General features: G+C 72.6%; 53 protein-coding genes (2 of these 53 cut by a window edge). 49 read left to right on the forward strand and 4 right to left on the reverse strand.

The features are described 5' to 3' along the window. The 29 genes from ileS to ACIPWA_RS03980 all read left to right on the forward strand — a co-directional run. Window positions 1-734 carry the 3' end of an isoleucine--tRNA ligase gene (gene ileS / locus ACIPWA_RS03840; protein ID WP_400288225.1) on the forward strand. Its footprint begins 2,638 nt before the window's first position, so the window shows 734 of its 3,372 coding nt (coding positions 2,639-3,372); its start codon lies beyond the left edge, outside the window; the stop codon is at window positions 732-734. Further along, entirely contained in the window at window positions 731-2,179 is a 1,449-nt protein-coding gene (locus ACIPWA_RS03845; protein ID WP_068625627.1) for a bifunctional folylpolyglutamate synthase/dihydrofolate synthase, read from the forward strand. The genes ileS and ACIPWA_RS03845 overlap by 4 nt, the downstream gene beginning before the upstream one ends. 253 nt (window positions 2,180-2,432) lie before the next feature. Then, window positions 2,433-3,428 carry a dihydroxyacetone kinase subunit DhaK gene (gene dhaK, locus ACIPWA_RS03850; protein WP_056648644.1) on the forward strand — a complete coding sequence of 332 codons (996 nt, stop codon included), beginning with the start codon at window positions 2,433-2,435 and terminating at the stop codon, window positions 3,426-3,428. Window positions 3,429-3,516: 88 nt separating this feature from the next. Further along, window positions 3,517-4,161, forward strand: a complete 645-nt coding sequence (dhaL, locus tag ACIPWA_RS03855) for a dihydroxyacetone kinase subunit DhaL (protein ID WP_068625626.1) — start codon at window positions 3,517-3,519, stop codon at window positions 4,159-4,161. A gap of 7 nt (window positions 4,162-4,168) precedes the next feature. Beyond that, window positions 4,169-4,927, forward strand: coding sequence for a dihydroxyacetone kinase phosphoryl donor subunit DhaM (dhaM, locus tag ACIPWA_RS03860; RefSeq protein ID WP_400288229.1), 759 nt, complete (start codon window positions 4,169-4,171; stop codon window positions 4,925-4,927). 73 nt (window positions 4,928-5,000) lie between these two features. Beyond that, window positions 5,001-5,651, forward strand: coding sequence for a TetR/AcrR family transcriptional regulator (locus tag ACIPWA_RS03865; protein WP_400288230.1), 651 nt, complete (start codon window positions 5,001-5,003; stop codon window positions 5,649-5,651). Between the two features lie 80 nt (window positions 5,652-5,731). After that, on the forward strand, window positions 5,732-7,468 hold the full coding sequence (locus tag ACIPWA_RS03870; RefSeq protein ID WP_400288233.1) for an MDR family MFS transporter: 1,737 nt from the start codon (window positions 5,732-5,734) through the stop codon (window positions 7,466-7,468). Between the two features lie 5 nt (window positions 7,469-7,473). Continuing rightward, complete coding sequence (locus ACIPWA_RS03875) at window positions 7,474-7,962, forward strand: DUF4233 domain-containing protein (protein WP_255354249.1); 489 nt, start codon at window positions 7,474-7,476, stop codon at window positions 7,960-7,962. A gap of 23 nt (window positions 7,963-7,985) precedes the next feature. Continuing rightward, a complete protein-coding gene (gene ndk, locus ACIPWA_RS03880; protein ID WP_056648652.1) occupies window positions 7,986-8,450 on the forward strand; it encodes a nucleoside-diphosphate kinase in 465 nt (154 codons plus the stop codon). Between the two features lie 160 nt (window positions 8,451-8,610). Then, complete coding sequence (gene smc, locus ACIPWA_RS03885; RefSeq protein WP_400288236.1) at window positions 8,611-12,189, forward strand: chromosome segregation protein SMC; 3,579 nt, start codon at window positions 8,611-8,613, stop codon at window positions 12,187-12,189. 203 nt (window positions 12,190-12,392) lie between these two features. Continuing rightward, a complete protein-coding gene (locus ACIPWA_RS03890; RefSeq protein WP_400288238.1) occupies window positions 12,393-12,821 on the forward strand; it encodes a hypothetical protein in 429 nt (142 codons plus the stop codon). 74 nt (window positions 12,822-12,895) lie between these two features. Beyond that, window positions 12,896-14,077: a signal recognition particle-docking protein FtsY gene (gene ftsY / locus ACIPWA_RS03895; protein WP_400288239.1), complete on the forward strand. Its 1,182-nt coding sequence runs from the start codon at window positions 12,896-12,898 to the stop codon at window positions 14,075-14,077. A gap of 205 nt (window positions 14,078-14,282) precedes the next feature. Beyond that, the gene (locus ACIPWA_RS03900; RefSeq protein WP_068625620.1) at window positions 14,283-15,590 is read left to right on the forward strand and encodes an ammonium transporter; all 1,308 of its coding nucleotides are present in this window, start codon (window positions 14,283-14,285) and stop codon (window positions 15,588-15,590) included. After that, a complete protein-coding gene (locus ACIPWA_RS03905; RefSeq protein ID WP_056648660.1) occupies window positions 15,587-15,925 on the forward strand; it encodes a P-II family nitrogen regulator in 339 nt (112 codons plus the stop codon). Before ACIPWA_RS03900 ends, ACIPWA_RS03905 begins: the two co-directional genes overlap by 4 nt. Window positions 15,926-15,990: 65 nt before the next feature. Further along, window positions 15,991-17,823 (forward strand): [protein-PII] uridylyltransferase, encoded by a 1,833-nt coding sequence (locus ACIPWA_RS03910; RefSeq protein WP_400288242.1) that lies wholly within the window; start codon window positions 15,991-15,993, stop codon window positions 17,821-17,823. Between the two features lie 10 nt (window positions 17,824-17,833). Then, entirely contained in the window at window positions 17,834-19,456 is a 1,623-nt protein-coding gene (gene ffh / locus ACIPWA_RS03915) for a signal recognition particle protein (RefSeq protein WP_400288244.1), read from the forward strand. Window positions 19,457-19,588: 132 nt separating this feature from the next. Continuing rightward, a complete protein-coding gene (locus ACIPWA_RS03920) occupies window positions 19,589-20,707 on the forward strand; it encodes an amidohydrolase family protein (protein ID WP_056648666.1) in 1,119 nt (372 codons plus the stop codon). A gap of 276 nt (window positions 20,708-20,983) precedes the next feature. Continuing rightward, window positions 20,984-21,412, forward strand: coding sequence for a 30S ribosomal protein S16 (gene rpsP / locus ACIPWA_RS03925; RefSeq protein WP_056648668.1), 429 nt, complete (start codon window positions 20,984-20,986; stop codon window positions 21,410-21,412). Beyond that, window positions 21,412-21,651 (forward strand): RNA-binding protein, encoded by a 240-nt coding sequence (locus ACIPWA_RS03930; protein WP_030150613.1) that lies wholly within the window; start codon window positions 21,412-21,414, stop codon window positions 21,649-21,651. The genes rpsP and ACIPWA_RS03930 overlap by 1 nt, the downstream gene beginning before the upstream one ends. Before the next feature lie 223 nt (window positions 21,652-21,874). After that, window positions 21,875-22,471 carry a ribosome maturation factor RimM gene (gene rimM / locus ACIPWA_RS03935; RefSeq protein ID WP_056649012.1) on the forward strand — a complete coding sequence of 199 codons (597 nt, stop codon included), beginning with the start codon at window positions 21,875-21,877 and terminating at the stop codon, window positions 22,469-22,471. Between the two features lies 1 nt (window position 22,472). After that, window positions 22,473-23,312, forward strand: coding sequence for a tRNA (guanosine(37)-N1)-methyltransferase TrmD (gene trmD, locus ACIPWA_RS03940; protein ID WP_400288248.1), 840 nt, complete (start codon window positions 22,473-22,475; stop codon window positions 23,310-23,312). A gap of 162 nt (window positions 23,313-23,474) precedes the next feature. Further along, complete coding sequence (gene rplS, locus ACIPWA_RS03945; RefSeq protein ID WP_056648670.1) at window positions 23,475-23,834, forward strand: 50S ribosomal protein L19; 360 nt, start codon at window positions 23,475-23,477, stop codon at window positions 23,832-23,834. 214 nt (window positions 23,835-24,048) lie between these two features. Then, window positions 24,049-24,750 (forward strand): signal peptidase I, encoded by a 702-nt coding sequence (gene lepB / locus ACIPWA_RS03950; RefSeq protein WP_056648673.1) that lies wholly within the window; start codon window positions 24,049-24,051, stop codon window positions 24,748-24,750. Next, complete coding sequence (locus tag ACIPWA_RS03955; RefSeq protein WP_400288250.1) at window positions 24,747-25,514, forward strand: ribonuclease HII; 768 nt, start codon at window positions 24,747-24,749, stop codon at window positions 25,512-25,514. The genes lepB and ACIPWA_RS03955 overlap by 4 nt, the downstream gene beginning before the upstream one ends. Window positions 25,515-25,598: 84 nt before the next feature. Continuing rightward, window positions 25,599-25,898 carry a DUF2469 domain-containing protein gene (locus ACIPWA_RS03960; protein WP_024840525.1) on the forward strand — a complete coding sequence of 100 codons (300 nt, stop codon included), beginning with the start codon at window positions 25,599-25,601 and terminating at the stop codon, window positions 25,896-25,898. A gap of 230 nt (window positions 25,899-26,128) precedes the next feature. After that, window positions 26,129-26,485, forward strand: coding sequence for a YraN family protein (locus ACIPWA_RS03965; RefSeq protein WP_068625614.1), 357 nt, complete (start codon window positions 26,129-26,131; stop codon window positions 26,483-26,485). After that, window positions 26,485-28,023 carry a YifB family Mg chelatase-like AAA ATPase gene (locus ACIPWA_RS03970; RefSeq protein WP_056648679.1) on the forward strand — a complete coding sequence of 513 codons (1,539 nt, stop codon included), beginning with the start codon at window positions 26,485-26,487 and terminating at the stop codon, window positions 28,021-28,023. The genes ACIPWA_RS03965 and ACIPWA_RS03970 overlap by 1 nt, the downstream gene beginning before the upstream one ends. Beyond that, a complete protein-coding gene (gene dprA, locus ACIPWA_RS03975; RefSeq protein ID WP_400288252.1) occupies window positions 28,016-29,206 on the forward strand; it encodes a DNA-processing protein DprA in 1,191 nt (396 codons plus the stop codon). The genes ACIPWA_RS03970 and dprA overlap by 8 nt, the downstream gene beginning before the upstream one ends. Window positions 29,207-29,261: 55 nt before the next feature. Beyond that, complete coding sequence (locus ACIPWA_RS03980; protein WP_400288254.1) at window positions 29,262-30,251, forward strand: tyrosine recombinase XerC; 990 nt, start codon at window positions 29,262-29,264, stop codon at window positions 30,249-30,251. Window positions 30,252-30,384: 133 nt separating this feature from the next. Here ACIPWA_RS03980 and ACIPWA_RS03985 read toward each other — a convergent pair whose 3' ends face one another. Further along, window positions 30,385-30,945 (reverse strand): peptidoglycan DD-metalloendopeptidase family protein, encoded by a 561-nt coding sequence (locus ACIPWA_RS03985; RefSeq protein ID WP_400288255.1) that lies wholly within the window; start codon window positions 30,943-30,945, stop codon window positions 30,385-30,387. 450 nt (window positions 30,946-31,395) lie between these two features. Between ACIPWA_RS03985 and rpsB the strand changes: the two genes are divergently transcribed. The 11 genes from rpsB (at window position 31,396) to ACIPWA_RS04040 (ending at window position 42,535) form a co-directional block, all read left to right on the forward strand. Further along, window positions 31,396-32,364 (forward strand): 30S ribosomal protein S2, encoded by a 969-nt coding sequence (gene rpsB / locus ACIPWA_RS03990; RefSeq protein WP_056648684.1) that lies wholly within the window; start codon window positions 31,396-31,398, stop codon window positions 32,362-32,364. Between the two features lie 105 nt (window positions 32,365-32,469). Continuing rightward, entirely contained in the window at window positions 32,470-33,309 is an 840-nt protein-coding gene (gene tsf, locus ACIPWA_RS03995; protein WP_056648686.1) for a translation elongation factor Ts, read from the forward strand. A 178-nt stretch (window positions 33,310-33,487) separates the two neighbouring features. Then, the gene (pyrH, locus tag ACIPWA_RS04000; protein WP_056649018.1) at window positions 33,488-34,222 is read left to right on the forward strand and encodes a UMP kinase; all 735 of its coding nucleotides are present in this window, start codon (window positions 33,488-33,490) and stop codon (window positions 34,220-34,222) included. Window positions 34,223-34,319: 97 nt separating this feature from the next. Further along, on the forward strand, window positions 34,320-34,877 hold the full coding sequence (gene frr, locus ACIPWA_RS04005) for a ribosome recycling factor (RefSeq protein WP_056648687.1): 558 nt from the start codon (window positions 34,320-34,322) through the stop codon (window positions 34,875-34,877). A gap of 21 nt (window positions 34,878-34,898) precedes the next feature. After that, the gene (locus ACIPWA_RS04010) at window positions 34,899-35,744 is read left to right on the forward strand and encodes a phosphatidate cytidylyltransferase (protein ID WP_056648689.1); all 846 of its coding nucleotides are present in this window, start codon (window positions 34,899-34,901) and stop codon (window positions 35,742-35,744) included. Between the two features lie 151 nt (window positions 35,745-35,895). Then, on the forward strand, window positions 35,896-37,032 hold the full coding sequence (gene rlmN, locus ACIPWA_RS04015) for a dual-specificity RNA methyltransferase RlmN (RefSeq protein ID WP_056648690.1): 1,137 nt from the start codon (window positions 35,896-35,898) through the stop codon (window positions 37,030-37,032). Beyond that, window positions 37,029-37,580, forward strand: a complete 552-nt coding sequence (locus tag ACIPWA_RS04020) for a DivIVA domain-containing protein (RefSeq protein WP_056648692.1) — start codon at window positions 37,029-37,031, stop codon at window positions 37,578-37,580. Before rlmN ends, ACIPWA_RS04020 begins: the two co-directional genes overlap by 4 nt. Window positions 37,581-37,650: 70 nt before the next feature. Further along, window positions 37,651-38,835 (forward strand): 1-deoxy-D-xylulose-5-phosphate reductoisomerase, encoded by a 1,185-nt coding sequence (gene dxr / locus ACIPWA_RS04025; protein WP_056648694.1) that lies wholly within the window; start codon window positions 37,651-37,653, stop codon window positions 38,833-38,835. 171 nt (window positions 38,836-39,006) lie between these two features. Further along, on the forward strand, window positions 39,007-40,317 hold the full coding sequence (locus tag ACIPWA_RS04030; RefSeq protein ID WP_068625609.1) for a M50 family metallopeptidase: 1,311 nt from the start codon (window positions 39,007-39,009) through the stop codon (window positions 40,315-40,317). A gap of 123 nt (window positions 40,318-40,440) precedes the next feature. After that, window positions 40,441-41,580 (forward strand): flavodoxin-dependent (E)-4-hydroxy-3-methylbut-2-enyl-diphosphate synthase, encoded by a 1,140-nt coding sequence (ispG, locus tag ACIPWA_RS04035; RefSeq protein WP_191805698.1) that lies wholly within the window; start codon window positions 40,441-40,443, stop codon window positions 41,578-41,580. 10 nt (window positions 41,581-41,590) lie between these two features. After that, a complete protein-coding gene (locus ACIPWA_RS04040; protein ID WP_400288260.1) occupies window positions 41,591-42,535 on the forward strand; it encodes a GNAT family N-acetyltransferase in 945 nt (314 codons plus the stop codon). Window positions 42,536-42,551: 16 nt separating this feature from the next. On the opposite strand, the gene ACIPWA_RS04045 is transcribed toward ACIPWA_RS04040, so the two are convergent. Next, complete coding sequence (locus tag ACIPWA_RS04045; RefSeq protein WP_400288262.1) at window positions 42,552-43,496, reverse strand: Fpg/Nei family DNA glycosylase; 945 nt, start codon at window positions 43,494-43,496, stop codon at window positions 42,552-42,554. A gap of 135 nt (window positions 43,497-43,631) precedes the next feature. Between ACIPWA_RS04045 and ACIPWA_RS04050 the strand changes: the two genes are divergently transcribed. Then, window positions 43,632-45,485 carry a proline--tRNA ligase gene (locus tag ACIPWA_RS04050; RefSeq protein WP_400288263.1) on the forward strand — a complete coding sequence of 618 codons (1,854 nt, stop codon included), beginning with the start codon at window positions 43,632-43,634 and terminating at the stop codon, window positions 45,483-45,485. Window positions 45,486-45,587: 102 nt separating this feature from the next. Here the strand turns inward: ACIPWA_RS04050 and ACIPWA_RS04055 are convergent, their stop codons facing one another. Next, complete coding sequence (locus tag ACIPWA_RS04055) at window positions 45,588-46,694, reverse strand: DUF4439 domain-containing protein (RefSeq protein WP_400288265.1); 1,107 nt, start codon at window positions 46,692-46,694, stop codon at window positions 45,588-45,590. 116 nt (window positions 46,695-46,810) lie between these two features. Here ACIPWA_RS04055 and ACIPWA_RS04060 point away from each other — a divergent pair, with 116 nt between their 5' ends. The 5 genes from ACIPWA_RS04060 (at window position 46,811) to rbfA (ending at window position 52,652) form a co-directional block, all read left to right on the forward strand. Beyond that, the gene (locus ACIPWA_RS04060; protein ID WP_056648707.1) at window positions 46,811-47,359 is read left to right on the forward strand and encodes a ribosome maturation factor RimP; all 549 of its coding nucleotides are present in this window, start codon (window positions 46,811-46,813) and stop codon (window positions 47,357-47,359) included. A 3-nt stretch (window positions 47,360-47,362) separates the two neighbouring features. After that, a complete protein-coding gene (nusA, locus tag ACIPWA_RS04065) occupies window positions 47,363-48,478 on the forward strand; it encodes a transcription termination factor NusA (RefSeq protein WP_056648709.1) in 1,116 nt (371 codons plus the stop codon). Window positions 48,479-48,625: 147 nt separating this feature from the next. Continuing rightward, window positions 48,626-48,823: a YlxR family protein gene (locus ACIPWA_RS04070; protein ID WP_369819006.1), complete on the forward strand. Its 198-nt coding sequence runs from the start codon at window positions 48,626-48,628 to the stop codon at window positions 48,821-48,823. A 221-nt stretch (window positions 48,824-49,044) separates the two neighbouring features. Further along, window positions 49,045-51,984, forward strand: coding sequence for a translation initiation factor IF-2 (infB, locus tag ACIPWA_RS04075; protein ID WP_068625605.1), 2,940 nt, complete (start codon window positions 49,045-49,047; stop codon window positions 51,982-51,984). A 191-nt stretch (window positions 51,985-52,175) separates the two neighbouring features. Continuing rightward, window positions 52,176-52,652, forward strand: coding sequence for a 30S ribosome-binding factor RbfA (gene rbfA / locus ACIPWA_RS04080; protein WP_056762073.1), 477 nt, complete (start codon window positions 52,176-52,178; stop codon window positions 52,650-52,652). 144 nt (window positions 52,653-52,796) lie between these two features. Here the strand turns inward: rbfA and ACIPWA_RS04085 are convergent, their stop codons facing one another. Then, window positions 52,797-54,287, reverse strand: coding sequence for an MFS transporter (locus ACIPWA_RS04085; RefSeq protein ID WP_082608711.1), 1,491 nt, complete (start codon window positions 54,285-54,287; stop codon window positions 52,797-52,799). A gap of 79 nt (window positions 54,288-54,366) precedes the next feature. On the opposite strand from ACIPWA_RS04085, the gene ACIPWA_RS04090 reads away from it, so the two are divergent. The 3 genes from ACIPWA_RS04090 to ACIPWA_RS04100 form a co-directional block, all read left to right on the forward strand. Further along, window positions 54,367-55,062, forward strand: coding sequence for a TetR/AcrR family transcriptional regulator (locus ACIPWA_RS04090; protein WP_400288268.1), 696 nt, complete (start codon window positions 54,367-54,369; stop codon window positions 55,060-55,062). A 48-nt stretch (window positions 55,063-55,110) separates the two neighbouring features. Next, complete coding sequence (gene truB, locus ACIPWA_RS04095; RefSeq protein ID WP_400288269.1) at window positions 55,111-56,073, forward strand: tRNA pseudouridine(55) synthase TruB; 963 nt, start codon at window positions 55,111-55,113, stop codon at window positions 56,071-56,073. Between the two features lie 149 nt (window positions 56,074-56,222). Beyond that, window positions 56,223-56,915 carry the 5' portion of a bifunctional riboflavin kinase/FAD synthetase gene (locus tag ACIPWA_RS04100; RefSeq protein WP_068707109.1) on the forward strand. Its footprint extends 402 nt past the window's final position, so only the first 693 of its 1,095 coding nucleotides appear in the window; it begins with the start codon at window positions 56,223-56,225; its stop codon lies off the right edge, out of view.

Here is a 56,915-nt window from a genome sequence, read left to right on the forward strand (position 1 = left end):
TCTCGCTCGGTCTGCGCAAGGCGCACTCGCTGCGCGTGCGCCAGCCGCTGAGCACCCTGACCGTCGTGACCGAGGACCCGGCCGCGCTCGAGCCCTACGGCGACCTGCTCGCCCGTGAGCTCAACGTCAAGTCCGTGCGCTTCCTCGACCTCGAGTCCGGTGCGGCCGACGAGTTCGGCGTCTCGCAGAAGCTCACGGTCAACGCGCGTGCCGCGGGTCCGCGCCTGGGGCGCGGGGTCCAGGCGGCCATCAAGGCCGCCAAGGCGGGGTCGTGGCGCGTGGGCGACGACGGGTTCGTCGTCGTCGAGACGCCCGACGGCGACGTGCCGCTGCTCGGCTCGGAGTACGAGCTGACGACCGTGGTGCTCGCCGAGCAGGGCCACGACGAGGTCGACCCGGCGGCTCCGTCGATCGCGGCGGCCGTGCTGCCCACGGGCGGCTTCGTGGTCCTCGACCTCGAGCTGAACGACGCGCTCCTGGCCGAGGGCTACGCGCGCGACATCGTGCGCGAGGTCCAGGACGCCCGCAAGGCCGCCGGGCTCGACGTCTCCGACCGGATCGACCTGTCGCTCTCGGTGCCCGGCCCCTGGCAGGGGGCGGTCGAGGACCACCGCGAGCTCATCGCGGGCGAGACCCTCGCCGTGAGCGTCACGATCGACCTGTCGCCCACCGACGAGCGCAGCGTGCTCGTCGCCAAGGCGTCGTCCGACCAGACCGACGGGGCGCAGGCATGAGCGGCGTCCGCGTCGGCCGTGGCGCCGGCGAACGCCCGGGGGACAAGGACGCCCGGCGTCCCGGAGGTGCCGCGCACCAGCGCACGGCCGAGGAGGCCGCCGCGCTCGAGGACCTGGCCACGGTGTACGCGCACATCATGGACCGGGCCCCCGAGCACGACATCGACCCGACGCTCGAGCGCGTCGAGCGTGTCCTCGAGCTGCTCGGCGACCCGCAGAAGGCCTACCGCACGATCCACATCACGGGGACGAACGGCAAGACGTCGACCTCGCGCCTGGTCGAGCGGCTCGTGCGTGAGCACGGTCTGCGCACGGGCCGTTTCACGAGCCCGCACCTGACCTCGGTCACCGAGCGCATCGCGATCGACGGCGAGCCCGTGAGCCCCGCGCGCTTCGTCGAGATCTGGGAGGACGTCGCGCCGTACGTCGGCGTCGCGGACCGCGAGTCGCAGGAGGCGGGCGGCCCTCGCCTGAGCTTCTTCGAGGTGCTCACGGTCATGGCGTTCGCGGCGTTCGCCGACGCCCCCGTCGACGTCGCGATCGTCGAGGTCGGCATGGGCGGCGGCTGGGACTCGACCAACGTCGTGGACGGCGACGTCGCGATCGTGACGCCCATCTCGATCGACCACACGCGCTGGCTCGGTCACACGATCGAGGAGATCGCGACCGAGAAGGCGGGGATCGTCAAGGAGGACGCGGTCGTCGTGCTCGCCGAGCAGAGCGACGCGGCCGAGGCGATCGTCATCGAGGCGGCAGCCGTCAAGCACGCGCGCGTCCTGCGCGAGGGCCAGGACATCGCGGTGGCCGGGCGGACCCCGGCCGTCGGCGGGCAGGTCGTCGACCTGCGCACGCCCGCAGGTCTCTACACCGAGATCTTCCTGCCGCTCATCGGTGAGCACCAGGCCCACAACGCCCTCCTGGCGCTGTCGGCCACCGAGGCGCTGCTCTCGGGCGGTCGCGCGCTCGACGGCGGTGTGGTCGAGGCGGCCTTCGCCGACGCGACCTCTCCGGGACGGCTCGAGGTCCTGCGGTCCAGCCCGACCGTGATCGTCGACGCCGCGCACAACCCGGCGGGCGCCGAGGCGCTCGTCGCGGCGATCGACGAGGCGTTCGAGTTCGAGCACCTGATCGGGGTCGTCGCGATCATGGGCGACAAGGACTCCGAGCAGATCCTCTCGGTGCTCGAGCCCGTGCTGGCGGAGGTCGTCATCACGCGCAACTCGGCCGAGCGCTCGGCCGACGTGACCGACCTCGCCGAGGTCGCGATCGAGGTCTTCGGCGAGGACCGGGTGCACACGGCCGAGCGTCTCGACGAGGCGCTCGCGATCGCGGTCGACCTCGCCGAGCGCGACGACTCCGTGGGTGTCGGCGTGGGCACGGGAGTGCTCGTCACAGGTTCGGTCATCACCGCGGCCGACGTCCGGATCCTGCTCGGGCGCGGCTGACCTCTCGGCGCGCGGCGCGCCGCAGCAGGTCGCGGCCCAGCGGCTCCGCTCGACCCGACCACGACGCAGGGTGTCCCTCGCTCCGAGGGGCACCCTGCGTCGTCGGGCACGGAAGCGCACAGGACGTCTCCCTGGGTGCCGCGGCCGCTGCGGGGGTGTTTGATGGGGGGACGGGCGCCGGGGCACGAGCCACCGGCGCGCGAGCAGTGCACGCGGCCGGACGTGCCGCAGCAGTCCGACGGAGGGATGCGCCATGAAGAAGCTGCTCAACGACCCGCAGGATGCGGTGACGGAGTCGCTCGACGGGTTCGAGCTGGCCCACGCCGACCTCGTGGAGGTGCACCGGGCACCCCTGTACGTGTCCCGTGCCGGAGGTGCGGTGCCGGGCAAGGTCGGGCTCGTCAGCGGAGGCGGTGCGGGGCACGAGCCGCTGCACGCAGGCTTCGTCGGCGCGGGGATGCTCGACGCCGCGGTCCCCGGAGCGGTGTTCACCTCGCCCACGCCGGACCAGATCGTGCCCGCGATCCTCGGCGCCGACTCGGGCGCGGGCGTGCTCGCGATCGTCAAGAACTACACGGGCGACGTGCTCAACTTCGAGACGGCGCTCGAGCTCGTCGAGGCCGAGGGCACGCAGGCCGCGAGCATCCTCGTCAACGACGACGTCGCGGTCGAGGACTCGCTCTACACCGCAGGTCGCCGCGGCGTGGCAGGCACCGTCGCGGTCGAGAAGATCGCGGGAGCCGCCGCCGAGCGCGGGGACGACCTGGGCAAGGTCACCGAGATCGCCGGGCGGGTCGTCGCGAACGTCCGCTCGATGGGCGTCGCGCTCTCGGCCTGCACCGTGCCGCACGTCGGCAAGCCGAGCTTCGACCTCGACGAGACCGAGATCGAGATCGGGATCGGGATCCACGGCGAGCCGGGCCGGCACCGCATCCCCATGGCGCCCGCGGACGAGATCACCGGCATGCTCGTCGACGCCGTCGCGGAGGACCTGCGGCTCGCGGGCGGGGAGCGAGTGTTGCTGTTCGTTAACGGAATGGGCGGTACGCCCCAGTCCGAGCTCTACGTCGTCTATCGTCAGGCACGGAGGCTGCTCGAGGCGCGCGGCGTGGCAGTCACACGCTCGCTCGTGGGCAACTACGTCACTTCGCTCGAGATGCAGGGGGCCTCGGTCACCGTGCTCCGGCTGGACGACGAGCTGACCGCACTGTGGGACGCGCCCGTGCACACCGCCGCTCTGCGGTGGTGACTCCAGCCGACCCCCGAGAGCCGGGGAGCGGCGCCCCGGACCCTGCTCCTCGGGAGCCGTGCCCGGGACAGGAACGAAAGGGCGAGGAATGACGCTGGACGTTGCGTGGGCTGTGCGCTGGATGCGAGGCGCGGCGACGATGATCGTGTCGTCGCGGGACGAGCTCACCGAGCTGGACCGTCAGATCGGTGACGGGGACCACGGCGAGAACCTGAACCGTGGGTTCCAGGCGGTCGTCGCCAAGCTCGACGGCCTCGAGGAGCAGCCCGCGCAGATCGGCGACGTCCTCAAGCTCGTCGCCACGACCCTCATGTCGTCGGTCGGGGGAGCGTCCGGACCCCTGTACGGCACGGCGTTCCTGCGTGCCGCGAAGGTCACGGGCCTCGCCGAGCTGGACTCGTCCGCCGTCGTCGCGCTGCTCGAGGGCGCGCTCGAGGGCATCACGGCCCGAGGCAAGGCGGTCCCGGGCGAGAAGACCATGGTCGACGCGTGGCAGCCCGCGGTCGACGCGGCCGTCGAGGCCGCGAACTCCGGCAGCGACCCGGCCGGGGTCCTCGAGGCCGCGCTCGCCGCGGCCGAGGCCGGGGCGCTCGCGACGGTCCCGATGCTCGCGACCAAGGGGCGCGCGAGCTACCTGGGCGAGCGCAGCGTCGGGCACCAGGACCCGGGGGCGACCTCGACCGTGGTGATCCTCCGGGCTGCGGTCGCGGCGGTCGATGCTCCCGGGGAATGATGTCCCGATGACAACCCCACACGTCGGCGACCGCGCGCGGATCGCCCTGGTCCTCGTGTCCCACTCGGCCCGGTTGGCGCAGGGCGCCGCGGAGCTGGCCGCCCAGATGGCCCCGGGCGTGCTGCTCCTGCCCGCGGGCGGCACGGACGACGGCAGCCTCGGAACCAGCTACGACGTGGTGTCCGCCGCGGTCGCCGAGGGGCTTCTCGGGACCGAGGGAGTGGTGGTCCTCGCGGACCTGGGCTCGGCGGTCATGACGATCGAGTCGGTCATCGAGCTCGACGACTCGCTCGACGGGCGGGTCGTCCTCGCGGACGCGCCGTTCGTCGAGGGGGCGGTCGCCGCTGCGGTCACGGCCCACGGGGGCGGGACCCTCGCCGAGGTGCTCGCCTCGGCCGAGGCCGCAGGCGGCACGTTCGCGCAGAGCGGGGCGCCCGACGACGGGTTCGTGCCGCCCGCCGGCCCCGCGGACCAGCTGGCCGCGGCCGCCGGGCTCGAGGACGACTCGCCCGGGGCGCCGCGCTCGGTCACGCTCCGCAACCCGCTGGGGCTCCACGCACGTCCGGCGGCGATCCTCGCGCGCCTGGTCGCGGGATACGACGCCAAGGTCACGATCAACGGGGTCAACGCCGCGAGCGTGCTCGAGATGATGAAGCTGGGCGCGACCGGTGGTCGCGAGCTGGTGATCGCAGCGGAGGGCGCGCAGGCCAACGAGGCCCGGGACGCGGCCGTCGCGGCGATCGAGGGCGGTTTCGGCGAGGTGTGATCCGCGCCGGTGACGAGCGTCACGTGAAGACTGCATTGCCTGCAAAGTTGCACGACATGTAAATTTGCTTGCTGTGCAGAACCTTGTCGAACCCTCGGCCGCCCCCACGGGGCTGCGCGAGCGCAAGAAGCGTGAACGCCGCGAGGCGCTCATCGACGCTGCCCAGACCCTCGTGCTCGAACGCGGGCTGGACGCGGTCACGGTCGACGACATCTGCGCATCGGTCGGCGTCTCGACGCGGACCTTCTTCAACTACTTCGCGTCCAAGGACGACGCCGTGCTCGGGGTCGAGGAGTTCTCGCCCTCGGCCGGTGCTGTCCAGGACTTCGTGGCAGGTGGTCCCACGGGCGACCTCCTCGACGACCTCCAGGAGCTCGTCGCCGACCTGCTCGCGCACCAGGTCATGTCCCTGGAGCGCGTGCACCGGGCGATCAAGCTCGTCGAGCGCGAGCACCGGCTCCTCGCCCGCCACATGTGGTGGATCGAGAACCTGCGGACCGGGCTGATCGACGTGTTCGACCGGCGCCGGACCCAGCACCCGTTCGTGCCCGAGCCCGAGCTGCTCGCGATGGTCGTGATGGCGCTCCTGCGCACCACGACGCTCGAGTGGGAACGGCTCGGCCGCACGGGCGAGCCGGTCGACCACCTGGGCTCGGTCGTCGACCAGCTCCGGGCGCTCGTGTGTCCGGGACGCCCGCCGGGAGAACCCGGCAGCCCCGGCTGACCGCCACCACCACGCCCACGCCCGCCGTCTCGCGTCGACGGGCGTCACCACCGATCTGACCCCACCCGAACGGATCCCTCATGTCCACCTCCCGCTCCACCACGTCGGCCGCGCCGACCGGGGCCGGCGCGTCTGCAGAGAACGGCAAGCCGCTCATCGTGCTGACGCAGCGCACGGTCTGGCTGATCTTCGGCGCGCTCATGGCCAGCATGTTCCTGTCCTCGCTCGACCAGTCGATCGTCGGCACCGCGATGCCCACGATCGTCGGCGAGCTGCACGGCGTCGAGCACCAGGGGTGGGTCATCACGGCCTACATCCTGGCGATCGCGATCGTCATGCCCCTCTACGGCAAGTTCGGCGACCTGTGGGGACGCCGCTGGCCGTTCCTCGTCGCGATCGGCCTGTTCACCATCGCGTCCGCGGGTGCGGGCTTCGCCCAGACGTTCCCCGAGCTCGTCGCGTGGCGAGCCGTCCAGGGCCTCGGTGGCGGTGGCCTCATGATCCTGTCGCAGGCCATCATCGCGGACATCGTCCCGGCCAAGGACCGCGGGAAGTACATGGGACCCATGGGCGCCCTGTTCGGCATCGCGGCCGTGATCGGTCCGCTCCTCGGCGGCTGGTTCACCGAGGGCCCGGGCTGGCGCTGGGCCTTCTGGATCAACGTCCCGATCGGCATCGCGGCGTTCCTCGTCGCATGGTTCACGCTCAAGCTCCCGAGCCACCGCTCGGGGCGCAAGATCGACGTCGCCGGCATCTTCTTCCTGGTCGTCGGGACCTCGGGGATCGTCCTGCTCACGAGCTGGGAGTCGCTGACCTCCAGCCGGGGCTACGACTGGTCCGACCCCAAGCTCCTGGGCATGGTCGCCGCGACCCTCGCCTCGATCGCGCTGTTCATCGTGGTCGAGCGGCGTGCGGAGGAGCCCCTCCTGCCGCTGCACCTCTTCAAGAACCGCACGTTCACCATCGCGACGCTCATCGGCCTCGTGCTCGGCATGGGCATGTTCTCCGCGCTGGCGTTCCTGCCGACGTTCCTGCAGATGTCGACCGGCGCAGGCGTGACCGAGTCCGGCTTCCTCATGCTCCCCATGATGGTCGGTGTCATGATCACGGCGATCGGGTCCGGGTTCGCGATCACCAAGACGGGCCGCTACAAGATCTACCCCGTCGTGGGCCTCGCGATCACGACCGCGGGCATCATCTGGCTCACGACGATCACGGGCGACATGTCCATGGTCCTGTTCGGCGCCATGATCTTCGTGATGGGTGCCGGCATGGGGCTCGTCATGCAGACCATCGTGCTGGCCGTCCAGAACTCCGTGGACCCCCACGAGATCGGGACCGCGACGAGCGCGAACAACTTCTTCCGCGAGATCGGCGCCGCCGTGGGCACGGCGCTCTTCAGCACGATCTTCACGACGCGGCTGTCGGCCAACCTCGCCGAGGTCATCCCCGGTGGCGCGGCCACGGGTGGGGGAGAGGCGTCGAGCCTGACCCCCGCCGCGGTCCAGGCCCTCCCGGAGCCCGTCAAGACGGGCGTGATCGACGCGTTCACGGACGCGCTCGCCCCGGCGTTCTGGTACCTCGTGCCGCTCGTGGTCGTCGGTTTCGTGCTCGCGCTCTTCCTCAAGGAGGTCAAGCTCTCGGGCGAGGCCGGCATGGTCGCGCGCGGCGAGGCGATCGCCGACCCGAAGGGCGCGCTGGTCGAGGGCGGGACGGACGCGCCGGTGCGCGACGTCGTCGGGCCCGACGGTGCCACCATCCCCACGGGCGACGACCCGGCGGGCGGATCCTCCCGCCAGGACGCGCCGGTAAACTGAACCCCGTGAGCTCCACCAACGAACCGGTCGACGGGTCCGTCGCGTCCTCCGCCCCCACGGCGGAGGGCGCGGCGGACGCGCCCCGCATCAAGGCCAAGAAGTCCGCGAAGATCCAGTTCACGTCGACGACGCTGATGCTGGAGGCGTTCCTGATCCTGTTCGCGACCCTCGTCGCGTACGGGCTGCGCAACGTGCCCTACGCGTGGCCGGACAAGATGCAGGTGCCCTCGGGGCCGGCGATCTGGATCGTGGGCGGCACCCTGATCGTCGTCCTGCTCCTGCTCAGCCGCATGGTCGGCGGGCCGGGCGGGTACGTCGCGGGCTCGGCCGTGCAGATCCCCGTCATCGCGTGCGGCTTCGCCGTCCCGCTGATGTTCCTCGTGGGCGGCATCTTCGTGGTGCTGTGGATCGTCTCGCTGCGCCTCGGCGGGCGCATCGACCGTGAGCGTGCCGAGTACGACGCAGAGCACCCGGAGACCGCGCCGAACATGTGAGCAGGGCCGGTAGGGTCGTGCGCATGACTGATGTTGCAGCCCCCGCACTGGCCGACGCGCTCTCCGAGACCATCGAGCGCACCCTCGTCCTGGTCAAGCCCGACGGCGTCCGCCGTGGACTGTCGGGCGAGATCCTCCGCCGTATCGAGGCCAAGGGCTACACCCTGGCCGCCGTCCAGCTCCTGGACGCCACCCCCGAGCTCCTCGCGGCGCACTACGCCGAGCACGAGGGCAAGCCGTTCTACCAGCCGCTGGTCGACTTCATGCTCTCGGGCCCGACGCTCGCGATCGTCGCCGAGGGCCAGGGCGTCATCCCCGGCTTCCGCTCGCTCGCCGGCACGACCGACCCGACCGCGGCCGCGCCCGGCACCATCCGTGGTGACCTGGGGCGCGACTGGGGCCTGAAGGTCCAGCAGAACCTGGTCCACGGCTCGGACTCCCCGGAGTCCGCCGCGCGGGAGATCGCGCTCTGGTTCCCGGGCCTCTGAGCAGCTCCCGCACGACCCGCTGACGCCCGGCACCGCCGGCACGGACCCTGCAGACAGGCGCCCCCGTCCTTCGACGGGGCGCCTGCCTGTGTCCGAGGCCGGGCCGGAACGGACCGTCACCTCCCCGGTTCACCCGCCACGTCGCACTAGGCTCTGACCCGTGCACCTCAAGACCCTGACCCTTCGCGGGTTCAAGTCGTTCGCGTCGGCGACGACCCTGCGCTTCGAGCCCGGGGTCACGTGCGTCGTGGGACCGAACGGCTCGGGCAAGTCGAACGTCGTCGACGCCCTGTCCTGGGTCATGGGCGAGCAGGGCGCCAAGTCGTTGCGCGGCGGCAAGATGGAGGACGTCATCTTCGCGGGGACCACGGGCCGCCCTCCGCTCGGGCGTGCCGAGGTGTCCCTGACGATCGACAACACCGACGGCGCGCTGCCGATCGAGTACTCCGAGGTGACCATCTCCCGGACGCTGTTCCGCAACGGCGGCTCGGAGTACGCGATCAACGGGTCGTCGTGTCGGCTCCTGGACATCCAGGAGCTGCTGTCGGACTCGGGCATCGGGCGCGAGATGCACGTGATCGTGGGTCAGGGGCAGCTCGACGCGGTGCTGCGTGCGACCCCCGAGGAGCGGCGCGGCTTCATCGAGGAGGCCGCCGGCGTCCTCAAGCACCGCAAGCGCAAGGAGAAGGCGCTCCGCAAGCTCGACGCGATGCAGGCGAACCTCACGCGGCTCGGGGACCTGACGGCCGAGATCCGGCGTCAGCTGGGCCCGCTCGGACGCCAGGCGCAGATCGCACGCAAGGCACAGGTGGTCCAGCGCGACCTGCGCGACGCGCGGGCGCGGCTGCTCGCGGACGACCTGGCCCAGCTCACCGCGACGCTCGAGCAGGAGATCGCGGACGAGTCGGCGCTGCGGGCCCGCCAGGGTGAGGTCGAGCGGTCGCTCGCGGCCGCGCGCGACGCGCTGGGGGCCCTGGAGACGCAGGCGGCCGAGGCCGCGCCCGCCCTGGCCCGCGCGAGCGAGGTCTGGTACCGCCTGTCCTCGCTCACGGAGCGGCTGGGCGGGACACGGACCCTCGCGGCCGAGCGCCTGCGCCTGCTGGGACGCCCGGAGACGGTGCAGCGGGGACAGGACCCGAACGACCTGGACGCGCAGGCCGCGCGGGCCCGGGCGGCCGAGCTCGAGCTCGAGTCGGAGGTCGCGGTCGCGCGCGCCGCGCTCGAGGCGGCCGTGGGGGAGCGGACGGCGGTCGAGGAGCAGGCGCAGGTCGCCGAGCGGGCCCTCGCGACGCTGCTGCGGGGCGCCGCCGACCGCCGTGAGGGCCTCGCGCGCCTGGCCGGCCAGGTCGCCGCTCGGCGGTCGCGCGTCGAGGCGACCGAGGCGGAGATCGGGCGCCTGCGCGAGTCGCTGGCGGAGACCGAGCGGCGGGGGAACCAGGCGAACGTCGAGTTCGCCACGCTCGAGACGCAGGTCGTGGGCGTCGAGGAGGGCGAGGAGGGCCTGGACGCCGAGCACGAGGAGGCGGCCGACGCGGTCGAGCGCACCGGGGCCGTGGTCGCACGGCTGCGCGAGGAGGAGCAGACCGCGGACCGCGAGCGCGCGACCTGGAGCGCCCGCGTCGAGACGCTCGAGATGAGCCTGGTCCGCAAGGACGGCGCGGGCGCGCTGCTCGCAGCCGACCAGGTGGGGGCTCTCGGCTCGCTCGCGGCGCTGCTGAGCATCGACACGGGGTACGAGGACGCGATCGCTGCCGCCCTGGGGCCGGCCGCGGACGCGGTCGCGGTCGAGAGCCTCGAGGCGGCCGTCGACGCGCTGCGCCACCTGCGCCAGGAGGACGCCGGGCGAGCGAGCCTCGTGGTGGGCGGGGGAGCGCCCGTCGAGGGCACGGTGAGTTCTCGGTCCGTCCTCCTGCCCGACGGCGCCGCGTGGGCCGCGGACGTCGTCACGCCCGCGAGGTCGGTCGCCTCGGCGGTGGAGCTCCTGCTCGACGGCGTGGTCGTCGTCGACGACCTGGCGCAGGCCCGTGCCCTCGTGGCGTCGTCGCCTCAGGTCACCGCCGTGACCAGGGGCGGCGACCTGCTCGGCGCGCACGGCGCCTGGGGAGGCTCGGCGACCGCGCCCAGCGTCCTGCACCTGCAGTCGGCGCTCGACGAGGCGCAGACGGCGCGGGACGACGCCGTCGCGCGCGGCGAGCGGACCCGCTTCGCCCTCGTGGGCGCGCTCGAGGAGGCCGAGGAGGCGCAGCAGCGCTACGACGCGACCCTGGACCGGCTCAACGAGTCCGACGCGGCCCTGGCCGCGGTCGCCGAGCAGCTGGGACACCTGGGCGCGACGGCGCGCTCGGCCGCGGCCGAGTCGGCCCGGGTGCGCGCCTCCCTCGAGAAGGCGCAGGCCATGCTGGTGGCCGAGCAGACCGAGCTCGCGGGGCTCGTCGCACGTCACGACGAGGCGGCCTCGGCGCCCGAGCAGACCGAGGAGTCGGTCGCCGCCGCGACGGCCGAGCGCGACCGGGCGAACGGTCTCGCGACCGCTGCACGGGCGGCCGAGACCGAGGCGCGGCTCGCGCTGCGCACGAGCGAGGAACGTGCGCGGGCCCTGACGGGGCGCGCGCAGTCGCTGGCCCGTGCGGCGGCGACCGAGCGTGCCGCCCGCGAGCGCGCGGCGGCGCGGGAGGCAGCGCGCGTGCGTCAGGCCGAGCGTGCCGAGGCGGTCCGCGACGGCGCCCAGGTCGCGCTCGCCGCGCTCGACCGGTCGCTCGGACGGGCCCGGGAGGAGCGCGACACGGCGGAGGCAGCGCGGGGAGAGCTCGACCAGGCGGTCTCGGCACGGCGGGCCGAGGTCGACGCGCTCGCGGGCCGGCTCCGCGAACTGACCGACGTGGCGCACCGCGACGAGGTGGCTCGTACCCAGCAGCAGCTGCGGATCGAGCAGCTCCACGGCCGCAGCGTCGACGAGCTCGGCCTGGACCCCGAGGTCCTGCTCGACGAGTTCGGGCCCGACCGCCCGGTGCCGGTCCTCGCCGAGGACGGCACGGTCCGCGAGGACGAGGACGGCGAGCCCGTGACCGAGCCGTACGTGCGCGCCGCGCAGGAGAAGAGGCTCCGCTCGGCCGAGCGGGCGCTGGGCCAGCTCGGCCGGGTCAACCCGCTCGCGCTCGAGGAGTTCGCGGCGCTCGAGGAGCGGCACACGTTCCTCACGACCCAGCTCGCCGACCTCAAGAAGTCGCGAGCCGACCTCCTCGAGATCGTCCGGGAGATCGACGAGCGCGTCGAGCAGGTCTTCACCGAGGCCTACCACGACACGGCCGAGCAGTTCGTCCACGTGTTCGGTCGGATGTTCCCGGGTGGCGAGGGGCGGCTCGTCCTGACGAACCCGGACGACATGCTCACCACGGGTATCGAGGTCGAGGCGCGTCCCGCGGGCAAGAAGGTCAAGCGGCTGTCGCTGCTGTCCGGCGGCGAGCGCTCGCTCACGGCGGTCGCGCTCCTGGTCGCGATCTTCAAGGCTCGTCCCAGCCCGTTCTACGTCATGGACGAGGTCGAGGCCGCGCTCGACGACGTGAACCTGGGCCGTCTGCTCGAGATCTTCCGCGAGCTCCAGGAGGACTCTCAGCTCATCGTCATCACGCACCAGAAGCGCACCATGGAGATCGCCGACGCGCTGTACGGGGTCACCATGCGGGGAGACGGGGTCACGACCGTCATCAGCCAGCGGCTGCGCGACGAGGTCCCCGCGTAGCCACGGCAGGTGGTGGGTCGTGGCTACGGGCGCGCTCGACCGAGGCACGGTTGAGGGCAGGGTGGACGGCGGCGTGGCGGGCGGCACCCGTGGGCGTGTCCTGTGTCACCTCGCGGACCTGGTCCCGTGAAGATGCTGTGCCGAACATCGGACTCGCCGCCGCAGCGAAGGTCGCCGGGCCGTTCTCCCGTGATAATCGAACGATGTTCTGGATGTTCGTGTTCTTGGGGATCGCGCTCGTGGCGGCCGTCGTCGTCTTCCTGTTCGCGAGCGTCGTCACGCGCATCGACGACCGCAACGACCGGACGGGGCCGCCTGTCGGCCTCAAGGGTTTCTGGCGCGACTTCGTGTCTGGGCTCACCTCCTGGCGTCGCTCTCGCCGCGACGAGCGCACCGACGGTTCGGCGGTCGTGCCCGTGGACACGGGCATGGACGAGTTCTTCGCGGCGACCGAGGTCGACGACCCCGCGTACATCGACGCGGACGAGATCACCGACGTGCTGCACCGGGCCCGCGAGCGCGCGACCCACACGCTGCACAGCGCGGGCGTGCGCCGCCCCGCCACGGGGACCGTCCCGTCCGTCCCGTCTGCGCCCGCAACCGGCACCCCCCCGGTCTTCCCGCAGGACTGAGCCTCTTCGGGCGCATGCGAGGACTGCTGGCCCGCCTGCCCGCACGTCGCGCCCGGATTTGAGACACTTCGACGGTGAACGATCTCCTCTGGCTCTGGATCACCCTCGCCGTCCTCGTCGTCCTCGGGCTCGGCTTCCTCGGCGTCCGTCGTCGCTCGGGGTCGCGCGACTCCCTCCCCCCTGCCCCGTCAGGCACGACCACGCTCGAGCGCGACGCTCCCGGGGAGCAACCCGCCGAGGCCGCCGAGGGCGGCGGTGTGGCGACGGCCGAGGCGCCCTCGGACCTCGAGGCGCCTCCTGCGGTCGAGGTGCCCGAGGCGGTCGGCGGCCGCCTCGCGCGCCTGCGCGGGCGCCTCGCACGCTCGGGCTCTCCGCTCGGCAGCAAGCTGCTCGCCGTGCTCTCTCGGGACCACCTGACCGAGGACGACTGGGACGAGCTCGAGGAGACCCTGCTGCTGGCCGACGTCGGCGCCGGGCCCGCGGGCGAGCTCATCGACTCGCTGCGCACGCGGGTGCGCGTGCTGGGCGTGCGCGACGCCGCGAGCGTGCGCGCCCTGCTCCGCGAGGAGCTCGTGGCGCTCGTCGACCCGACCATGGACCGTTCGCTCGCCACGGCCCCGCAGACGGCCGAGGACGGGTCCCGGCTGCCCGCCGTCGTGCTCGTGGTGGGTGTCAACGGCACGGGCAAGACGACGACCGTGGGCAAGCTCGCGCGCGTCCTGGTCGCCGAGGACCGCACGGTCGTGCTCGGTGCCGCCGACACCTTCCGCGCCGCCGCGGCGGACCAGCTCGAGACCTGGGGCGCGCGCGTGGGCGTGCGCACCGTGCGCTCGGACCGGGACGGTGCGGACCCGGCCGCCGTCGCGTTCGACGCGGTCCGTCAGGGCCGGGAGGAGGGCGTCGACGTCGTGCTCGTCGACACCGCGGGCCGGCTGCAGAACAAGGCCGGCCTCATGGACGAGCTGGGCAAGATCCGGCGCGTCATCACCAAGGAGGCGCCGTTGTCGGAGGTGCTCCTGGTGCTCGATGCGACCACGGGCCAGAACGGGCTCAACCAGGCACGTGTCTTCGGGGAGATCGCGGGCGTCACGGGCATCGTGCTGACCAAGCTCGACGGCACGGCCAAGGGCGGGATCGTGGTCGCGGTCCAGCGCGAGCTGGGCGTGCCGGTCAAGCTCGTCGGCCTGGGCGAAGGCCCCGACGACCTGGCCCCGTTCGACCCGCAGGAGTTCGTCGACGGTCTCCTGGGCGACTGAACCCCCGGCCGGCCCGGGGGCGAGGACGCCGCCGGGCCGGCCTGGGCGGGCCTGGGCGGGCCTCGACGAGCCCGGGTAACGCAACGTTTACACACGAGTGCACCACGTCACACCCGCGTAACCGCGCGACAGTCGCAGGGAAACGCCGCTGGACGACTCTTGACCTGTCCGGCCGCCCGGCTGGCGAGGTGAGAGGCGACAGCGCATGCCCTTCGAACTTGACACTGGAAACACGGCCTGGCTCCTGACGTCAGCCGCTCTGGTGCTGCTGATGACCCCGGCCCTGGCGTTCTTCTACGGCGGCATGGTCCGCGGCAAGAGCGTCCTCAACATGATGATGATGAGCTTCGGCGCGATCGCCGTGGTCGGCATCATCTGGGTGCTCTGGGGCTACTCGATGACCTTCGGGTCCGACGTGGCCGGCATCTTCGGCAACCCGACCGAGTTCTTCGGTCTGGCCCCCCTGACCGACGACGCCAACAGCCTCCTGGCAGGCAGCGGCGTCCCGGCTCTCGTGGCGGCAGGGTTCCAGGCCACCTTCGCGATCATCACGGTCGCCCTGATCAGCGGCGCCATCGCGGACCGTGCGCGGTTCGGCGCGTGGCTCGTCTTCGCGGGTGTCTGGGTGACGCTCGTCTACTTCCCGCTCGCCCACATGGTGTGGGGCGGCGGTATCCTCGGTGCCGGCGAGAACGGCATCGCGGCGGCGATCTACGGCGTGACCGACGGGATCGCCAACGTGGCCCCGATCGACTTCGCCGGTGGCACGGTCGTCCACATCAACGCGGGTGTCGCGGGCCTCGTGCTGGCCCTGATCATCGGCAAGCGCAAGGGCTTCGGCAAGGAGCCCATGCGTCCCCACAACCTCCCGTTCGTGATGCTGGGCGCGGCGCTCCTGTGGTTCGGCTGGTTCGGCTTCAACGCCGGTTCCGCCGGCGCCGCCAACGAGGTCGCGGGCCTGGCCTGGGTCAACACCACGGTCGCGACCTGCGCCGCGATGGCCGCCTGGCTGCTCACCGAGCGTCTGCGCGACGGGCACGCCACGAGCCTGGGTGCCGCGTCCGGCATCGTCGCGGGCCTCGTCGCGATCACCCCGGCCGCCGCGGCCGTCAACCCGGTCGGCGCGATCGCGCTCGGCGCCGTCGCCGGTGTCCTGTGCGCCCTCGCGGTCGGTCTCAAGTACCGCTTCGGCTACGACGACTCGCTCGACGTCGTCGGCGTCCACCTGGTCGGCGGCCTGGTCGGGACCGTCCTCATCGGTCTGCTGGGCACGGACACGGGCCTGCTCTACGGCGGCGGGATCGACCAGCTCGTGATCCAGGTCGTCATCGCCCTCGCGGCCGTGATCTTCTCCGGAGTCCTCACGTTCGTCATCGGCTTCGTCATCAAGGTGACGATGGGCTGGCGGGTCAGCGAGGACGCCGAGGTCGGCGGGATCGACCTCGCGGAGCACGGTGAGACCGCATACGAGACCATCGCACAGGGTCGTGTCATCCAGGAGGTCAGGGCATGAAGCTCGTCACAGGAATCATCCAGCCGCACCGTCTCGACGACGTGAAGTCCGCGCTCGAGGCCGCAGGGGTCCGGGGCATGACGGTCAGCGAGGCCAGCGGCTACGGCCGGCAGAAGGGCCACACCGAGGTCTACCGCGGTGCGGAGTACACCGTGGACCTGGTCCCCAAGGTCCGCATCGAGGTCCTGGTGGACGACGAGGACTCCTCGACGGTCACCGAGGCGATCGTCAAGGCCGCCCAGACCGGGCGGATCGGCGACGGCAAGGTGTGGACGGTCACGGTCGACGACGTCGCCCGTGTCCGCACGGGCGAGCACGGCGCCGGCGCCCTCTAGGTGACCCGGACCGGACAGGAGAACGGCATGGTGTCGTCAGCGGTGCAGCAGGGGGCGCGGTCGAGATGACCGGCGCAGCGCACGAAGGGACCCCCCAGGGGTCCGGCGAACCGGCGGAGGCCCCGTACCCACCTCGGGTGCGGGGCCTCCGGGCCGAGATGCTCGCGGTGGCCCGGGACCTGAGCGGCCCGGGCAGCTCGGGGGTGGCTCGCCGCTCGGCGGTCTGCGCCCTGGTCACGGACCGGCTCACGGCCCTCTGGCAGGAAGCCACGGCCGGCACGAGCACCGAGGGCGTGGCCCTCGCGGCCGTGGGGAGCCTGGGGCGCGCGGACATGGGGCCCGCGAGCGACCTCGACCTGGTGCTCGTGCACGACGGTCGCAGCCACTCGGCCGAGCAGGTCGCGGCGATCGCTGAACGCCTCTGGTACCCGCTGTGGGACGAGGGCGTCGACCTGGACCATGCGGTGCGGTCGCTGTCCCAGTGCCGCCAGGTCGCGTCCAAGGACGTCCCGGCGGCGGTCGGGTGGCTCGACGTCCGCCCTGTCGCGGGCGACGCGCTCGTGGTGCACCGGGCCGCGTCGGCCGTGCTCACGGACTGGCGCTCCGCCTCGCGGCGCCGCCTGCCCGAGCTCCTGTCCTCGACGAAGGAGCGGGCCGAGCGGTCGGGCGAGATCGCGTACCTGATCGAGCCCGACCTCAAGGAGTCGCGTGGCGGGATCCGTGACGCCGTGGTGCTCTCGGCCCTGGCCGCGACCTGGCTGACGGACCGGCCGCACGGCACGGTCGACCGGGTCCACGCGCACCTGCTCGACGTGCGCGACGCGATCCAGGTCGTCACGGGACGGCACACCAACAAGCTCCTGCTCGCGGACCTCGACGAGGTCGCGGCGCTCACGGGGTACGACGACCCCGACGAGCTCCTCGCGAGCCTCGCGGCCTCCGGGCGCGAGATCTCCTACGCGCTCGACACCACGGTCCGCCGTGCCCGCCAGGCCCTCCAGCGGCCGAGCACCACGCGCCGCCCGGTCCTCGTGCGGGGCCGACGGGCCGCGCCCCGGCTGCGGTCGGTCGGGGACGGGCTCGTCGAGCACGACGGCGAGCTCGTCCTGGCCATCGACGCGCACCCCGAGACGGACCCGATGCTGTCGTTGCGCGCCGCCGCGACGGCCTCACGGACGGGCCTGACGCTCTCGCCCGTCTCGGTGAGCAGCCTCGCGCACTGCCCACCGCTCCCCGAACCGTGGCCCGCCGCGGCGCGGGCGGCCTTCCTCTCGCTGCTCGGCAGCGGTCATGCGCAGGTCGCGGTCTGGGAGGCGCTCGACCTCGCGGGGGTCGTCACGACCTGGATCCCCGAGTGGGCCGGGGTGCGTAACCGGCCGCAGCGCGCCGCGATCCACCGGCACACGGTCGACCGCCACCTCGTCGAGACGGTCGCGCGGGCCGCGCGCGACCGGAAGGAGGTCGCACGCCCCGACCTCCTGCTGCTCTCGGCGCTGTTCCACGACAGCGGCAAGCGGCGTGGCGCGTCCGACCACTCGGAGGAGGGCGCGCGGCTCGTCCCGGGCATCCTGCACCGGATGGGCTTCGAGGACGGGGTGCCCGACGACGTCGCGCGCCTCGTGCGGCACCACCTCACGCTCTCGCGTCTCGCCGTCTCGGCGGACCCGGACGACCCGGCGACCGTCGCCGAGCTCGCCGACGCCGTCGGGCACCGACGGGACCTGCTCGAGGTGCTGCGCGCGCTGACCGAGGCCGACTCCTCATCGCTCGGCCCCACGGCCTGGACCTCGTGGCGCGCACGCCTCGTGGACGACCTCACGGCTGCGACCCGGGCCGTGCTGCCCGAGCCGGCGCCCCCGACCGGTAGGCTGGGCACTTCCCTGATTCACGAGCGGTAAGGATGACGCGGTGTTCGCCACGCTGTCAGATCGATTGACGTCGACCTTCAAGAACCTGCGGAGCAAGGGCCGTCTCTCCGAGGCGGACATCGACGCCACGATCCGTGAGATCCGGCGCGCGCTCCTCGACGCTGACGTCGCTGTACCCGTCGTCAAGGACTTCACCGGTGCCATCCGGTCCAGGGCCCTGTCGGCCGAGGTCTCCGGCGCGCTCAACCCTGCCCAGCAGGTCGTCAAGATCGTCAACGAGGAGCTCGTGGCGATCCTCGGTGGGGAGAGCCGCGGCCTGCGCCTGGCGAAGAACCCGCCGACCGTCATCATGCTCGCGGGCCTCCAGGGCGCCGGCAAGACGACCCTCGCGGGCAAGCTCGCGCTGCACCTGCGCGAGCAGGGGCACACGCCGCTCCTCGTCGCCGCGGACCTCCAGCGCCCCAACGCGGTCAACCAGCTGTCGGTCGTGGGTGAGCGCGCGGGCGTGCCGGTCTACGCACCGCTGCCCGGCAACCAGGGCTCCGAGGGCGAGTCGGGCACGAGCGTCGGCGACCCGGTCCAGGTGGCGCGCGACGGCGTCGAGACCGCGCGCCAGCGCCAGCACGACGTCGTGATCGTCGACACCGCGGGCCGCCTCGGCGTCGACGCCGAGCTCATGCGCCAGGCCGCGGACATCCGCGACGCGGTGAACCCCGACGAGATCCTGTTCGTCATCGACGCCATGATCGGTCAGGACGCGGTCGCGACCGCCAAGGCCTTCGAGGAGGGCGTCGACTTCACGGGCGTCGTCCTGTCGAAGCTCGACGGCGACGCGCGCGGTGGTGCGGCGCTGTCGGTCGCCCGTGTGACGGGCCGCCCGATCCTCTTCGCCTCGACCGGTGAGAAGCTCACCGACTTCGAGGCCTTCCACCCCGACCGCATGGCCTCGCGCATCCTCGACATGGGTGACGTGCTCACCCTCATCGAGCAGGCCGAGAAAGCGTTCGACTCCGAGCAGGCCGCGAAGATGGCCGAGAAGGTGGCCACGGGCCAGGACTTCACGCTCGCGGACTTCCTCGTCCAGATGCAGCAGATGCGCAACATGGGCTCCATGAAGAAGATGCTCGGCATGCTGCCGGGCATGGGGCAGATGCGCGAGGCGCTCGACAACTTCGACGAGCGCGAGGTCGACCGCATCGAGGCGATCATCCGTTCGATGACGCCGGGCGAGCGCGAGAACCCCAAGATCATCAACGGGTCGCGCCGTGCGCGCATCGCCCGTGGTTCGGGTGTCACCACGAGCGACGTCAACCAGCTCCTCGACCGGTTCGCGGGCGCGCAGAAGATGATGCGCCAGATGAGCCGCGGCGGAGGCATGCCCGGCATGCCCGGCATGGGCAACCTGCCGGGCATGGGGGGCAAGAAGGCCCGTGGGCGTGTCGCGCCCCCGGCCAAGGGGCGCAAGGCGAAGTCCGGCAACCCGGCCAAGCGGGCGGCGGAGGAGGCCGCGCGCCAGGCGCGCGCGCTGGGCGGCCCTGCCGCGCCGCCCGCAGCGCCCGGTGCAGCGTTCGGTGGGCTGGGTGGCGCGAAGGCCCCCCAGAAGTCGACCGACGCGACCGACCTGCAGCTCCCACCCGACCTGGAGAAGTTCCTGGGGCGCTAGCGCGCTAGGTTATGTCCTGCAGGTCACGGTGGCTCACACCCGACCTTCGTCCGACACCTCGTCCGACACCGTGGTCCGGCCCGTCCGGCGGCGCGACGGACGCACCCCGACCGTCCGAGAACCTGGAGACCGATGTCCGCGCTGGAAGGCCCCTCGCTGCACATCAGAGGTCGCATCCTCCTGGGAGACGACCGCGAGGTCTCCGACCTCTGGGTCAAGGACGGCCACGTCACGCTGACCCGCCCGTCCGCGCAGGGCACGAACATGGTCGCGATCGAGGGCTGGGTGCTGCCCGGGCTCGTGGACGTGCACTGCCACGTCGGTCTCGGTCCTGACGGGCCGGTCGACAACGCGACCGCACAGGCGCAGGCCGTCGCGGACCGCGACAGCGGCGTGCTCCTGCTGCGTGACGCGGGGTCCCCGCTCGACACCCGGTGGGTCCGGTCGCGCCGCGACCTGCCGCGTATCGTGCGGGCGGGGCGCCACATCGCGCGCCCCAAGCGCTACCTGCGCAACTTCGGTCTCGAACTCGACGACGTCTCGCAGCTCCCCGAGGTCGTGCGCCAGGAGGCGCGCGCCGGGGACGGCTGGGTCAAGCTCGTCGGGGACTGGATCGACCGCGACCTCGGCGCCGACGGCGACCTGCGCCCCCTGTGGCCGCAGGACGTGCTCACCGAGGCCGTCGCGGTCGCGCACGCCGAGGCCGCGCGCGTCACGGTCCACGCGTTCTCGAGCGAGGTCGTCCCCTCGCTGCTTGCCGCGGGCGTCGACTGCATCGAGCACGGCACCGGGATCCACCCGGACGACATGTACACGCTGTCCGAGCGGGGCATCGCCGTGACGCCCACGCTCCTGCAGGTCGCCGAGTTCGAGAACATCGCCCGGCAGGCCGAGGGCAAGTACCCGCTCTTCGCCTCGCGCATGCGCGACATGCACGAGCGTCGGTACGAGCAGGTGCGCCAGCTCCACGAGGCCGGCATCCAGCTGTTGGTCGGCACCGACGCGGGCGGCACCCTCGGTCACGGCCGGATCGCCGACGAGTGCGCGGAGATGGTGGCCGCGGGCGTCCCGACGGCCGACGTCGTCGCGGCCGCGAGCTGGCAGGGGCGTGAGTTCCTGGGCTACGGCGGGCTCGTCGAGGGGTCGAGCGCGGACCTCGTGGTCTACCCGGAGGACCCCCGCGAGAACATCGAGGTGCTGCGGCACCCGAAGGCCGTGGTGCTGCGCGGGGAACTGGTGTCTCCGGTCTGAGGGGTGGGGCCCTCGCCTGGGCGCGCCGTGCGTGGTGGGTGGGGGTGGTGTCTCCGGTCTGAGGGCTTTCGCACCGGTCCGAGGGAGTCGTCTCGTGTGACACGGGTCCTCGAAGGACGGGTTGGTCGCACGCTGTCTGGTCTGGCACAATAGCCGGGTACTCGGCGTGCCCGGCCCCTCTCTCCGCGCTACGCCGTGTCCCGACCTCGTGCTCGCCTGGTCCCCACCGGGAGGACGCACGGGTCACCTCACCCAGAACCAGGAGAGACCACCACAGTGGCCACCAGAATTCGTTTGAAGCGTCTCGGCAAGATCCGTGCGCCGTACTACCGTGTCGTCGTCGCCGACTCGCGCACCAAGCGCGACGGTCGCGTCATCGAGGAGATCGGCAAGTACCACCCGACCGAGGAGCCGTCGCTCATCGACATCTCCTCCGAGCGTGCGCAGTACTGGCTGAGCGTCGGCGCGCAGCCGTCGCCGCAGGTGCTCGTGCTCCTCAAGATCACGGGTGACTGGCAGAAGTTCAAGGGCCTGCCGGGTGCCGAGGGCACCCTGCGCGTCAAGGGCGAGAAGGTCGACCCGGCCGCTGCCATCGAGGCTGCCGCTCAGGACGCCGAGAAGGCCAAGGCCAAGGCTGCCGAGAAGAAGTCCGCTGCTCCGGTCGAGTCCGCTGACGCGGCTGAGGCAGCCGAAGAGCAGGCCTGATGCTCGGCGAGGCGCTCGAGCACCTGGTGCGCGGGATCGTGGACAACCCGGACGCGGTCCGGGTCAACGCGAAGCCGCTGCGCCGGGGCGAGCTGCTCGAGGTCCGGGTTCACCCCGAGGACCTCGGACGCGTCATCGGGCGAGGCGGGCGCACTGCCCGCGCGCTGCGCACGGTGATCGGAGCCCTGTCGGTCGACGGTCCGGTGCGGGTCGACGTCGTTGACGTCGATCGCCGCTGACGCCTGCTGAGCGCAGAGCCGATTCACAGCACGACGTGACGGTCGGTCCGCCGACTGCACGGTACGACGAGGCCCGGTCCCCTCACGGTGGACCGGGCCTCGTCGTCTGTCCGACACCGGGCACGAGTGCGGCGACGCCGTGCGGGTGCCACGGTGGTCCCGTCCGGTCGAGCGGTCCGCGCCCCGGAACGACCAGCACGTACACGACGAGAAGGAGCACACGATGCAGCTCACGGTGGCCCGTATCGGCCGCGCCCACGGACTGCGCGGCGAGGTCGCGCTGGACCTGCGCACCGACAACCCCGAGGCACGTCTCGTCGTCGGGTCCTCGATCGACACCGAGCCCGCCGAGGCGGGCCCACTGACGATCGAGCGCGCACGGCTGCACCAGGGCAAGTGGCTCGTGACCTTCGCGGGTGTGACGGACCGCTCCGCGGCCGAGCGCATGCGCGGTGTCACGCTCGTGGTCGAGGCCGACGTGTCCGACGAGGAGGACGCCTGGTACCCGCACGAGCTCGCAGGCCTGCGCGCCGAGCTCGAGGACGGGACGGTCGTCGGTGAGGTCCAGGGGCTCGAGCACCTGCCCGCCCACGACATGCTCGTGATCAAGGAGACGGACGGCTCGCGCACGCTCGTGCCGTTCGTGCACGCGATCGTGCCCGTGGTCGACGTCCCCGGCGGTCGCGTGGTGCTGGACCCGCCGGGTGGGCTCCTCGCCCGGGACGCGGACCGGCTCGAGGTCGCCGAGCCCACGCCGGGCTCGGGCGACGACGCCGACGACTCCGACGACTCGGCCGGTGCGGACGGGACGAACGACTGACGTGCGCATCGACATCGTCTCGATCTTCCCCGAGTACCTCGCCGCGCTCGACCTGTCGCTCGTCGGCAAGGCGCGCGTCGCAGGACTGCTCGACCTGCGTGTCCACGACCTGCGCGACTGGACGACCGACCGCCACCGCACGGTCGACGACACGCCCTTCGGCGGGGGAGCGGGCATGGTCATGCGCCCCGACGTGTGGGGGCAGGCCATCGACGAGCTGACCTCGACCGGACCCGCGCACCTGGTGGTCCCGACGCCGTCGGGCACGACCTTCACCCAGCGCACCGCGGAAGCCCTGGCGACCGAGGACCAGCTCGTCTTCGCGTGCGGGCGCTACGAGGGGATCGACGCGCGCGTGGCCGAGCACTACCGCGCCGCGGGGCACCGCGTGAGCGAGCTCTCGATCGGCGACTACGTGCTCAACGGCGGCGAGGTCGCCTCGCTCGTCATGGTCGAGGCCGTCGCCCGCCTGCTTCCCGGAGTGATCGGCAACCCCGAGTCGCTCGTGGAGGAGTCGCACGGTGCGGCCGGCCTGCTCGAGTACCCGGTGTACACCAAGCCGCCCGTCTGGCAGGACATCGAGGTGCCCGACGTCCTGCTCTCCGGGCACCACGCGAAGATCCGCCGCTGGCGCAGGGACCGCGCGCTCGAGAAGACCGCAGCCCGCAGGCCGGACCTGATCGAGGCGCTCGAGGTGAGCTCGCTCGACAAGCACGACCGCGCGTTCCTGACGGGGCTCGGGTGGACGATCGCCGACGGCGCGTTGCGTCGCCCGGTGACGGTCGAGAACCCTGCTCCTGAAGCAGGCCCGGGGACCGTTCCCGGCGGTGTGGCAGAATAGACCCTCGGTGTCCGCCGGTCGGGTCTCTGCCACAGGGGAGGCTCACCGCACGTCCGCGTGCGCGACCGATCTCATGCGAGCACCACCCTTGTACTGAACCGGACCCACCTCGCGGTGGGCCACGAGAACGCGTCTGACCTGTGGCAGAGCGGGGAGAGAACAATGCACACGCTGGACAGCGTCGACGCAGCATCGCTGCGTAGCGACATCCCGGAGTTCCGGGCCGGAGACACCGTCAAGGTCAACGTCAAGGTCGTCGAGGGCAACCGCTCCCGCGTCCAGGCGTTCCAGGGCGTCGTCATCGGCCGCCAGGGTGGCGGCGTCCGCGAGACCTTCACGGTCCGCAAGATCAGCTTCGGTGTCGGCGTGGAGCGTACCTTCCCGGTGCACTCCCCGACGCTCGAGACGATCGAGGTCGTCACGCGCGGTGACGTCCGTCGCGCCAAGCTGTACTACCTGCGCAAGCTGCGCGGCAAGAAGGCGAAGATCAAGGAGAAGCGCGACGCGCTTCCCGCCAAGTGATCCGGTCCTGACGCCCCGTCAGCCGCACTGCACGCCCACGGGCGGTCACCTCTCGAGGTGGCCGCCCGTCGGCGTCCCGGCGCGCGCCGTTTTCCCCTCTCGGGCGTCGAAATGGCACAGTGAGCGCGTGACAGAGAGCGCCGCCCAGGCAGCAGCCCGACCCGAACCCGCCCCCGGTGACCATCCGGGGGCCGGTGCTCACGCAAGGAGCGAGATGGCAGAGCAGCAGCCCGGCGCGCGCCGCGCACCCCGCAGGCCGTCGCTCGTGCGCGAGACCGCGATCATCCTGGTCAGCGCCCTGGTGCTCTCGTGGCTCATCAAGTCGTTCCTCGTGCAGGCCTTCTTCATCCCGAGCGCCTCGATGGAGGACACGCTCGTCGAGGGGGACCGGGTGATGGTCTCCCGGCTCGTGCCCGACGCGTTCGACGTCCACCGCGGGGACGTCATCGTCTTCAAGGACCCGGGCAGCTGGCTCCCGCCGTACGTCGCCCCCGACCGCGGGCCGGTGGGCAACGCCGTGACGTCGGCCATGACGTTCGTGGGACTGCTCCCGCAGGACACGGGCGAGCACCTCATCAAGCGCGTGATCGGCCTCCCGGGCGACACGGTCGTGTGCTGCGACGCCCAGGGGCGCGTGAGCGTCAACGGGCAGCCCATCGACGAGACGTACATCAAGCCGGGCTCCGTCCCGAGCCAGGACCCTTTCGACACCGTGGTCCCGGAGGGCATGCTGTTCGTCATGGGCGACAACCGCCAGCACTCCGCCGACTCGCGCTACAACACGGGCAAGCCGGGCGGCGGGTTCGTGCCGATCAACAACGTCGTAGGGACCGCTTTCGTCAAGGTCTGGCCCCTGAGCGACTTCACGTTCATGCGCAACCCGGGCGACGTGTTCGCGGAGGTGCCGGAACCGTGACGACCGACCTCGGTGCGCGCCCCGCGCCCGCGAACAAGCCCCGCAAGGCCCCCGCCAAGCGGGCGACCGGCCCGGTGCCGCCGACCATGCGCCACGAGCGCTCGATGCTCGACTCGGGGGCACGGTTCGTCGCCGGCATGGACGAGGTCGGGCGCGGGGCTCTCGCCGGACCGGTCAGCGTGGGCGTCGTCGTGGTCGACCTGACCACGGGCGCGTTCCCGGAGGGGCTGACCGACTCCAAGATGCTCACGCCCGCTGCGCGCGAGGCGATGCTGCCCGCGGTGCGCGACTGGGGTCTCGCATGGGCCGTCGGGCACGCGGGCCCCGCGGAGATCGACGCCCACGGGATCGTGGCCGCCCTCCGGCTCGCCGGGCGCCGCGCGCTCGCCCAGGTCCGCAGGTCGCTCGGACCCGTCGACGCCGTCCTGCTCGACGGCAAGCACGACTGGCTGACCCGCCCGACGGTCGACCTCTTCGAGGCCTTCGACCTGGACCCCGAGGACGACCTGGGGGCGCTGCCTGACCCTGCCGTGCGGACCCTGGTCAAGGCCGACCTCCAGTGCGCCTCGGTCGCGGCGGCGAGCGTGCTCGCCAAGTGCGAGCGCGACGGCCTCATGACGGGGCTTGCCCGGCAGTACCCGGCCTACGGCTGGGACGGCAACAAGGGGTACGGCGCGGCCGTGCACGTCGAGGCGCTCAAGGCCCACGGCCCGACGCCGCAGCACCGGCGCAGCTGGCGGCTCCCCGAGCAGGACGGGGCCTGAGGGGAGAGGCTCGTCGGCGCGCCGCAGCGTGCGTGCGCGGGTGCGCGTCCCGGGTTCGGTCCGCCGATGGTCCATGATGGTCCAGTGAGCGCCGAAGACCTCGAGAACTATGAGACCGAGATGGAGCTGGCCCTCTACCGCGAGTATCGCGATGTGGTGGGCCTGTTCTCCTACGTGGTCGAGACCGAACGACGTTTCTACCTCGCGAACCAGGTGGACCTGCAGGTCCGCTCGGCCGCCGGCGAGGTGTACTTCGAGCTACGGCTGGCCGACGCGTGGGTCTGGGACGTCTACCGGTCGGCCCGCTTCGTGAAGTCGGTGCGCGTCGTGACGTTCAAGGACGTGAACGTCGAGGAGCTGGCCAAGGCCGAGCTCCAGCTCTAGGAGCCACGGGGCGGCGGCGGGTGCTGCGGAGCCCGTGCTGGCATGCCCGTACCTGTACCCGTGATCGCCGCGTGCGGTGCTGCCGTCAGCCGCCGTGCACGGCCACGCAGCGGCCGCCCGCGGCTTCGAGCCGTGCACAGGCGCGCGACCCGCGGGGCCGTCCACAGGCCCCGTGTCCCCGCGCCCCGCGCCGCCCCTGAGTGCGTCAGGGTGTGGCCCGGAGGTGGGACATGGGAGCGAAGGACGCTGTCGGTCGGTACGGGGAGAAGATCGCCGCGAGATACCTGGTCGAGGCCGGATGGGTCGTGCTCGACCGCAACTGGCGCGGCACCCGGGGCGAGCTCGACGTGGTGGCCAGGGACGGCGACGTGCTCGTCGTCGTCGAGGTCAAGACGCGACGAGGCACGGCCTACGGGCATCCCGCCGAGGCCGTGACCCCGGACAAGCTCGCGCGGCTGCGCCGGCTGACCGGTGAGTGGATGGCCGCCCACCCGGTGCGGCCGGGCTCGGTCCGGATCGACGTCGTGGCCGTCGTGCTCCCGCAGGCAGGGGCCGCGCAGGTCGAGCACCTCGTCGGGGTCAGCTGATGACCCTCGGCACGACGTTCGCGGTCTCGCTCGTGGGACTCTCGGGCCACCTCGTGGAGGTGCAGGCCCACCTGGCAGCCTCGGTCCCCGGGTTCACGCTCGTGGGGCTGCCGGACGCGGCGCTGTCCGAGTCGCGCGACCGCGTCCGGGCCGCGATCGCCTCGTCCGGCATCTCGTGGCCCCAGCGCAAGGTCACGGTCAACCTGTCTCCCGCGTCGCTGCCGAAGTCCGGCTCGGGCTTCGACCTGGCCATCGCCGTGGCGATGCTGGCCGGCGCTCGCCGGATCTCGGTGTCCGACCCCGAGAAGGTGGTGCACATCGGCGAGCTCGGGCTCGACGGTCGGCTGCAGCCCGTCCGCGGGGTGCTCCCTGCCGTGGCCGCCGCGGTCGCGGCCGGGCTGTGCGACGTCGTCGTGCCGCTGGAGGACGCGCAGGAGGCGCGCCTCGTGCCCGGGGCGCGCGTCGTCGGCGTCGCGAGCCTCGCCGAGGTCGCGGCCCTCTACGGCGCCGAGGTCCCCGGCATGGTCCTGCCGTCGGCCGCCTCCCGTGCGCCACGGGTCGAACGGCCACGACGGGCCGAGGGCGATCTGCGGGACGTCCTGGGGCAGGAGCAGGCCCGGCGAGCCGTCGAGGTCGCCGCAGCGGGAGGCCACCACCTGCTGCTCGTCGGACCCCCCGGGGCGGGCAAGACCATGCTCGCGTCGCGGATCACGAGCATCCTGCCGGACCTCGACGAGGCCGAGGCCGTCGAGGTCACCGCGGTCCACTCGGTCGCGGGGGTGTTCGACCCCGGTCAGGGACTCGTGCGGCGTCCGCCCTACGAAGACCCCCACCACACGGCGACGGCCGCCTCGATCGTCGGCGGAGGGTCGGGCCTGCCTCGTCCCGGTGCCGCCTCGCGGGCGCACCGGGGGGTCCTCTTCCTCGACGAGGCCCCCGAGTTCGGCTCCCGGGTGCTCCAGACGCTGCGGCAGCCGCTCGAGCACGGTGAGCTCGTGATCCACCGGGCCGCGGGCTCGGCGCGCTACCCGGCACGCTTCCAGCTGGTGCTCGCCGCGAACCCCTGCCCGTGCGGTCTCTCGATCGGCAAGGGGATCGAGTGCCAGTGCACGCCGATCGTCCGCCGTCGGTACTTCGGGCGCCTCTCGGGGCCGCTGCTCGACCGCGTGGACGTCCAGGTCGAGGTGCGCCCCGTGACCCGGGTGGACCGTGCGGGCGAGGGGGACGTGGAGACGAGCGCGACGGTCGCCGTGCGTGTCGCCGACGCGCGGGCCGCGGCAAAGGCTCGGCTCGCGGGGACCCCCTGGTCGACGAACGCCGAGGTGCCCGGGACGTGGCTGCGCGAACGGTTGGGCGCGGGGCGAGGCCTGCTGGCCGACGTCGACACGGCGCTCGACCGTGGGACGCTCTCGCTGCGCGGGGCCGACCGGGTGCTGCGCCTCGCCTGGACCGTCGCGGACCTCGCAGGGCGGGCCGCGCCCACCCGGTCGGACGTGGGGCAGGGGCTCGCGCTGCGGACCAGGGGCCACCATGGGTGAGCGGCGTCGTGCCTCGTTCGACCTCTCCGACCCGCTGCTCGCGCGTGCGGCGTGGAGCCGGATCACGGAGCCGGGCGACCAGGTCGCGGGCGCGCTCGTCGCGCACCTCGGTGCCGCCGACTCTCTCGCGTGGCTCTACGAGGTCGTCGACGACCCCCACCGGCTGGCGCTGGGAGCGCTCGCGGGTCGCGACGAGCGACCCGCAGGGGACCGGCTCGTGCGCGCGGTCGAGCGTTGGCGTGGACGGTTGCCCGGCCTGGACCCTGCGCGTGAGCTGGGCGCCTTCGGCAGGATCGGCGGCCGCCTCGTGATCCCGGAGGACCCGCGGTGGCCGACCGCGCTCGACGACCTGGGCGCCGCCGCCCCGCTCGCGCTCTGGGTCCGGGGCGACGACGACCTCGCCGCGCTCTCGACCCGCTCGCTCGCGCTCGTGGGGGCGCGCGCGTGCACGGACTACGGGCGGCACGTCGCCGCGGACCTCGCGGTGGGACTGGTCGACCGTCGCTTCACGGTCGTCTCGGGAGGCGCCTACGGGATCGACGCCGCCGCGCACCGCGGCGCTCTCGCCGCCGCAGGGCGGACGGTCGCGTTCCTCGCCGGAGGGGCAGACCGTCTCTACCCCGCGGGGAACACCGACCTGCTGCGCGCCGTCCTGGAGGAGGGGAGCGTGGTCAGCGAGGTCCCGCCGGGCTCGGTCCCGAGCCGGGTGCGCTTCCTGCACCGCAACCGCCTCATCGCCGCGTTCTCCGGAGCGACCGTCGTGGTCGAGGCGGCCTGGCGCTCGGGGGCGCTGAGCACCGCGACGCACGCGGCTGCGCTCCTGCGCCCCGTGGGCGCGGTCCCCGGACCGGTCACCTCGATGGCCTCGGGCGGGTGCCACCGGCTGCTCCGGGACGCGAAGGCGGTCTGCGTCACCGACGCCGCCGAGGCTGCCGAGCTGGGAGGCACCGCGGGGGCCGACGCCGTCACGGTCCCGGCGGGACGCCACGAGCCGCAGGACGGGCTCGACGAGGTGGGCCGGCGGCTCTGGGACGCGCTCCCGGTGCGAGCCCACGCTCCGGTCGAGTCGGTGGCCCGGACGGCCGGGCTCGGCAGCCAGGAGACGCTCGGAGGCCTCGGCCACCTCGAGCTCGTGGGGCTCGCCGAGCAGTCGGGCGGGCGGTGGCGCAGGCTCGGCGGGTAGGGCTGCCGGGCGTGGCAGACCCGTCACGGCGGGAACGCTCCGCGAGACTGGTGCCATGAGCACCTCCGAGAAGCGTCCGCCCGGTGCCGGGAAGGCCGGGCAGGACGAACCCGGGCAGCCGGATGCTGCGCCCGACCTCCCGGCCGGGCTGACCGCCGCGGTCGCGGCGTTCGAGGAGCACCTGGCCGTGCAGCGCGGACTCTCCGCACACACCGTGCGCGCCTACACGGGCGACGTGCGCTCGCTCCTGGGGCGCGCCGTCGGGACGGGCGTGCGCGAGCTCGACGACGTCGACATCGCGGTGCTGCGCGACTGGCTCGCCGACCTCGGGGCGCGGGACCTGGCGCGCACCACGATGGCGCGCCGCGGCGCCGCGGCGCGCGCCTTCTTCGCCTGGACCACGAGCACGGGGCGCACTGCGCAGAACCCCGCGCTGCGCCTCGCGAGCCCCCGCGTCCCGCGTCACCTGCCCACGGTCCTCGCGGTCGACTCGGCCGCACACCTCATGGAGACCGCCCGCGAGTCTGCCGCCGACGGCGACCCTGCCCGGCTGCGCGAGTGGGCCGCTCTCGAGGTGCTCTACGCCTCGGGTGTGCGTGTCGCCGAGCTCGTCGGGATCGACGTCGACGACGTGGACCTGGGGGAGCGGACCCTGCGCGTGGTCGGCAAGGGCGACAAGGAGCGGGTCGTGCCGTTCGGTGTGCCTGCCGGGCGGGCGATCCGTCGCTGGCTCGACGCCGGTCGCCCCGCGCTCGCGGTGGCCGACTCCGGACCGGCGCTCCTGCTGGGGGACCGCGGGCATCGATGGGGCCAGCGGCAGGCGCGCGAGACGGTGCACCGGCTCGCGGCGCTCGCGGGCGTCGACGACGTGACGCCGCACGACCTGCGCCACAGCGCCGCGACGCACCTGCTGCAGGGCGGCTCCGACCTGCGCAGCGTCCAGGAGGTGCTCGGGCACGCGACGCTCTCCACGACGCAGCGTTACACGCACGTCAGCGCCGACCGGCTGCGGGCCTCGTTCGAGCAGGCGTTCCCGAGGGCGTGACGGGTCCCTGCCGCGGCCGGCGGGCGCGGGGCGTCAATCGCCTGGGCCTGGGCCTGGGCCCGGGGCCGCTGCTGCACCGGTACCGACGCTGACGCTGACGTCGACGTCGACGCTGTGCTCGGCCGGTCGAGGCTCAGCGCAGCGGCAGGAGCACGATCGGTTCACGCGGTGCCAGCAGGGCGAGCGGGTCCAGGTAGTGCTCTCCGCGCCGGACGCCCCAGTGGAGGCACGACGCCGGCACGCAGTGCCAGGCGGCGGCCCCGCCACCTCCGTCGGGGCCGCTCTCGAGAGTCCCGACGACCTCGCCGCGCGCGACCCTCGCCCCGGGACCCACGCTCCCCGCGACGGGTTCGAGCGAGGTGCGCAGCCCGTCGTCGTGAAGCACCACGACGACGCCGCGGTCCACGACCGTCCCGACGAACGTCACGACCCCGGCGTCAGGAGCGACGACCGCCGCCCCGGGCGACGCGCCGAGGTCCACGCCGCGGTGCCCGGCGAGCCAGTCCTGGTCGGGTGGGAGGAAGGGGCGCAGCACGACGAGGTCGCCGGCGACCGGCGCGACCCAGGGATCGCTCGCCGGTGTGCCTGCGCCCCCGCCCAGTGCGAGGGGCGCAGGCGACGCGACGAGGGCGAGCGCGAGGGCCCCGGCGACGACGGCGGAGAGGCGGGCGGGGCGTGACAGGATGGCGGGCACGGGCCGAGCATCGCGCACCGCCGTGGCGTGCGGTGTGCCGGCATCCGAGCCTGTGGACCGGACCGATCCGCGAGGACCTGTGGACGGGTCCGGTCGGGGCCGCGCATCAGGTAGACTTAACGCCGCGATCGGCACGTTCATTCGGACGGCCCACGAGCACCTCCGGCGGAGTCCGCCGGAGACGCCACGGCCCCCGCTGCGCGCCGTCGACTTCGCGCGTCACTTCCCCGCCTCCCGGCTCGCCAGGGCCAGCGGCAGGGGCTGCCACGACAACGGTCCGGACCCTCGTTCGCCAGGGTCCGGCGTCGCCAGGCGGTGTGACGCCAGGGGTGCACGGCCAATCCCGGCCCGCACCGACAACCGAAAGCACCGACCGGACGCCGCGCGCCCGGTCGGACGAACGAGCGTGAGCAGCGGGAGGATCCCGCGTCACGCCTGAAAGGACGTGCCATGGCCGTCGTGACCATGCGCCAGCTCCTCGACAGCGGAGTCCACTTCGGACACCAGACCCGCCGCTGGAACCCGAAGATGAAGCGATTCATCTTCACGGAGCGCAACGGCATCTACATCGTCGACCTGCAGCAGTCGCTGTCCTACATCGACCGCGCGTACGAGTTCGTCAAGGAGACCGTCGCCCACGGTGGCACGATCCTCTTCGTCGGCACCAAGAAGCAGGCGCAGGAGCCCGTCGCCGAGCAGGCCGCTCGCGTGGGCATGCCCTACGTGAACCACCGCTGGCTCGGTGGCATGCTCACCAACTTCACCACGGTGCACAAGCGTCTGCAGCGCATGAAGGAGCTCGAGGAGATCGACTTCGACGACGTCGCAGCCTCGGGTCTCACCAAGAAGGAGCTGCTCGTCCTGCGTCGCGAGAAGGACAAGCTGACCCGCACCCTGGGCGGCATCCGCGACATGGCGAAGGTCCCCTCCGCCGTGTGGATCGTCGACACCAACAAGGAGCACCTGGCCGTCGACGAGGCGCGCAAGCTGCGCATCCCGATCGTCGCGATCCTGGACACCAACTGCGACCCCGACGTCGTCGACTACAAGATCCCGGGCAACGACGACGCGATCCGCGCCGTCACGCTGCTCACCCGCGTGATCGCCGACGCCGCCGCCGAGGGCCTGCTCCAGCGCCACTCGGGCCGCACGGGCGCCGAGGCCGGCACGGCCACCGAGGCAGAGCCCCTCGCCGAGTGGGAGCGCGAGCTCCTCGCCGGTTCCGAGGCAGAGGCCGCTGTCGAGACCGCAGCCGCTGCTGAGGTCGTCGCCGAGGTCGCCGTCGAGGCTGCTGCCGAGGCCGAGGTCGTCGCCGAGGCTGCTGCCGAGGTCGCTGAGGCTGCCGTCGAGGCCGCCGCTGAGGCTGAGGTCGTCGCCGAGGCCGAGGTCATCGCCGAAGAGGCCGACGAGTCCAAGTGACGACGTGGTGCGCGCCCCTCTCACGAGGGGCGCGCACCCGCCGCACCGCCCGCTCCACGTTCTCCCCGGGGAGCCCCGGGACCCCAGACAGGTAAGGACAGCACCATGGCGAACTACACCGCAGCCGACATCAAGGCACTGCGCGAGCGCACCGGCGCCGGCATGCTCGACGTCAAGAAGGCTCTCGACGAGGCCGACGGCGACTCCGAGAAGGCGCTCGAGATCATCCGCGTCAAGGGCCTGAAGGGCGTCGCCAAGCGCGAGGGCCGTTCGACCTCCGAGGGCCTCGTGGCCGTCGACATCTCCGAGACCGAGGGTGGCCAGGTCGCCACGCTCATCGAGCTCAACTCCGAGACGGACTTCGTCGCGAAGAACGAGAACTTCCTCAACCTCGCGGCGCGCGTGCTCAAGGCCGTCGCCGACTCGGGTGCTGCGGACACGGACGCGGCCCTCGCCGCGGACGCCGACGGCGAGTCCGTCCAGCTCGTGATCGACAACACCGCCGCGTCGCTCGGCGAGAAGGTCGTCCTTCGCCGTGCCACGCGCATCGCCGGTGAGCGCGTCACCGCGTACCTGCACCGCACCGCCAAGGACCTGCCGCCGTCGATCGGCGTCGTCGTCGCGACGAACGCTGCCGGCGAGGCCGTCGCCAAGGACATCGCGCAGCACATCGCCGCGCTGTCCCCGACGTACCTGACGCGTGAGGACGTCCCCGAGGACGTCGTCGCCAACGAGCGTCGCATCGCCGAGGAGACCTCGCGCAACGAGGGCAAGCCCGAGGCCGCCTTGCCGAAGATCATCGAGGGCCGCCTGAACGGCTTCTTCAAGGACGTCGTCCTCGTCGACCAGCCGCTCGCGAAGGACCCCAAGAAGACCGTCGGCCAGGTGCTCGCCGAGGTCGGTGGCACGGTCACCGAGTTCGTGCGGTACCGCGTCGGCGCCTGACGCACTCCACCGGTGGCCCGGTCCGCGCACCCGCGCGGACCGGGCTACCGCGCACCGGGACCCGGCCAGGTCCCGGCGCACCACGCAACACCCCGGGGACACCTCGCAGGACCGTCCTCGGAACGTCCTGGGGCAGACCTCGGGAGCTCGGAACGACGAAGAACAGGTGGCGCTGCACATGGGCGACAACATCGAGACCACGACCCCGGCACGACGAGTTCTGCTGAAGCTCTCCGGTGAGACCTTCGGTGGCGGACAGATCGGCCTGGCGCCGGACGTCGTCCAGCGCGTCGCGGGCGAGATCGCGGAGGCCGTGCGTCAGGGCGTGCAGGTCGCGATCGTCGTGGGCGGCGGCAACTTCTTCCGCGGGGCCGAGCTCTCGCAGCGTGGCCTCGACCGTGCGCGCGCCGACTACATGGGCATGCTGGGCACGGTCATGAACTGCCTCGCGCTCCAGGACTTCCTCGAGCAGGCGGGCGTCGACACGCGCGTGCAGACCGCCATCACGATGGGCCAGGTCGCCGAGCCGTACATCCCGCTGCGCGCCATCCGTCACATGGAGAAGGGGCGCGTCGTCATCTTCGGTGCCGGCGCGGGCATGCCCTACTTCTCGACCGACACCGTCTCGGTCCAGCGCGCGCTCGAGACCCACTGCCAGGAAGTCCTCATGGGCAAGAACGGCGTCGACGGGGTCTACAGCGCGGACCCGCGCACCAACCCGGACGCGGTCAAGCTCGACCACCTCACCTACACCGACGCCCTGGTGGGCGACCTCGCCGTCATGGACGCCACGGCCCTGAGCCTGTGCCGCGACAACGACGTGACCATGCGCGTCTTCGGCATGGGGGACCCGGGCAACGTGACCCGCGCCCTCCTGGGGGACAATATCGGGACACTGGTCACCACGAGCTGACCGGACGACCGACGCACGACCCGGGGCGCGCTGCGTCCCGGTGCGCCCCGCGGCGCACAGGACGGCAAGCCCTGCAACGCACGACGAAGGAGCACTGGTGATCGACGAGACCCTCCTCGAGGCCGAAGAGAAGATGGACAAGGCGATCGAGGTCGCCAAGGAGGACTTCGCCAACATCCGCACGGGACGTGCGAGTGGCGCGATGTTCAACAAGATCACGGTCGAGTACTACGGGGCCCCGACGCCCCTCCAGCAGCTCGCCTCGTTCAACACGCCCGAGGCCCGCACGATCGTCATCTCGCCCTTCGACAAGACCGCGCTGTCCGCGATCGAGAAGGCGATCCGTGACTCGGACCTGGGCGTCAACCCGTCGAACGACGGGAACATCATCCGGGTCGTGCTCCCCGTGCTCACGGAGGAGCGTCGCCGCGACTACGTGAAGCTCGCCAAGGGCAAGGCCGAGGACGCACGCGTCTCGGTGCGCAACATCCGTCGTCGTGCCAAGGAGCAGCTCGACCGCATCGTGAAGGACGGCGAAGCGGGCGAGGACGAGGGCACGCGTGCGGAGAAGGAGCTCGAAGCTCTCACCAAGAGCCACGTCGACACGATCGACGCGCTGCTCGCCGGCAAGGAGAGCGAGCTCCTCGAGGTCTGATGGCGAACTCCGAACGCACCGATGACACGTGATGCTGTCGCGTCCGAGCCCCGGCGGACGCCGAAGGCCGGACGCGACCTGCCGAAGGCGATCGCCGTCGGCGTCGGGCTCCTCCTCGTCGTGGGGGCCTCGCTGGGGTTCCGTCCGGAGCCGTTCGTCCTGCTGGCGATCGCCGCGGTGGGGGCGGCGCTCTGGGAGCTGAAGCAGGCCTTCCTGCGCCGCGACATCCACCTGCCCCTCCTGCCTCTCCTGGTGGGTGCGGCGGGGATCATGATCTCGTCGTACTACGCCGGGCCCGAGGCCCTCATGGTCTCGTTCGTGCTGACGGTGGCGGGCGTCGTGGTCTGGCGGGTGATCGACGGCTCGGGCACCGCTGCCGTGCGGGACGCCGCGGCCGGCACGTTCGCGACCGCGTACCTGCCGTTCATGGCGGGCTTCGTCATGATGATGCTGGCGAACCCGGAGAACGGACGGATCCAGGTCCTGCTGTTCATCCTGCTGGCGGTCGCGAACGACGTCGGCGGGTACGTGGCCGGTGTGCTGTTCGGTCGCCACCCGCTGGCCCGCTCGATCAGTCCCAAGAAGAGCTGGGAGGGTCTGGCGGGCTCGTTCGTGCTCGCGACCGCGGTCGGCGTCGTGGGGGCCGTCTACGGTCTGGGCGCGAGCCCCGTGATCGGCGTCGCGCTGGGCGTCATGGTGCCGCTCACGGCGACCGTGGGGGACCTGGCCGAGTCGATGATCAAGCGCGACCTAGAATTGAAGGACATGGGGTCCCTCCTGCCGGGGCACGGAGGTGTCCTCGACCGGCTGGACTCCATGCTCCTGACGGCCCCGTTCGTGTTCCTGCTGCTGTCCGTCTCGCTCTGAGGCGGTCCCCGTGAGGGGTGGCAGGGCTCGTCCGTCCGCGTGCGTGCCGGCCTGCGTGATAACGCACCGGCACGCTCGCACGCTCGCTCCGGACCGCCTCGGTGCGTGCCTGATCTGACCTGTTCCACCCGTTCCAACCTCTGGATCCACCATGTCTGTTCGCCCGTCCGTCGAATCGAAGCCGCTGCCGCTCGTCATGTCGGCACCCCGCCGCGGGAAGCCCCCGCGTCACTTCGCCGACCTCTCTGCCGAGGAACGGACGGCGGCCGTCGTGGAGCTGGGGGAGAAGCCCTTCCGTGCCAAGCAGCTCGCGACGCACTACTACGCGCACTACACGAGTGCCGCGGAGGACATGACGGACCTGCCCAAGGCCTCGCGCGACCTGCTGGTCGAGAACCTGTTCCCGCAGCTGCTCACGCCCGCGCGCGTGATGCAGGCGGACGGCGGCACGACCGTCAAGACGCTCTGGAAGCTCTTCGACGCGGCCAAGGTCGAGTCGGTCCTCATGCGGTACCCGAACCGGTCGACGCTGTGCGTCTCGAGCCAGGCCGGCTGCGGCATGGCGTGCCCGTTCTGCGCGACGGGCCAGCTCGGTCTGACCCGCAACCTGTCGACCGCGGAGATCGTCGAGCAGGTGCGCTCGGCCGCGAAGTCGCTCGCCGACGGCGACATCCCCGGCGGCCCGGCCCGGCTCAACAACCTGGTCTTCATGGGCATGGGCGAGCCGATGGCCAACTACAAGGCCGTCATGGGCACCATCCGCCAGCTCATCGCCCCGGCCCCCGAGGGCCTGGGCATGTCGGCGCGCAACATCACCGTCTCGACCGTGGGTCTGGTCCCGGCGATGAACAAGCTGTCGGCCGAGGGCATCCCGGTCACGCTCGCGCTCTCGCTCCACGCGCCGGACGACGACCTGCGCAGCGAGCTCGTCCCGATCAACACCCGGTGGTCGGTCGACGAGACGCTCGACGCGGCACGCAACTACTTCGAGGTCACGGGTCGACGCGTCAGCATCGAGTACGCGCTCATCAAGGACATGAACGACCACGCCTGGCGGGCGGACCTGCTGGGCGAGAAGCTCACGGCGCGCGGTTCGGGCTGGGTGCACGTCAACCCCATCCCGCTCAACCCGACGCCGGGCTCGATCTGGACGGCCAGCGAGCGCGACGTGGAGGACGAGTTCGTCGCACGCTTGCGCGGGCACGGGATTCCGACCACTATTCGTGACACACGTGGCAGCGACATCGATGGTGCGTGCGGACAGCTGGCAGCCGAGGAGGAAGAGTGAGTGCGTTGTTCAGCACCGTCTCGAAGGTGCGCAACGGGTACGACCCCGAAGAGGTGGACGAGTTCTTCGACCACGCCCGTCAGGTCTACGAGGGCAAGAAGCCCGAGCGCCTGACGAGCACGGACATCCAGGTCTCGATGTTCGACCTGGTCCGTGGCGGGTACGACACCCACGAGGTCGACGCGGCCCTCGACCGCCTGGAGGGCGCGTTCATCGCCCGCCAGCGCGCCGAGTACGTCGCGGTCAACGGGCAGCAGGCCTGGATGAACGCCCTGGCCGAGCGGGCGCGCAGCCTGTACGGCCGGCTGGGTCGTCCGGACGGCGAGCGCTTCGCACCGGCAGGCCGGGGCGAGTCGGGCTACGACATGGACGACGTCGACGACCTGTGCGACCGCCTGGTGGCGTACTTCGACCGCCAGGAGCCCATCACGGCCGCCGAGATCCGCAGCGCGACGTTCGCGCGTCGCCGCGGCAAGGACGGCTACGCCGAGGGGCCCGTGGACGCGTTCTTCGCCCGGGCCATCGAGGTGCTGCTCGGCGTCGAGTGACGTCGTGCGTGAGGCCTGCCCGACGCCGCAGCGCGCCTCGGGCGGTCCTCGCACCTGGGAGGATGTCCCCATGAGTCTGCGCAGCGTGACCCTCCTCGGGTCGACCGGATCCATCGGCACCCAGGCGATCGACGTGATCTCCCGCCACCCCGACCGCTTCCGTGTGGACGCGATCTCGGCCGGCGGCGCGAACGCCGAGCTGCTCGCGCACCAGGCTGTCGCGCTCGGCGTGCAGCGCGTGGGTGTGGCGGACCCTGCACGGGCCGTCGAGGTCGAGGCCGCCCTGGCGGCCCGGGCTCCCCGCGCGGGGGCTCGGCCGGTCGAGGTGCTGGTCGGTCCGGACGCCGCGACCGAGCTCGCGGGGGCGGGATCTGACGTCGTGCTCAACGGCATCACGGGGTCGGTGGGCCTCGGTCCCACGCTCGCCGCGCTCGGCGCGGGCTCGACGCTCGCGCTGGCCAACAAGGAGTCGCTCGTCGTGGGCGGCGTGCTGGTCCAGGACGCGAGGCAGCGTCCGGACCAGATCGTCCCCGTCGACTCGGAGCACTCGGCGATCGCGCAGGCGCTGCGCTCGGGTCGGCGCGAGGAGGTCCGTCGGCTCGTGCTGACGGCGTCGGGCGGGCCGTTCCGCGGCTGGGCGCGGGACGACGTCAAGGCCGTCTCCCCGCAGCAGGCGCTCGCGCACCCGACCTGGGCCATGGGCCCGGTCGTGACGATCAACTCCGCGACGCTCATGAACAAGGGCCTCGAGCTCATCGAGGCGCACCTGCTGTTCGACGTGCCGACCGAGGAGATCGCGGTCGTGGTGCACCCGCAGTCGGTCGTGCACTCGATGGTCGAGTTCGTGGACGGTTCGACGATCGCGCAGGCCTCGCCCCCGGACATGCGGCTGCCCATCGCGCTCGGCCTGAGCTGGCCGGACCGCCTGGGCGAGGTCGCCGCCGGGTGCGACTGGACGGCGGCGACGGCCTGGACGTTCGAGCCGCTCGACGAGGCGCTCTTCCCCGCGGTCGGTCTCGCGCGCGAGGCGGCGTCGGCCTCCGCGACGCACCCTGCGGTGTACAACGCGGCCAACGAGGAGTGCGTCGCGGCGTTCCTGGAGGGCCGCATCGGGTTCCTGGACATCGTCGCGACGGTCGAGCGCGTCCTCGGAGAGCACCGGGGAACCTCGCGGGCGGCGGTCACGTTGGACGACGTGACGGCAGCGGAGACGTGGGCCCGTGCGCGGGCCCACGAGATCCTGGCGCAGCGCTGAGGTGGGCGCGCGGCGGGCGCCTCACGGGGCGCGGGCGGTCTCAGGCATCGTCCAGCGATCGGCGGTAGGTTCGCCCCGTCCGGTCCGGGACGGTCTGCCACGACCCTCCGACCGTCTCGCACCCGTCCTGGAGTCGTCCCGGACCCCACAACCTCCCCGAACGGAGCTCTCATGACCGCGGTGATCGCGATCCTCGTCGTGCTGGTCGGCATCCTGGTGTCGATCGCGCTGCACGAGGTCGGGCACATGGTCCCGGCCAAGAAGTTCGGCGTGCGCGTGAGCCACTACTTCGTGGGGTTCGGCCCCACGCTGTGGTCGCGCACCAAGGGCGAGACCGAGTACGGGGTCAAGGCGATCCCGCTGGGCGGCTACGTGCGGCTCGTGGGGATGTACCCGCCGGCGCCGGCGGGCAAGAAGCAGTCGGACGGGTTCTTCGGGCGCATGGTCCAGGACGCTCGCGAGATGAGTGCCGAGGAGATCCTCCCCGGGCAGGAGCCGCGCGCGTTCTACAACCTCTCGGTGCCCAAGAAGGTCATCGTGATGTTCGGTGGACCGTTCATGAACCTCGTGATCGCGTTCGTGCTCATGACGATCGTGCTGGTGGGCATCGGTCTGCCGCAGGCGACCACGACGGTGGGGCTCGTCCCGCAGTGCGTCACGCCCGCCACGGCCCCGGCGGACTACGAGTGCACGGCCGACGACCCGCTCACCCCGGCGGCCGAGGCAGGCCTGGAGCCCGGCGACACGATCGTCTCGTTCGACGGCGAGCCCGTCACGTCGTGGGACTCGCTCGTCGGCAAGATCACGGGGGCGGCGGGGGAGACCGTGCCCGTCGTGGTCGAGCGCGACGGCGAGCGCACGACGCTCGAGATCACCCCGGCCGAGGTCGAGCGACCGGTCGTGGGCGACGACGGCCAGTACGTGCGCGACGACGCGGGAGAGCTGGTGCTCCGGCCCACGGGGTACGTCGGTGTCGCTCCGACCCAGGAGCGTGTCTCCGAGCCGCTGTCGGCGGTCCCGGAGGCCATCTGGCAGCAGGTGAGCGGCACGGCCGCGATCATCGTCTCGCTGCCCGCACGGCTCGTCGACATCGGCCAGGCCGCGTTCGGCGACGAGGCGCGCGACCCCAGCTCGCCCGTCGGTCCCGTCGGGGTCACGATCGTGGCGGCCGACCTCCTGGACGCGGGCGAGGGCGACCTCGTGGGGCAGGTCGCGACCATGCTGAGCCTGCTGGCCTCGCTCAACATCGCGCTGTTCGCGTTCAACCTCATCCCGCTGCCGCCGCTCGACGGCGGTCACATCGCGGGTGCGCTGTACGAGGGCGCCAAGCGTCAGGTCGCCAAGGTCCGTGGGCTGCCGCGCCCGGCGCACGCCGACGTGGCACGGCTCGTCCCGCTGGGGCTGGCCATGTGGGTCGTCCTGCTCGGCATGGGGCTGCTGCTGATCTACGCGGACATCGTCAACCCGGTCCGGCTCACCTGACCGGCCGCACGGTGAAGATCTCGCGAAGAGTCGCGTGCGGAGCGGGGCGGGGTGGGCCCGTGGGCGCGGCCCGGGTGCTGGGCGGGGGATACTAGGTCCGTGAGCGTACCCATCAGCCTTGGCATGCCAGCAGCACCCCCGCCGGTCCTCGCGCCGCGCCGCAAGACGCGCAAGATCAAGGTCGGCAAGGTCGACGTCGGCGGCGACGCCCCCGTGAGCGTCCAGTCGATGACCACGACGCCGACGACGGACATCAACGCGACCCTCCAGCAGATCGCCGAGCTGACCGCGTCCGGCTGCGACATCGTGCGTGTCGCGGTGCCCAGCCAGGACGACGCGCTCGCGCTGCCGGCGATCGCGAAGAAGTCCCAGATCCCCGTGATCGCGGACATCCACTTCCAGCCCAAGTACGTGTTCGCGGCGATCGACGCGGGTTGTGCTGCGGTGCGCGTGAACCCGGGCAACATCCGCAAGTTCGACGACCAGGTCAAGGAGATCGCTCGCGCGGCCTCCGACGCGGGCACCTCGATCCGCATCGGCGTCAACGCCGGGTCGCTCGACCCGCGTCTGCTCGCCAAGTACGGCAAGGCCACCCCGGAGGCGCTCGTCGAGTCGGCGGTCTGGGAGGCGTCGCTCTTCGAGGAGCACGGCTTCCACGACTTCAAGATCTCGGTCAAGCACAACGACCCGGTCGTCATGGTGCGGGCCTACGAGCTGCTCTCCGAGCGCGGTGACTGGCCCCTGCACCTCGGTGTGACCGAGGCGGGCCCGGCGTTCCAGGGCACCATCAAGTCGGCCACGGCCTTCGGTGCGCTGCTGAGCAAGGGCATCGGTGACACGATCCGTGTCTCGCTCTCGGCCCCGCCGGTCGAGGAGGTCAAGGTCGGCATCCAGATCCTGCAGTCGCTCAACCTGCGTCCGCGCAAGCTGGAGATCGTCTCGTGCCCGTCGTGCGGTCGCGCCCAGGTGGACGTCTACACGCTCGCCGAGAAGGTCACCGCGGGTCTCGAGGGCATGGAGGTCCCGCTGCGCGTCGCGGTCATGGGCTGCGTCGTGAACGGCCCGGGCGAGGCGCGCGAGGCAGACCTCGGCGTCGCGTCGGGCAACGGCAAGGGCCAGATCTTCGTCAAGGGCGAGGTCGTCAAGACCGTGCCGGAGTCCATGATCGTCGAGACGCTCATCGAGGAAGCGATGCGCATCGCCGAGACCATGACGCCGGAGAACGACGCACAGGCCGGCCCGCCGGTCGTCACCGTCGGCTGAGCCTGCGGCGATGGCGCGCTGGCACCCCCCGGGGCCGTGGTCCCGGCCGGAGGCCGCCCGTGTCCTGACGGACGCGGACGTCCCGGCCGCGCTCGCGGTGTGCGCCCTGGACCCGGTCGGCTCGGTCCTGGCCGCCTCACGGATCGTCGAGGCGACACGACTGTCGCTGAGCGGCGGACAGGTGTGGGGCTTCCCCGCGCAGGGTCCGCTGCTCGCGATCTGCTGGGCAGGGGCGAACCTGGTGCCGGTCGTCCCCCTGGCCGGTGCCGAGCACGCGCAGGCGCTCGACGCGTTCGCGGCCCTGGCGCGCCGGTTCGGTCGCCGGGCGTCGTCGATCGTGGGCGAGCGCGCGGCTGCGCTGGGGCTGTGGGACCGCCTGGCCCAGCACTGGCCCGCAGCCCGCGACGTGCGCGACGACCAGCCCTCGCTCATGATCGACCGTGCGCCCGAGGTCGAGCCGGACCCGATGGTCCGGCGGTCGGTGCCCGCCGAGCTCCCGCTCGTGCTGCCCGCGTGCGTGCGCATGTTCGTCGAGGAGGTCGGGTACTCGCCGGTCGCGGCGGGCGGCAACGCGTACGCCGAGCGCGTGCGCGGGCTCATCACGTCGGGGCGCTCGTTCGTGCGGCTCGCGGGCGGTGTGCCCGCTCCGTCGCTGCCGAACGGGGACAGGGACCCGCTCGCCGCGGTCGCGCTGCCCGAGCGCACCGTGGCCTTCAAGGCCGAGCTCGGTGCGGTCACGACCGCGGTCGTGCAGGTCCAGGGCGTGTGGGTCGATCCGCAGCTCCGCGGGCGTCGCCTCTCGGAGTCGGGCATGGCCGCCGTCGTGGAGATCACGCGACGCGAGATCGCACCGATCGTCTCGCTCTACGTCAACGCGTACAACGAGCGCGCGCTCGCGACGTACCGCCGAGTGGGGTTCGAGCAGGTCGGGACGTTCGCGACCGTCCTCTTCTGAGGGCGGCCGCCGGTCGCTAGCGCAGGAGCTTGGACATGCGCCGGTCGGCGAGCACCTGCCCGCCGGTCTGGCACGTCGCGCAGTACTGCAGGCTGCGGTCCGCGAACGAGACCTCGCGGACGACGTCCCCGCACACCGGGCAGGCCTCGCCCGTGCGACCGTGGACGCGCATCCCGCGTCGTTTGGCGTCCTTGAGCTCGGCGGCCGGCCTGCCCGACGACGTCGCGACGGCCTCGGAGAGCACGTCGCGGATCGCGGCGTGCAGGTGGGCCACGTCGTCGGCCTCGAGGCTGCGGGTCAGGCGGAACGGGCTCGTCCTGGCGGCGTGCAGGATCTCGTCGGAGTACGCGTTGCCGATCCCGGCGACGAGCCGCTGGTCGCGGAGCAACCCCTTGAGCTGCTGGTTGCGTGCCGCGAGCAGGCGTGAGAGCTCGGCGATCGTGAAGTCGGGACCGAGGGGCTCGACGCCCAGGGTCGCGATCGCGGGGACCTCGGCGGGATCGCGGACCACGTGGACCGCGAGCCGCTTGCGCGTGCCCGCCTCGGTCAGGTCGAACCCCGAGCCGTCGTCGAACCGGATCCGCAGCGCGAGGACCGCCCGCACGCCGCCCCTGCTCGAGGTGGGGCGCACCGGCGTGGTCGGCGCGTCCTCCGACCAGCGCAACCAGCCCGCCCGGGCGAGGTGGAAGACCAGGTGGAGCTCGTCGTCGGGCACTGCGCTCGTGGCTCCCGCGGCGCCCCCGCCCGCCCCGGAGCCTGCGGTCGCGGGACGCACCGCCAGGTCGAGCCACTTGCCGTGCCGCGACGCACCCGTGACCGTTCCGCCCACCAGGGCCGACAGGGGAGGGGAGAACGTCTTGAGGGCCACGATCGAGGCGAGGTCGGCCGCGACGACGACGTGACCGGTCGCGCGCTCGTCGAGGAACCGGACGAGCGCCTCGACCTCGGGCAGCTCGGGCACGCTTCCATGGTGCCCGCTCCCGCGCGGACGCGCACCGCCGACGAGTCACGGCCGGCCGGCCGCCTCGCGGACCGACCGGGAACGGCCTCGGAGTCTCTGCGGGGTGCTGCGTCGCGCGACGGTAGGATCGGGCCCATGTCTTCAGCCTCCAGCCGGGTGGTCGGTCCCCCCGTCAAGCCCCTCAAGATGACCTCCCTGTTCCTGCGGACGCTGCGCGAGGACCCGGTCGACGCCGAGGTCGCGAGCCACAAGCTCCTCGTGCGCGCTGGCTACATCCGTCGTGCCGCCCCCGGCATCTACACCTGGCTCCCGCTGGGCCTGCGCGTGCTCGCCAAGGTCGAGGCGATCGTCCGCGAGGAGATGGAGGACGCGGGCGGCCAGGAGGTCCACTTCCCGGCGCTGCTGCCGCGCGAGCCCTACGAGGCCACGGGCCGGTGGGACGAGTACGGCGCGAACCTGTTCCGTCTCACGGACCGCAAGGACGGCGACTACCTGCTGGCCCCCACGCACGAGGAGATGTTCACGCTCCTCGTCAAGGACATGTACTCGTCCTACAAGGAGCTGCCGCTCACGCTGTTCCAGATCCAGACGAAGTACCGCGACGAGGCGCGTCCGCGCGCGGGCCTCATCCGTGGCCGCGAGTTCATCATGAAGGACGCGTACTCGTTCGACGTGACCGAGGAGGGGCTCGAGGCCTCGTACCAGAACCAGCGCGCCGCCTACCAGCGGATCTTCACGCGCCTGGGTCTCGAGTACGTGATCGTGGCCGCGACGTCCGGGGCCATGGGCGGCTCGCGCAGCGAGGAGTTCCTCAACCCGACCGCGATCGGCGAGGACACGTTCGTCCGCTCGCCCGGCGGCTACGCGGCCAACGTCGAGGCCGTCGTCACGCCCGTGCCCGAGGCCCTGCCCTACGACGACGCGCCCGCGGCGCACGTCGAGGACACCCCCGACACCCCGACGATCGACTCGCTCGTCGCGCTCGCCAACGCGCGCTTCCCGCGCCCCGACCGCGAGTGGACCGCGGCCGACACGCTCAAGAACGTCGTGCTCGCGCTCACGCACCCCGACGGCCGCCGCGAGGTGCTCGTCGTGGGCCTGCCCGGCGACCGCGAGGTGGACCTCAAGCGCCTCGAGGCGTCGGTCGAGCCCGCCGAGGTCGAGCCCGCGGGCGAGGCCGACTTCGCCGCGCACCCCGAGCTCGTCAAGGGCTACATCGGCCCCGAGGTGCTCGGCCCGCAGGGCCCCCAGGTGACCGTGCCGGCCGAGGGCAAGACCCCCGCGTCGTCGCACTCGGCCGTGCGCTACCTCCTGGACCCGCGCGTCGTCGAGGGTACCCGCTGGATCACGGGCGCGAACCAGCACGGCAGGCACGTGTTCGACCTGGTCGCCGGTCGCGACTTCACGGCCGACGGCACGATCGAGGCCGCCGAGGTCCGTGCGGGCGACCTCGCGCCCGACGGCTCGGGTCCGCTCGAGCTCGCGCGCGGCATCGAGATCGGCCACATCTTCGCGCTGGGACGCAAGTACGCGCAGGCCCTGGGCCTGACGGTCCTCGACGAGAACGGCAAGCAGGTCGTCGTGACCATGGGCTCGTACGGGATCGGCGTGACGCGCGCGCTCGCCGCCCTGGCCGAGGCCAACCACGACGAGGCCGGCCTCGCCTGGCCCGCGCACGTTGCTCCCATGCACGTCCAGGTGGTCGCCACGGGCAAGGACCAGGCGGTCTTCGAGGCCGCCGCGTCGCTCACGGCCGAGCTCTCGGCGCGCGGCGTCGAGGTCCTGTACGACGACCGGCCCAAGGTCTCGCCCGGCGTGAAGTTCAAGGACGCCGAGCTCCTGGGCGCCCCGCTCGTCGTGGTCGTGGGCCGCGGGCTCGCGGACGGCGTCGTCGAGGTGCGCCCGCGCCAGGGCGGCGAGCCCGCGCAGGTGCCGGTCGCAGGCGTCGCCGACCTCGTGACCGAGAAGGTCGCCGAGCTGCTGGCCTGATCTCTCCCCGGCCGCCCCGGCGGCAGGGGCCGACGACGGACGGGCCGGGTCCGGGAGCGATGCTCCTGGACCCGGCCCGTCCGCCGTCGTGGAGGAGCGTCCTCAGCCGGCCGCCGGGGGAGTGGTCGACTGCTCGGGCAGACCCGGGAACGCTGCGAGGGGAGCTCCCCACGCGACGGCCGCGAGGCTCGCCTCGGTCGACAGGTCGGCGAGCGGCAGGCGGGTCCCCGTGCCGGCCTCGGCCGTGAGCGCGGCGTACGACTCAGCGAGCGAGGACTCGAGCTGGACGGCGAGCTCCGCCGTCGGGACGTCGGCCGGGACCGAGTAGGCGACCCGGCGCGGGTCCTGCGCCCCTCCCGCGGTGCCCGCCGCCTGGGCCCAGGCCTCTGCCCGGGCGCGGTGCAGCACCGCGCGGTCGAGGGCTGCGGCGCGCACGTCGCCGTCCGCGAGGGCCGCGCGGACCTCGAACGCGTACCCCGCGGCGTCCTCGGCCTCGATGATGGTCGACAGGTCCGTCGCGGTCAGCCCCGACGGCGTGGTCTCGGGCACGAGCAGGCCGGTCGGGAGCGCGAGGGACTCGGGCAGGGGTGTGCCCGTCGAGGCCGCGAGCTGACGCGCAGAGGCGTCCTGCGAGGACACGATCGACGTCAGCAGCCGGGCGAACGGGCCGTCGTCGGTCTGGTCGATCCCCTCGCGCATGCTCGCGCTCGAGGCGGCCAGCGCGTCGAGGACCTCGGCGGGCGTCGCGGTCGTGGGAGTCGTCGGCTGCTCGGTCGCGCCGGACGGGGGCTCGTCGGTGTCGCCGTCGGGCTCGGGGAGGCCCGAGTCGTAGACGCCGCCGAGCTGCGTCACGTGGAGGTCGGCGAAGGTGCCCGCCTCGGCGAGCGTCGCGAGCGAGGTCGCGTCCAGGCCCGACGACGTCGCGCCCGCCGCGACGGCGAGCTCGCCCACGAGCAGCGCGCCGTCGACCGCGTCGCGCCGCAGCGTCTCCTGGGCGTCGGGCACGGGCTCGGTCGGGGGCGGGGTCTCCAGGCGCAGCCCGCAGCCGGCCACGGTGAGCAGCGTGAGCGACGTGACGATCGACACCACCGCGCGACCGGCCGGACGACGCCACCGAGCCCGGACCCGTGAATATCCGGGCGAAGCGGACGGCGGGGCGTCGCCCGAGGGGCTCGACGGGTGGAGGCGCGGAGTCGGTTCGGCAGTCATCGAGGGTGATGATGTCACGTTCCTGGCGGGTGAGTCGTTAGGCTGATCCCGTACAACAGCACACCGGTCGATTCCTTCAGCCCGGTGGGCTCTGGAAGCCGACGGGAGACCGAGACATGAACAAGGCGAAGCAGGCCGGTGCGGACAGGGTCCGTCAGGTCGTGGAACCTGCGGTGCAGGCAGCGGGCCTGTACCTGGAGGACGTGACCGTCTCCCTGGCAGGCAGCCGCTCGGTCGTCCGCATCACGGTGGACCTGCCCGAGGACGCGGTGGGCAACCTGGACCTCGACGCCGTCGCAGAGGTCTCGCGCGAGATCAACAACGCGCTCGACGCCTCCGACGCGTTCCCCGGTGCGTACACGCTCGAGATCTCGACGCCCGGCACCTCGCGCCCCCTGACCGAGCTGCGCCACTTCAAGCGCGCCCGCGGCCGCATCGTCAGGCTCACGCTCACGGACGGCGCAAGCGTCGAAGGGCGCCTGCGCGAGGTCGAGGACGGCCGCCTGCTGCTCACCGGGGCTCCCGTGGACTCGGTGGCGCTCGACGACGTGACGCGCGGCGCCATCCAGGTCGAGCTCAAGCGTGCGCTCGAGGCAGACCTCGGCCCGGAGATGGCTGTTGACGAGAACCCCGGGGCGATCGCCCCGAACGACGAGGAGGTCTGATCGATGGACATCGACATGAGCGCGCTGCGCCTGCTGGAGCGCGAGAAGGACATCAGCCTCGACATCCTGGTGGCAGCGATCGAGCAGGCGCTGCTCTCCGCCTACCACCGGACCCCTGACGCGCACGCCCGCGCGCGGGTCGAGCTCGAGCGCCGTACCGGCCACGTGACGGTCTGGGCGCGCGAGGAGATCCCGGCCGAGGAGGACGCCGACGACGCCGCCGACGAGGTGGACGAGGACGGCGAGCCCGTCCGGCGCTACCGGGCGCCCGTGCTGGGCCCCGAGTTCGACGACACGCCCAAGGACTTCGGGCGCATCGCGACCGCGACGGCACGCCAGGTCATCGTGCAGCGGCTGCGGGACGCCGAGGACGACCAGATCCTGGGCAACTTCCGCGGCAAGGAGGGTGAGGTCCTCGCGGGCATCATCCAGCAGGCCAACGACCCGCGCATGGTCCTCGTGGACGTGGGCGGCACCGAGGCGGTCCTCCCGCCGCACGAGCAGGTCCCGACCGAGGACTACGTCCACGGCGAGCGGCTGCGCGCGTACGTCCTGGACGTCGCACGCGGCATGAAGGGCCCGCAGATCACGCTGAGCCGCACGCACCCGAACCTCGTCCGCAAGCTCTTCGAGCTCGAGGTCCCCGAGGTCGCCGACGGCTCGGTCGAGATCATGGCGATCGCCCGCGAGGCCGGTCACCGCTCCAAGGTCGCGGTCCGTTCGCGCGTCGCGGGCCTCAACGCCAAGGGCGCCTGCATCGGCCCCATGGGTGGGCGCGTGCGCGCGGTCATGGCCGAGCTGCACGGCGAGAAGATCGACATCGTCGACTTCAGCGACGACCCGGCGGAGTTCGTGGCGAGCGCGCTGTCGCCGGCCCGTGTGACGTCTGTCACCGTGGTCGACGCCGAGGCTCGCGCCGCACGCGTGGTCGTCCCCGACTTCCAGCTGTCCCTCGCGATCGGCAAGGAAGGGCAGAATGCCCGGCTTGCCGCGAAGCTCACGGGGTGGCGCATCGACATCCGCTCGGACGAGGGCGCGCACCCCGGTGCGGGCGACGACCGGGCCCGTGGAGGCCTCGACGAGGTCGACGGACCGGGCTCCGGCGACGGAAACGGGTAACACTCGGTGAGCGGGCGCGCTAGACTGTCCCTGACTGGGCCACGGGTCCGGAATCCGTCGCACGACCCTTCAGGCGCTCACGCGCCCGTTCGGACGTGCGTCGGCTGCCGGGAGCGTGACCTACGGTCTGTTCTTCTCCGCCTCGTGGTGGACCAGCCTGACACTCCAGAGCCTCGGCTCGTCGTCGATGTCGGCAGGTCGCTCCCGGGGCGCGGCGCCTGGCTCCACGATGCTCGGCGTTGCCTCGAGCTGGCCGAGCGTCGACGAGCCTTTCCCCGGGCGCTGCGTCTCGCAGGACCCGTGGACCTCGCCGGAGCTCACGCCCATCTCGACAGGGAAGACTGACCCGTCGTCAGTCATCGCCAGTCATCGTCAAGTCGGCGGTCCCGGTCGGCGGCGCACCAGCGCCGCCCGAGCCGAGCCGCGCCAGTACCGCACGAACACCGCACGAATCGTCGACAAGGAAGCGGGTTAGAAGCCGATGGGCACCCGATGAGTACCCAGCGATGAGCACCCAGCACTAAAGACGGTCCTCCCTGTTTCGGGTGGGCCGAGACAGGAGAGTTGTGGCAAAGGTCCGCGTCTACGAGCTCGCAAAGGAGCTCGGGGTGGAGAGCAAGACCATCATGACCAAGCTGACGGAACTCGGTGAGTTCGTCCGCTCGGCATCCTCGACCATCGAACCGCCGGTCGTCCGCAAGCTGCGCGACACCTTCCCGGCCGGTGGCACGGAGAGCGCAAGCGCTCCCGCCAAGCCCGCCGCCGCGAAGCCCGCGCCGGCACGTCCGGCCGCGCCCAAGCCCGTGCCGGCCGCCGAGGCTGCGCCTGCAGCACCGGCGCCCGCTGCCCCCGCGCCGGCACCCGCCGCGCCCAAGGCGCCGGCACCCCAGAAGGAAGCAGCGAGCCCCGCGTTCGTCGAGCCCACGCCCGCAGCCCCTGCTGCGGCCAAGCCCGCCGCCACGCCGGCTCCCGCTGCCGAGCGCAAGCCGTCGGCATCGCCCAAGCCGGCAGGTGGCGGCAACGCCCCCGCGCCCGGCCCGCGTCCCGCAGCAGCCCGCCCCGGCGGCTCCGGCGGAACCGGTGGGGGCGGCCGTCCCGGCTCCCCGCGTCCTGGCAACAACCCGTTCGCCTCGAGCCAGGGCATGCCGCGCGCCGGCTCCCCGCGCCCGGGCAACAACCCGTTCGCCTCGAGCCAGGGCATGCCTCGTCCGGGTGCACGCCCCGAGCGCGCAGCCGACCCGGCAGCGAACGCCAACCCCGCAGCAGCAGCAGGCAGCGCCGAGCGCACCGGCGGACCCCGTCCCGGTGGTCCCCGTCCTGCACCGCGTCCGGGTGGTCCCCGTCCCAACCCGGGCATGATGCCCGGTCGTACCTCGATCGGTCGCCCCGGTGACCGTCCCGCTCCCGGCGGTCGTCCGGGTGGCGGCGCCGGCGGTGCCGGTGGCGGTCGTGGCGGCTTCGCCGGTCGTCCCGGTGGCGCAGGCGGAGGCCCCGGCGGCGCTCCTGGTGGTGGCGGCGGTTTCGCCGGTCGCCCCGGTGGCGGTGGCCGCGGTGGCGCAGGTCGTGGCAGCACCCAGGGTGCTTTCGGTCGTGCAGGAGGGCGCCCCGTCCGTGGGCGCAAGTCGAAGCGGGCGAAGCGCCAGGAGTTCGAGCAGATGCAGGCCCCCTCGCTGGGTGGCGTGCAGGTTCCCCGTGGGAACGGCTCGACCGTCGTGCGCCTGCGTCACGGTTCCTCGCTCAACGACTTCGCGGACAAGATCGACGCGAACCCCGCGAGCCTCGTGACGGTGCTCTTCCACCTCGGTGAGATGGCGACCGCCACGCAGTCCCTCGACGAGGACACGTTCGGCTCGCTCGCCGCGGAGCTCGGGTACGTCATCGAGATGGTCTCCGCAGAGGAGGAGGACCGCGAGCTCCTCGGTGCCTTCGACATCGACCTGGACGCCGAGCTCGAGGGCGAGGGCGACGACGAGCTCCAGGCCCGTCCGCCCGTCGTCACGGTCATGGGTCACGTCGACCACGGTAAGACCCGACTGCTCGACGCGATCCGCCAGACCGACGTCATCTCCGGCGAGGCCGGCGGCATCACGCAGCACATCGGTGCCTACCAGGTCCGTCACGAGCACGAGGGCGTCGACCGTCCCATCACGTTCATCGACACCCCGGGTCACGAGGCGTTCACCGCCATGCGTGCTCGTGGTGCCCAGGTGACCGACATCGCGATCCTCGTGGTCGCAGCCGACGACGGCGTCATGCCGCAGACGGTCGAGGCGCTCAACCACGCGCAGTCGGCCGGCGTGCCGATCGTCGTCGCGGTCAACAAGGTGGACAAGGAGGGGGCCAACCCCGCCAAGATCCGCCAGCAGCTCACCGAGTACAACCTGGTGGCCGAGGAGTACGGCGGCGACACCATGTTCGTCGACGTGTCCGCCAAGCAGAACCAGGGCATCGACGCGCTCCTCGAGGCCGTCCTCCTCACGGCGGACGCCTCGCTGGACCTGCGCGCCAACCCGGACAAGGACGCACGAGGCGTCGCCATCGAGGCGAACCTCGACAAGGGCCGCGGCGCCGTCGCGACCGTCCTGGTCCAGTCCGGCACGCTCCACGTCGGGGACGCGATCGTCGCGGGCACCGCTCACGGACGCGTCCGTGCGATGTTCGACGAGCACGGCAACAACGTCACCGAGGCGGGCCCCGCCCGCCCCGTGATGGTGCTCGGGCTCGCGTCCGTGCCCAGCGCCGGTGACACGTTCCTCGTGGCTCCGGACGAGCGCACGGCCCGTCAGATCGCCGAGAAGCGCGAGGCAGCCGAGCGCGCAGCCCTCCTGGCCAAGCGTCGCAAGCGCGTCAGCCTCGAGGACTTCGCCCAGGCGCTCGAGCAGGGCAAGGTCGAGACCCTCAACCTGGTCCTCAAGGGCGACGTCTCCGGTGCCGTCGAGGCACTCGAGGACGCGCTGCTGCAGATCAACGTCGGCGACGAGGTCCAGCTGCGGATCATCCACCGCGGCGTCGGTGCGATCACCCAGAACGACGTCAACCTGGCGACCGTGGACAACGCGATCATCATCGGGTTCAACGTCAAGTACGGCGAGCGTGTCGAGGCACTGGCCGAGCGCGAGGGCGTCGACGTCCGCTTCTACTCGATCATCTACCAGGCGATCGACGACGTCGAGGCTGCACTCAAGGGCATGCTCAAGCCCGAGTACGAAGAGGTGCAGCTCGGCACCGCCGAGATCCGCGAGGTCTTCCGTTCCTCCAAGTTCGGGAACATCGCCGGTTCGATCGTCCGCTCGGGCGAGATCCGACGCAACACCAAGGCACGCGTCCTGCGTGGGGGAGCCGTCATCGGCGACAACCTCACGGTCGAGTCGCTCAAGCGGTTCAAGGACGACGCCACCGAGGTCCGCGAGGGCTTCGAGTGTGGTATCGGTCTCGGTTCGTTCAACGACCTGCAGGTCGGCGACACGATCGCGACGTTCGAGATGCGGGAGAAGCCGCGTAGCTGACGTACCTCTCCGCTGACGCCTACCCGTGAGGTGTGGCGGGTCTACCGCGGGCCTGGCGGCCCGTGCCAGACCCACCACGACCCGCCACACCTCACGGTCCGGCGTCGGCGGAGCTGTTCGTTCAGGACGTGGCCCGAAGGGCCCACCAGGAGCTGACTTCCTGCGGGGCCCTCTGATGAAAGGACTGAACCATGGTCGACAAGCCCAGGGCTCGCAAGCTCGCTGACCGGATCAAGGTCATCGTGGCGCAGATGCTCGACACCCGGATCAAGGACCCGCGTCTCGGGTTCGTGACCATCACCGACGTGCGTGTGACCGGTGACCTGCAGAACGCCTCAGTGTTCTACACGGTCTACGGCAACGACGAGGAGCGGGCAGGGACCGCCGCGGCGCTCGAGAGCGCCAAGGGGATCATCCGCTCCGAGGTCGGCAAGCAGACGGGGATCCGGCTCACGCCGTCCCTGGAGTTCCACCTCGACTCCGTGCCGGACACCGCCGCGCACCTCGACGTCGCCCTCCACGAGGCTGCACGTCGCGATGCCGAGCTGGCCGCGCTGCGCGAGAAGGCCACGTACGCCGGCGACGCCGACCCGTACAAGAAGCCTGCCGCTGACGACGAGGTCGAGGCCGGCGGGTCTGCGGACTCCGACGAGGTCGCGCCCGCCTGACGGCGCGCCCGCGCACCCCACCGAGCCATCGGGCGGGTGCGGCAGCACGAGCACACGGAACGGCCGGTCCCTGCTGGGGCCGGCCGTTCCGCTGTCCTGGGCCACCTGCCCCGCACCCCACCGGACCCGTCCCGGCGGGGTGCGCTACGCCGTCGGGCGGGCGGAGCGGCGCGGCAGGAACGTCGCGGCGACCGCCCCCACCCCCACGCTCGCGGCGCCGACCCACAGCGCGGCCGGCAGGCCTTCCGTGAAGAGCTCCGGTGTCAGCGCTCCGCCCGCGGCCTGGAAGACCGCGACGAGGACCGCGACCCCCAGCGCGACCCCGACCTCCCGGAGCGTCGAGTTGGTCGAGCTCGCGGTCGCGTTGTCGGACTCGTCCATGTCGACCAGGACGGCCGTCGCGCTCGGCGCGAACGTCAGACCCATGCCGATCCCCGCGAGCACGAAGGCCGGGACGAGCTGCGCGTACGTCGCGCCGGACGAGACGACCGCGAGCCAGGCGAGCGCGAGCGTCTGGAGGGTCAACCCGGTCACGAGGAGCGTCCGGATGCCGAGGCGCGGCGCGAGCATGCCGGCGACGGGTGCGACGAGCATGGGGGCCGCGGTCCACGGGAGCGTGCGGACCCCTGCCTCGAGCGGTGAGAGGCCCTCGGCGATCTGGAAGTACTGGATCAGCAGGAACACGGCGCCGAACATGCCGAGCGAGAACGCGAAGCCGGACACGTTCGCGATGGCGAAGCTGCGCGAGCGGAACAGGCGCATCGGGACGAGGGGCGAGCCGCCCCGGCGGGCGAGGTGCTGCTCCCACGCGACGAACGCCACGAGCAGCAGGATCGACCCGGCGAGCAGCGAGAGGACGACCGCGGACGTCCACCCGTCCTCGTTGCCGCGGACGATGCCCCAGACGCCCGCGAAGACCCCGGTCCCGGCGAGCGCGAGGCCCACGAGGTCGATCGGCCCGCGGCGGCCGAACGACTCGCGCAGCACGACGAGCACGAGCGGGACGGCGACGAGCGCGACGGGCACGTTGATCCAGAAGATCGCCTCCCAGCTCATGCCCTCGACGACCGCGCCGCCGACGAGCGGCCCGAGCGCGACGCCGAGACCCGAGACGCCGCCCCAGATCCCGATCGCGAGCGCGCGGCGGGCACGGGGGACGGCGTCGGCGATGAGCGCGAGGGACAGCGGCATGATCGCGGCAGCGCCCGCACCCTGCACGGCGCGGGCCGCGATGAGCGCGGACGGGGTGTCGGCGAGCGCGCACGCGACCGACGCGAGCGTGAAGACGGCGATCCCGACGACGAACACCCGGCGGCGTCCGAACCGGTCGCCGAGCGAGGCCGCCACGAGCATGAGGGTCGCGAACGCGAGCGTGTAGGCGTTGACGAACCACTGGAGCTGCTCGACGCTCGGCCGCAGCGCCTGGGAGATCACGGGCAGGGCGCCGGTGACCACGAGGTTGTCGAGCGTGGCCATGAACATGGGCAGCGAGGCTGCGACCAGGACCAGTGCGAGAGGCCGACGGCGGCGCGCGCCGGGGGAGCGTGCGTCGTCGATCGCGGTGGTGAGGCCCGCGGGGAGGGGCGCGTCGCTGACGAGGGTGGGCGGGCGGTCGGGGACGGCGGTCGTGGACATGAGGACTCCTCGATAAGAGGTAAGCATCGGATGATTACTAGGATTACGACGCTAGTAATCAACTGATAACCTTGTCAACATGGAGAGCGCACCGAGTTCCGCACGGGCCCAGGTCGCCGAGCCCGAGCCGTCGGCGCGGCGCATGTCGCGCGACGAGCGACGCGAGCAGATGATCGACGCCGCGACCGCGGTCTTCGCCGCCGGGGGCTACGCCGGTACCAGCGTGGACCAGGTCGCCCGGGCCGCGGGCGTGTCCCAGCCCTACGTCGTGCGGATGTTCGGCACCAAGCACGAGCTGTTCGCCGAGGTCTTCGACCGGATCGGCCGCCGCATCGTGGCCGCGTTCTCCGCGGTGCCCGCCGGGCCCGCAGCGGGCGACGAGCTCGCCGCGACCTACGTCCGGCTGCTCGCGGACCGCAACCTCCTGCTCGTCATGATGCACGGCTTTCTCGCGGGGGCAGACCCAGACTTCGGGGCCAGGTCGCGCGAGTTCTTCGTCGAGGTCTTCGAGGTCTACGTCGACCGCACGGGGGGCACGCTCGACCAGGCGCGAGACTTCCTCGCCCAGGGCATGCTGCTCAACACGCTGCTCGCGATCGGCGCCCCCGAGCACTTCGGCGCGGACCCGCGCCTGGGCGAGCTCGTGCGGTGCGCGTTCGGCGACGCGCTGCCCGCGGTCGACCCGGCCGCCCAGCGGGCCGGGGAGCAGGGGCCGGACGAGCCCGGCCCCGTCGAGCCCGGCCCCGTCGAGCCCCGCCTCCCCTCCGGGCGCTGAGCCCCCGCCTCCACCCCTCCCGTTCCCGAGCACCGAGGACCCCTCCCGATGACGCACGACCCGAAGCCTGTGCGCGAGCGCCGACCCACCGCCCCCGACGGCCTCGTGATCGTCGACAAGCCCCAGGGGCTCACGAGCCACGACGTGGTGGCCCGCCTGCGCCGTCTCGCGGGGACCCGCAAGGTGGGGCACGCGGGCACGCTCGACCCCATGGCCACGGGGGTCCTGGTCCTGGGGATCGGGCGCGCGACCAAGCTGCTGACGTACGTCGTGGGCGCGGACAAGGAGTACACCGCGACCATCCGTCTGGGTGCCGCGACGACGACCGACGACGCCGAGGGCGAGACCACCTCGCGCGCTGACACCTCGGCCGTGACGCGCGAGGCGATCGACGCGGGAGTCGCGCTCCTGTCCGGTCCCATCGAGCAGGTGCCGAGCTCGGTGTCCGCGATCAAGGTCGACGGTCAGCGCGCGTACGCGCTCGTGCGCTCGGGCGAGCAGGTCGAGCTCAAGGCACGCCCCGTGACGATCTCGCGCTTCGACGTCCACGAGGTGCGACCGGTCGCGGCCACGGAGCCGGACGACCTTCCCGCGCTCGACGTGGACGTCACGGTCGTGTGCTCGTCGGGCACCTACATCCGTGCCCTCGCCCGCGACCTGGGCGCGGACCTCGGTGTCGGGGGGCACCTCACGGCTCTGCGCCGCACGCGCGTGGGCGGCTACGCGCTCGACGGCGCCTCGACGCTCTCCGAGCTCGAGGCGCAGGTCGAGCGCGACGGCGTGCTCGTGACGCTCCCGCTCGCGGACGCCGCTCGCGCCACGTTCCCCGTGCGCGACCTGACGCCCGAGGAGCGCGACGCGCTGTCCTACGGCAAGTGGGTCGACCCGTCGCCCCAGGACACCACGACGGCCGCGATCGGCGACGACGGGTCGCTCGTCGCGCTGCTCGAGAACGTGGTGCGCGAGGGCAAGCACAAGGCCAAGCCCGTGATCGTGTTCGCCCCGGCGTGAGCCCGGGCAGGTCCGAGGGGTGACCGTCCACCGTTTCGATGGGGAACACCCGGGCGAGACGTGGCAATCTTGACCAGGCGCGCCGTGGGTGCGCGCCGTCGTCGGGCCTCCTGAGCGAGCCCGCCTCACACACATCTCGAGGAGTACGCGTGCACCTGTGGACGGACCTGGACCAGGTTCCGCCGGGATTCGGACCGTCGGTCGTGACGATCGGCAACTTCGACGGCGTCCACCGCGGCCATGCCGAGGTGCTCGGCCGCATCGTGTCCCTCGCCCGGGAGTCGGGCTCCCAGGCCGTGGCCGTGACGTTCCACCCGCACCCCGCGACGGTCCACCGGCCCGAGCAGGCGCCCGAGCTCCTGACCGGGATCGCCGACCGCATGGAGCTCCTCGAGGCCACGGGCCTCGACGCCGTGCTGCTGGTCGAGTACACGCTCGACTTCGCGCGCCAGAGCCCTGAGGAGTTCGTGCGGACCTACCTGGTCGACGGGCTGGGGGCGCGGACGGTCGTCGTGGGTCACGACGTGCGGTTCGGGCGCGACAACGCGGGCAACCTCGCCACCATGATCGAGCTCGGCCGGACGCACGGCTTCGAGGTCCGGGCGATCGACGACGTCGGGACCGTCGGGGGCGGGACCGGGCGCGCGACCACCTCCGACGCGGCTGCCTCGCCAGGAGGGGGCGCGGTGCCCAGCGGGCGCTGGTCCTCGACCGAGATCCGCGGCCTGCTCACGGACGGCAAGGTCCGCGAGGCCGCGGCGCTGCTCGGGCGTCACCACCGCCTGCGCGGCGTGGTGATCCACGGCGACGCGCGCGGGCGCGAGCTCGGGTTCCCCACGGCC

It is taken from the genome of Oerskovia enterophila (genome assembly GCF_044748475.1).
GTDB lineage: Bacteria > Actinomycetota > Actinomycetes > Actinomycetales > Cellulomonadaceae > Oerskovia > Oerskovia enterophila.

Coding starts and splice junctions, on each gene's coding strand:
- ACIPWA_RS03845 (WP_068625627.1), top strand. CDS start 731: ATGAGCGGCGTCCGCGTCGGCCGTGGCGCCGGCGAACGCCCGGGGGAC.
- dhaK (WP_056648644.1), top strand. CDS start 2,433: ATGAAGAAGCTGCTCAACGACCCGCAGGATGCGGTGACGGAGTCGCTC.
- dhaL (WP_068625626.1), top strand. CDS start 3,517: ATGACGCTGGACGTTGCGTGGGCTGTGCGCTGGATGCGAGGCGCGGCG.
- dhaM (WP_400288229.1), top strand. CDS start 4,169: ATGACAACCCCACACGTCGGCGACCGCGCGCGGATCGCCCTGGTCCTC.
- ACIPWA_RS03870 (WP_400288233.1), top strand. CDS start 5,732: ATGTCCACCTCCCGCTCCACCACGTCGGCCGCGCCGACCGGGGCCGGC.
- ndk (WP_056648652.1), top strand. CDS start 7,986: ATGACTGATGTTGCAGCCCCCGCACTGGCCGACGCGCTCTCCGAGACC.
- ACIPWA_RS03890 (WP_400288238.1), top strand. CDS start 12,393: ATGTTCTGGATGTTCGTGTTCTTGGGGATCGCGCTCGTGGCGGCCGTC.
- ACIPWA_RS03900 (WP_068625620.1), top strand. CDS start 14,283: ATGCCCTTCGAACTTGACACTGGAAACACGGCCTGGCTCCTGACGTCA.
- ACIPWA_RS03905 (WP_056648660.1), top strand. CDS start 15,587: ATGAAGCTCGTCACAGGAATCATCCAGCCGCACCGTCTCGACGACGTG.
- ACIPWA_RS03910 (WP_400288242.1), top strand. CDS start 15,991: ATGACCGGCGCAGCGCACGAAGGGACCCCCCAGGGGTCCGGCGAACCG.
- ACIPWA_RS03920 (WP_056648666.1), top strand. CDS start 19,589: ATGTCCGCGCTGGAAGGCCCCTCGCTGCACATCAGAGGTCGCATCCTC.
- ACIPWA_RS03930 (WP_030150613.1), top strand. CDS start 21,412: ATGCTCGGCGAGGCGCTCGAGCACCTGGTGCGCGGGATCGTGGACAAC.
- rimM (WP_056649012.1), top strand. CDS start 21,875: ATGCAGCTCACGGTGGCCCGTATCGGCCGCGCCCACGGACTGCGCGGC.
- rplS (WP_056648670.1), top strand. CDS start 23,475: ATGCACACGCTGGACAGCGTCGACGCAGCATCGCTGCGTAGCGACATC.
- lepB (WP_056648673.1), top strand. CDS start 24,049: ATGGCAGAGCAGCAGCCCGGCGCGCGCCGCGCACCCCGCAGGCCGTCG.
- ACIPWA_RS03965 (WP_068625614.1), top strand. CDS start 26,129: ATGGGAGCGAAGGACGCTGTCGGTCGGTACGGGGAGAAGATCGCCGCG.
- ACIPWA_RS03970 (WP_056648679.1), top strand. CDS start 26,485: ATGACCCTCGGCACGACGTTCGCGGTCTCGCTCGTGGGACTCTCGGGC.
- dprA (WP_400288252.1), top strand. CDS start 28,016: ATGGGTGAGCGGCGTCGTGCCTCGTTCGACCTCTCCGACCCGCTGCTC.
- ACIPWA_RS03980 (WP_400288254.1), top strand. CDS start 29,262: ATGAGCACCTCCGAGAAGCGTCCGCCCGGTGCCGGGAAGGCCGGGCAG.
- rpsB (WP_056648684.1), top strand. CDS start 31,396: ATGGCCGTCGTGACCATGCGCCAGCTCCTCGACAGCGGAGTCCACTTC.
- tsf (WP_056648686.1), top strand. CDS start 32,470: ATGGCGAACTACACCGCAGCCGACATCAAGGCACTGCGCGAGCGCACC.
- pyrH (WP_056649018.1), top strand. CDS start 33,488: ATGGGCGACAACATCGAGACCACGACCCCGGCACGACGAGTTCTGCTG.
- ACIPWA_RS04010 (WP_056648689.1), top strand. CDS start 34,899: ATGACACGTGATGCTGTCGCGTCCGAGCCCCGGCGGACGCCGAAGGCC.
- rlmN (WP_056648690.1), top strand. CDS start 35,896: ATGTCTGTTCGCCCGTCCGTCGAATCGAAGCCGCTGCCGCTCGTCATG.
- dxr (WP_056648694.1), top strand. CDS start 37,651: ATGAGTCTGCGCAGCGTGACCCTCCTCGGGTCGACCGGATCCATCGGC.
- ACIPWA_RS04030 (WP_068625609.1), top strand. CDS start 39,007: ATGACCGCGGTGATCGCGATCCTCGTCGTGCTGGTCGGCATCCTGGTG.
- ispG (WP_191805698.1), top strand. CDS start 40,441: ATGCCAGCAGCACCCCCGCCGGTCCTCGCGCCGCGCCGCAAGACGCGC.
- ACIPWA_RS04040 (WP_400288260.1), top strand. CDS start 41,591: ATGGCGCGCTGGCACCCCCCGGGGCCGTGGTCCCGGCCGGAGGCCGCC.
- ACIPWA_RS04050 (WP_400288263.1), top strand. CDS start 43,632: ATGTCTTCAGCCTCCAGCCGGGTGGTCGGTCCCCCCGTCAAGCCCCTC.
- ACIPWA_RS04055 (WP_400288265.1), bottom strand. CDS start 46,694: ATGACTGCCGAACCGACTCCGCGCCTCCACCCGTCGAGCCCCTCGGGC.
- ACIPWA_RS04060 (WP_056648707.1), top strand. CDS start 46,811: ATGAACAAGGCGAAGCAGGCCGGTGCGGACAGGGTCCGTCAGGTCGTG.
- nusA (WP_056648709.1), top strand. CDS start 47,363: ATGGACATCGACATGAGCGCGCTGCGCCTGCTGGAGCGCGAGAAGGAC.
- rbfA (WP_056762073.1), top strand. CDS start 52,176: ATGGTCGACAAGCCCAGGGCTCGCAAGCTCGCTGACCGGATCAAGGTC.
- ACIPWA_RS04085 (WP_082608711.1), bottom strand. CDS start 54,287: ATGTCCACGACCGCCGTCCCCGACCGCCCGCCCACCCTCGTCAGCGAC.
- ACIPWA_RS04090 (WP_400288268.1), top strand. CDS start 54,367: ATGGAGAGCGCACCGAGTTCCGCACGGGCCCAGGTCGCCGAGCCCGAG.
- truB (WP_400288269.1), top strand. CDS start 55,111: ATGACGCACGACCCGAAGCCTGTGCGCGAGCGCCGACCCACCGCCCCC.